Annotated in this window: 54 protein-coding genes and 2 pseudogenes (2 of these 56 cut by a window edge); 24 read left to right on the top strand and 32 right to left on the bottom strand. The window is 61.4% G+C overall.

All coding sequences use genetic code 11. The features are described from left to right. From BB934_RS45725 to BB934_RS45715, 4 genes are all read left to right on the top strand, one after another. Nucleotides 1-250, top strand: partial view of a PH domain-containing protein gene (locus BB934_RS45725; RefSeq protein ID WP_099516093.1) — the 3' portion only. It extends 122 nt beyond the left edge of the window; the window shows 250 of its 372 coding nt (coding positions 123-372); its start codon lies off the left edge, out of view; the stop codon is at nt 248-250. Between the two features lie 666 nt (nt 251-916). After that, a complete protein-coding gene (locus BB934_RS48285; protein ID WP_157934748.1) occupies nt 917-1177 on the top strand; it encodes a hypothetical protein in 261 nt (86 codons plus the stop codon). A 701-nt stretch (nt 1178-1878) separates the two neighbouring features. Beyond that, entirely contained in the window at nt 1879-2133 is a 255-nt protein-coding gene (locus tag BB934_RS45720) for a hypothetical protein (protein WP_099516092.1), read from the top strand. A 9-nt stretch (nt 2134-2142) separates the two neighbouring features. Further along, nucleotides 2143-2424, top strand: a complete 282-nt coding sequence (locus tag BB934_RS45715) for a hypothetical protein (RefSeq protein WP_157934747.1) — start codon at nt 2143-2145, stop codon at nt 2422-2424. 589 nt (nt 2425-3013) lie between these two features. Here the strand turns inward: BB934_RS45715 and BB934_RS48280 are convergent. Continuing rightward, nucleotides 3014-3169, bottom strand: a complete 156-nt coding sequence (locus BB934_RS48280) for a hypothetical protein (RefSeq protein ID WP_157934746.1) — start codon at nt 3167-3169, stop codon at nt 3014-3016. 762 nt (nt 3170-3931) lie between these two features. Here BB934_RS48280 and BB934_RS45705 point away from each other — a divergent pair. Both BB934_RS45705 and BB934_RS45700 read left to right on the top strand, forming a co-directional pair. After that, the gene (locus BB934_RS45705) at nt 3932-4198 is read left to right on the top strand and encodes a DUF6894 family protein (RefSeq protein ID WP_099516089.1); all 267 of its coding nucleotides are present in this window, start codon (nt 3932-3934) and stop codon (nt 4196-4198) included. 9 nt (nt 4199-4207) lie between these two features. After that, on the top strand, nt 4208-4402 hold the full coding sequence (locus tag BB934_RS45700) for a hypothetical protein (protein ID WP_099516088.1): 195 nt from the start codon (nt 4208-4210) through the stop codon (nt 4400-4402). Between the two features lie 751 nt (nt 4403-5153). Here BB934_RS45700 and BB934_RS45690 read toward each other — a convergent pair. Both BB934_RS45690 and BB934_RS45685 read right to left on the bottom strand, forming a co-directional pair. Next, nucleotides 5154-5783 (bottom strand): S24 family peptidase, encoded by a 630-nt coding sequence (locus BB934_RS45690; protein ID WP_099513680.1) that lies wholly within the window; start codon nt 5781-5783, stop codon nt 5154-5156. 372 nt (nt 5784-6155) lie between these two features. Next, entirely contained in the window at nt 6156-6419 is a 264-nt protein-coding gene (locus BB934_RS45685) for a DUF6894 family protein (RefSeq protein WP_157934745.1), read from the bottom strand. 308 nt (nt 6420-6727) lie between these two features. On the opposite strand from BB934_RS45685, the gene BB934_RS45680 reads away from it, so the two are divergent. Both BB934_RS45680 and BB934_RS48275 read left to right on the top strand, forming a co-directional pair. After that, nucleotides 6728-7258: a Spy/CpxP family protein refolding chaperone gene (locus BB934_RS45680; protein WP_099516085.1), complete on the top strand. Its 531-nt coding sequence runs from the start codon at nt 6728-6730 to the stop codon at nt 7256-7258. A gap of 39 nt (nt 7259-7297) precedes the next feature. Continuing rightward, the gene (locus BB934_RS48275; RefSeq protein WP_157934744.1) at nt 7298-7474 is read left to right on the top strand and encodes a hypothetical protein; all 177 of its coding nucleotides are present in this window, start codon (nt 7298-7300) and stop codon (nt 7472-7474) included. A gap of 70 nt (nt 7475-7544) precedes the next feature. Here BB934_RS48275 and BB934_RS48775 read toward each other — a convergent pair whose 3' ends face one another. Continuing rightward, nucleotides 7545-8117, bottom strand: coding sequence for a hypothetical protein (locus tag BB934_RS48775; RefSeq protein WP_175608907.1), 573 nt, complete (start codon nt 8115-8117; stop codon nt 7545-7547). Nucleotides 8118-8625: 508 nt separating this feature from the next. Here BB934_RS48775 and BB934_RS45670 point away from each other — a divergent pair. Then, nucleotides 8626-10068 carry a porin gene (locus BB934_RS45670; protein ID WP_157934743.1) on the top strand — a complete coding sequence of 481 codons (1443 nt, stop codon included), beginning with the start codon at nt 8626-8628 and terminating at the stop codon, nt 10066-10068. 519 nt (nt 10069-10587) lie between these two features. On the opposite strand, the gene BB934_RS45660 is transcribed toward BB934_RS45670, so the two are convergent. Continuing rightward, nucleotides 10588-11691 carry an AraC family transcriptional regulator gene (locus BB934_RS45660; protein ID WP_237050868.1) on the bottom strand — a complete coding sequence of 368 codons (1104 nt, stop codon included), beginning with the start codon at nt 11689-11691 and terminating at the stop codon, nt 10588-10590. 286 nt (nt 11692-11977) lie between these two features. On the opposite strand from BB934_RS45660, the gene BB934_RS45655 reads away from it, so the two are divergent. Together BB934_RS45655 and BB934_RS45650 are read left to right on the top strand one after the other, a co-directional pair. Further along, complete coding sequence (locus tag BB934_RS45655) at nt 11978-12613, top strand: response regulator transcription factor (RefSeq protein ID WP_099516164.1); 636 nt, start codon at nt 11978-11980, stop codon at nt 12611-12613. A 163-nt stretch (nt 12614-12776) separates the two neighbouring features. Further along, nucleotides 12777-13172, top strand: coding sequence for a response regulator transcription factor (locus tag BB934_RS45650; protein ID WP_099516081.1), 396 nt, complete (start codon nt 12777-12779; stop codon nt 13170-13172). Nucleotides 13173-13227: 55 nt separating this feature from the next. Here BB934_RS45650 and BB934_RS45645 read toward each other — a convergent pair whose 3' ends face one another. From BB934_RS45645 to BB934_RS45585, 12 genes and pseudogenes are all read right to left on the bottom strand, one after another. Further along, the gene (locus BB934_RS45645) at nt 13228-15111 is read right to left on the bottom strand and encodes an ATP-binding protein (RefSeq protein ID WP_237050864.1); all 1884 of its coding nucleotides are present in this window, start codon (nt 15109-15111) and stop codon (nt 13228-13230) included. 368 nt (nt 15112-15479) lie between these two features. Beyond that, nucleotides 15480-15902, bottom strand: coding sequence for a helix-turn-helix domain-containing protein (locus tag BB934_RS45640; RefSeq protein WP_418294852.1), 423 nt, complete (start codon nt 15900-15902; stop codon nt 15480-15482). A gap of 378 nt (nt 15903-16280) precedes the next feature. Next, nucleotides 16281-17216, bottom strand: coding sequence for an acetamidase/formamidase family protein (locus BB934_RS45630; protein WP_099508420.1), 936 nt, complete (start codon nt 17214-17216; stop codon nt 16281-16283). Nucleotides 17217-17794: 578 nt separating this feature from the next. Then, entirely contained in the window at nt 17795-18763 is a 969-nt protein-coding gene (locus BB934_RS45625) for an ABC transporter ATP-binding protein (protein WP_099516078.1), read from the bottom strand. Further along, complete coding sequence (locus tag BB934_RS45620) at nt 18756-19775, bottom strand: ABC transporter ATP-binding protein (RefSeq protein WP_099516077.1); 1020 nt, start codon at nt 19773-19775, stop codon at nt 18756-18758. Before BB934_RS45620 ends, BB934_RS45625 begins: the two co-directional genes overlap by 8 nt. Then, nucleotides 19772-20608, bottom strand: coding sequence for an ABC transporter permease (locus tag BB934_RS45615; protein ID WP_099516076.1), 837 nt, complete (start codon nt 20606-20608; stop codon nt 19772-19774). The genes BB934_RS45620 and BB934_RS45615 overlap by 4 nt, the downstream gene beginning before the upstream one ends. Continuing rightward, nucleotides 20605-21585, bottom strand: coding sequence for an ABC transporter permease (locus BB934_RS45610; RefSeq protein WP_099516075.1), 981 nt, complete (start codon nt 21583-21585; stop codon nt 20605-20607). Before BB934_RS45610 ends, BB934_RS45615 begins: the two co-directional genes overlap by 4 nt. Nucleotides 21586-21612: 27 nt before the next feature. Next, the gene (locus BB934_RS45605) at nt 21613-23208 is read right to left on the bottom strand and encodes an ABC transporter substrate-binding protein (protein WP_099516074.1); all 1596 of its coding nucleotides are present in this window, start codon (nt 23206-23208) and stop codon (nt 21613-21615) included. A 29-nt stretch (nt 23209-23237) separates the two neighbouring features. Beyond that, nucleotides 23238-23837 carry an NAD(P)H-dependent oxidoreductase gene (locus BB934_RS45600; RefSeq protein WP_099516073.1) on the bottom strand — a complete coding sequence of 200 codons (600 nt, stop codon included), beginning with the start codon at nt 23835-23837 and terminating at the stop codon, nt 23238-23240. Between the two features lie 15 nt (nt 23838-23852). Continuing rightward, the gene (locus BB934_RS45595; protein WP_099516072.1) at nt 23853-24134 is read right to left on the bottom strand and encodes a hypothetical protein; all 282 of its coding nucleotides are present in this window, start codon (nt 24132-24134) and stop codon (nt 23853-23855) included. A gap of 595 nt (nt 24135-24729) precedes the next feature. After that, nucleotides 24730-25035 (bottom strand): annotated as a pseudogene (locus tag BB934_RS45590) (IS110 family transposase); the annotation flags it as partial. A gap of 939 nt (nt 25036-25974) precedes the next feature. Then, entirely contained in the window at nt 25975-26889 is a 915-nt protein-coding gene (locus BB934_RS45585; RefSeq protein WP_099516071.1) for a metallophosphoesterase, read from the bottom strand. Nucleotides 26890-27900: 1011 nt separating this feature from the next. On the opposite strand from BB934_RS45585, the gene BB934_RS50120 reads away from it, so the two are divergent. The 3 genes from BB934_RS50120 (at nt 27901) to BB934_RS45570 (ending at nt 30975) form a co-directional block, all read left to right on the top strand. Continuing rightward, nucleotides 27901-28563, top strand: a complete 663-nt coding sequence (locus BB934_RS50120; protein ID WP_237050862.1) for a hypothetical protein — start codon at nt 27901-27903, stop codon at nt 28561-28563. Between the two features lie 361 nt (nt 28564-28924). Then, nucleotides 28925-30124, top strand: coding sequence for a tyrosine-type recombinase/integrase (locus BB934_RS45575; protein WP_099516070.1), 1200 nt, complete (start codon nt 28925-28927; stop codon nt 30122-30124). Between the two features lie 77 nt (nt 30125-30201). Beyond that, a complete protein-coding gene (locus BB934_RS45570) occupies nt 30202-30975 on the top strand; it encodes a hypothetical protein (protein WP_099516069.1) in 774 nt (257 codons plus the stop codon). 192 nt (nt 30976-31167) lie between these two features. Here the strand turns inward: BB934_RS45570 and BB934_RS45565 are convergent, their stop codons facing one another. Continuing rightward, nucleotides 31168-32505, bottom strand: coding sequence for an ISNCY family transposase (locus tag BB934_RS45565; protein WP_099508213.1), 1338 nt, complete (start codon nt 32503-32505; stop codon nt 31168-31170). Nucleotides 32506-32972: 467 nt separating this feature from the next. Continuing rightward, nucleotides 32973-33419, bottom strand: a complete 447-nt coding sequence (locus BB934_RS45560; protein ID WP_099516068.1) for a DUF3597 domain-containing protein — start codon at nt 33417-33419, stop codon at nt 32973-32975. 98 nt (nt 33420-33517) lie between these two features. Between BB934_RS45560 and BB934_RS45555 the strand changes: the two genes are divergently transcribed. Both BB934_RS45555 and BB934_RS45550 read left to right on the top strand, forming a co-directional pair. Further along, entirely contained in the window at nt 33518-35269 is a 1752-nt protein-coding gene (locus BB934_RS45555; RefSeq protein ID WP_237050860.1) for a pyridoxal phosphate-dependent decarboxylase family protein, read from the top strand. A gap of 47 nt (nt 35270-35316) precedes the next feature. Next, complete coding sequence (locus tag BB934_RS45550; protein ID WP_099516067.1) at nt 35317-35535, top strand: DUF6894 family protein; 219 nt, start codon at nt 35317-35319, stop codon at nt 35533-35535. 299 nt (nt 35536-35834) lie between these two features. Here BB934_RS45550 and BB934_RS45545 read toward each other — a convergent pair whose 3' ends face one another. Beyond that, nucleotides 35835-37592 (bottom strand): adenylate/guanylate cyclase domain-containing protein, encoded by a 1758-nt coding sequence (locus BB934_RS45545; protein ID WP_099516066.1) that lies wholly within the window; start codon nt 37590-37592, stop codon nt 35835-35837. Between the two features lie 351 nt (nt 37593-37943). Then, nucleotides 37944-38120, bottom strand: a complete 177-nt coding sequence (locus tag BB934_RS50115; RefSeq protein ID WP_237050948.1) for a hypothetical protein — start codon at nt 38118-38120, stop codon at nt 37944-37946. Here BB934_RS50115 and BB934_RS45540 point away from each other — a divergent pair. Continuing rightward, entirely contained in the window at nt 38040-39854 is a 1815-nt protein-coding gene (locus tag BB934_RS45540) for an adenylate/guanylate cyclase domain-containing protein (RefSeq protein ID WP_237050945.1), read from the top strand. The genes BB934_RS50115 and BB934_RS45540 overlap by 81 nt on opposite strands. Nucleotides 39855-40089: 235 nt before the next feature. Here the strand turns inward: BB934_RS45540 and BB934_RS45535 are convergent, their stop codons facing one another. The 6 genes from BB934_RS45535 to BB934_RS45510 form a co-directional block, all read right to left on the bottom strand. Further along, a complete protein-coding gene (locus BB934_RS45535) occupies nt 40090-41355 on the bottom strand; it encodes an IS701 family transposase (protein ID WP_099514370.1) in 1266 nt (421 codons plus the stop codon). Nucleotides 41356-42064: 709 nt separating this feature from the next. Beyond that, nucleotides 42065-42301: a hypothetical protein gene (locus BB934_RS45530; RefSeq protein WP_099516065.1), complete on the bottom strand. Its 237-nt coding sequence runs from the start codon at nt 42299-42301 to the stop codon at nt 42065-42067. Between the two features lie 222 nt (nt 42302-42523). Beyond that, nucleotides 42524-43105 carry an adenylate kinase gene (locus tag BB934_RS45525; RefSeq protein WP_099516160.1) on the bottom strand — a complete coding sequence of 194 codons (582 nt, stop codon included), beginning with the start codon at nt 43103-43105 and terminating at the stop codon, nt 42524-42526. A 160-nt stretch (nt 43106-43265) separates the two neighbouring features. Beyond that, nucleotides 43266-44795: a malonate--CoA ligase gene (locus tag BB934_RS45520; protein ID WP_099516159.1), complete on the bottom strand. Its 1530-nt coding sequence runs from the start codon at nt 44793-44795 to the stop codon at nt 43266-43268. 62 nt (nt 44796-44857) lie between these two features. Further along, nucleotides 44858-46252: a malonyl-CoA decarboxylase gene (locus BB934_RS45515; protein WP_237050859.1), complete on the bottom strand. Its 1395-nt coding sequence runs from the start codon at nt 46250-46252 to the stop codon at nt 44858-44860. A 34-nt stretch (nt 46253-46286) separates the two neighbouring features. Continuing rightward, nucleotides 46287-47669: an SLC13 family permease gene (locus BB934_RS45510; protein WP_099516064.1), complete on the bottom strand. Its 1383-nt coding sequence runs from the start codon at nt 47667-47669 to the stop codon at nt 46287-46289. 206 nt (nt 47670-47875) lie between these two features. On the opposite strand from BB934_RS45510, the gene BB934_RS45505 reads away from it, so the two are divergent. Both BB934_RS45505 and BB934_RS45500 read left to right on the top strand, forming a co-directional pair. Further along, the gene (locus BB934_RS45505; protein WP_099516063.1) at nt 47876-48523 is read left to right on the top strand and encodes a GntR family transcriptional regulator; all 648 of its coding nucleotides are present in this window, start codon (nt 47876-47878) and stop codon (nt 48521-48523) included. Between the two features lie 81 nt (nt 48524-48604). Further along, on the top strand, nt 48605-49801 hold the full coding sequence (locus BB934_RS45500; RefSeq protein WP_099516062.1) for an MFS transporter: 1197 nt from the start codon (nt 48605-48607) through the stop codon (nt 49799-49801). Nucleotides 49802-49900: 99 nt separating this feature from the next. Here BB934_RS45500 and BB934_RS45495 read toward each other — a convergent pair whose 3' ends face one another. Then, the gene (locus tag BB934_RS45495; RefSeq protein ID WP_099516061.1) at nt 49901-50941 is read right to left on the bottom strand and encodes an AbrB family transcriptional regulator; all 1041 of its coding nucleotides are present in this window, start codon (nt 50939-50941) and stop codon (nt 49901-49903) included. Between the two features lie 131 nt (nt 50942-51072). Then, nucleotides 51073-52068 (bottom strand): isocitrate lyase/PEP mutase family protein, encoded by a 996-nt coding sequence (locus tag BB934_RS45490; protein ID WP_099516060.1) that lies wholly within the window; start codon nt 52066-52068, stop codon nt 51073-51075. A 221-nt stretch (nt 52069-52289) separates the two neighbouring features. Between BB934_RS45490 and BB934_RS45485 the strand changes: the two genes are divergently transcribed. The 5 genes and pseudogenes from BB934_RS45485 to BB934_RS45465 all read left to right on the top strand — a co-directional run. Next, entirely contained in the window at nt 52290-52769 is a 480-nt protein-coding gene (locus tag BB934_RS45485) for a tripartite tricarboxylate transporter TctB family protein (protein ID WP_157934742.1), read from the top strand. Nucleotides 52770-52782: 13 nt separating this feature from the next. Then, a complete protein-coding gene (locus tag BB934_RS45480) occupies nt 52783-54309 on the top strand; it encodes a tripartite tricarboxylate transporter permease (RefSeq protein ID WP_099516058.1) in 1527 nt (508 codons plus the stop codon). A 48-nt stretch (nt 54310-54357) separates the two neighbouring features. After that, nucleotides 54358-55326: a Bug family tripartite tricarboxylate transporter substrate binding protein gene (locus tag BB934_RS45475; RefSeq protein ID WP_099516057.1), complete on the top strand. Its 969-nt coding sequence runs from the start codon at nt 54358-54360 to the stop codon at nt 55324-55326. Between the two features lie 130 nt (nt 55327-55456). Next, complete coding sequence (locus BB934_RS45470; RefSeq protein ID WP_099516056.1) at nt 55457-56206, top strand: GntR family transcriptional regulator; 750 nt, start codon at nt 55457-55459, stop codon at nt 56204-56206. Between the two features lie 32 nt (nt 56207-56238). Beyond that, nucleotides 56239-56385, top strand: a pseudogene (locus tag BB934_RS45465) (acyl-CoA thioesterase); the annotation flags it as partial. Between the two features lie 60 nt (nt 56386-56445). Here BB934_RS45465 and BB934_RS50110 read toward each other — a convergent pair. The 3 genes from BB934_RS50110 to BB934_RS45455 form a co-directional block, all read right to left on the bottom strand. Then, nucleotides 56446-57021, bottom strand: coding sequence for an IS630 family transposase (locus BB934_RS50110; protein ID WP_237050857.1), 576 nt, complete (start codon nt 57019-57021; stop codon nt 56446-56448). Then, nucleotides 56939-57277: a hypothetical protein gene (locus BB934_RS50105; protein WP_237050854.1), complete on the bottom strand. Its 339-nt coding sequence runs from the start codon at nt 57275-57277 to the stop codon at nt 56939-56941. The genes BB934_RS50110 and BB934_RS50105 overlap by 83 nt, the downstream gene beginning before the upstream one ends. A gap of 87 nt (nt 57278-57364) precedes the next feature. After that, nucleotides 57365-57671, bottom strand: a protein-coding gene (locus BB934_RS45455; RefSeq protein WP_418294697.1) for an IS3 family transposase; it runs 835 nt beyond the window's last position. Within the gene, nt 57365-57671 belong to an annotated coding region that runs on past the window's edge; the region does not span the whole gene.

Below are 57671 nucleotides of genomic sequence, written 5' to 3'. Positions count from 1 at the left end.
AGACCTGTTCGTCTTCACCGATCGGCGCCTCATCCTTGTCGATAAACAGAGCCTCACTGGTCGCAAGGTCGAATACCTCATCATTCCCTACCGAGCCATCACCACTTACTCGATCGAGAATGCCGGGACCTTCGACATGGACTCGGACCTTAAGATTTGGATCTCAGGCCGGGCCGAGCCAATCCAAAAGGTGCTCAAAAGCGGTGCAAACATCCGTGGCATCCAAGCGGCAATCGCGTCGGCTTTATGACGGGCGCCAATTAGAGCGCGAACGGCTCGAGGCCAATCGTCATGGTATGAACATCGTTCTAATCGCGCGCTGAGTTGAGGATTGCCTCAGGGATACGCCGGGAGCCGAACAGCATCAAGTCTGGGCAATCGGATCGCCGCCTATCAGGCTTGCGAGGACCTAAAGTTTTTACGTGATCGGTCGTGAACCCCCGCATCGGCTGAAGCGCGCCGAGCACGCCTTCGCCCTCATTAGGGCCGCAGCGATAGCCGCGCATGGCTGGATCGCCCGATTCCGTTGTCTCTTACGCGCTGCATCCTCTGGTTGACCGAGTCGATCTGGTCGCGCCTGAACCACGTATCTGGTCTGGGGTATCTCATCCTGACCGTTACCGGCGGGGTGGCGCAAAGTGTCACGACTTTGTCTGCTTTGATCAAGCACAGCAGTTGGGTTGCGGTAGATTAGCCAAAGCTTGTTGACGAAGAATGCCATGAGATTGAAGGCTGGTGTGGCATGGTCTGAGCTTTCCGCACTGAAGGGGATCTCATCGGCCCTGCGAGTAGCGGCTCAGCTTGGGATGGAAGCCATTCGTCAGGCTCGGTAAACCGTCAATCAACGTTCGTGCTGCGATCGAAGATCCTTACCAACCAAGGGTTCTGCTGGACCAGCGATATTGGAGTTACGAATATGGGCGAAATCATCACTTCGGACTTGATCTCTCGTCGGCGTGCTCTTTCTCTCATGGGATGGGCGGCCATACTCGGCCTGGCGGCGCCTGCCGCGGTCCTGACGGCGTCACACGCCGGGGCCCAGACACCAGCGACACCGCCACCCACCACGGGCACCCCTGGCATGGAGCGCCGCAAGGCGCGCCGGACCGGACGCGACGAGCGACGCGATGAGCGGCGGACCGGACGCACGGAGCGACGCGAGGAGCGCCGTAACTGAGCGAGACGACCTATCTTAAAAAGTGTAGAATCCTGGACTAGATTTGACGAGCAGTGTCCGACCGAGTTCATCCCGGCCCAAGCCTTTGGGTTTTCAGGCCGGGATGAAGGACTGCACCCCATCATGTCTGATGGGATGTGATCTGCCACTGTCTGACAGGTCAAATCCCGACTTTCACACCTTTTGTCTGAACCCCAACTCACGCGCGGTTAAGGCTGCTTTCCGCGCGTGTGATAACCCGCTGCAAATTTCGCGAAAGCGCATTTATGGAGCCGCTCTGGAGCAGCAATCGCCCGCGTGTCAGGGCACTGGAAACGAAGACAGACGGACGAGAAAGCTGTCCACCCCGGCGAGAGTCGCCACCCCGACGAGGATGATGGTGAGCAGGTCGAACCGGACTATCCTGTCTTGCTGCAAGAGCGGCGAGTTGGCGGCCTTCAGCCTCTGCTCCCGTTCGGTCTAATTGCGGTTTTGAGTTTCATGCAGCCCCAGCCTGAGGGCCCGAGCATCCTCGCGTGTGCGTGAGAATGCGAACAGATGCTGCGCAATTCCGAAGCAGTGGGCTGCGAGATTGCTTCGATCCAGCGTCTCCTCGGCCCCCGTGGCGTCTGGGGCGATCCGCCGCTGCCGCCGCCCGAAAGGGTTGTTGCAGCCCCCCTGAAACCAACTAGGCTGAGCCGTAACCGCAAGGATCTGTCGCGATGGAACGGATTGTGGTGACCCACATACGAGACGACTTCTGCCTGGTCTCGCATCAGGAACAGACCCTGTCGGCCCATACCACCGAGCACGAGGCGCTCTCGGCGGCGTTCGCTTTCGCCTCGCGCTGCATCCAGAACGGCGACAAGACAGTGGTTGTTCTCACGAAAGAGCAAGGCCCCGGACGAGCGTCGCACAGGCGCGCCGTCGCCGGATGCTTGCTCGATGGTAACTGGTGGCACCACAGCCATCGTTAGAGGAACACGATGATGCAAAGCATGGGGCACAAGTCCAAGGCAAAGCATCGGTGGGATACCCCAAGCCTGATCCTCCTCGGGGGACTTGTGGGCCTGTTCGCCGCCATCATGCATAACTTCTACGCTGCCTTCCGGGACGCAATTCCCGAGGGCAATCCGTTCGTTGACGCAATTCCCGAGGGCAACCCATTCGTTCATGTCGTGTCAGGGGTGGTGATTTACGTACTCACCGGCGCCCTGGGGCTTGGTCTGATTTCCGCCATCCGTAACTGGCTCATGCAGGATAGGTAAGGTCGCATAGCTCCCAGTATGGAACCGCTCTGTCGTCCTTCTCGGGGCGCCTGTTCGCTTCTCCAAAAACGGCTGTCTCGCGGCCGCTGATTGATGCCCTGCGGTGTCCATTCCAGGGTGAGAAGCTGCCAAGCCACCACGGCAAGAACCACGACGCCAAAGAGGCTGACCAGAAGAAGGATGGCGCGCATCCTTTTCCTATGTCGGATCAACTCGGCATCGTTGGCTGTTCCCAGCCAATCCGGTTCACTCTGATTGCGCTGTTTGGTCTTCACGGTGCCCCCGGCAGAAGGAACCGTAGCAGCCTCGCGCACGCAAGACAAAGCCGGCCGCGAATTTTGCATAATCTCCAGTATGGAATGTGGCCCGGCGCGATGCCAAGTTTCCGGAAAACCTGAGCAAGCAAAAAGAAAGCGCCCACCGTCTCCAGGGGCGCTCCAAAGTCCGACCTGTAGGGGCAAAATAACAGGGTCGAGATGTTTCTATAGCCGAATGCATCTCTGCCGTCTGTCGGGTAAATGACAGTTCTCGGAGAAAATATCTCGACTAACATAGGTTAATTGGGCTTAGGTTGGGTTATCCTCACCCGTCATGGAAGTTCAAGAAGGTGAAAAAACACCACGCCAAGGAGTATGAGCATCAGGCTTAGCAGAAAGGCCATGATGATTGTGGCTCTGCTTTCTTGCTTGGACAGACGATCCTGAATGGCCTTGATCTTATGCTGCTTTTCGTCGTCAACTAACATGAACTACTTCCTCAGCACCGCGCGCCTCTAGCAGCTTCGGGCGCGTATGAGAAGATTGTCGGTGAATTTCCGATAAGGCGCAGTATGGAATGTCAGGAATTCAGTTCAGGGACGAGATCACAGCGATTATTTGCTCCATCGACTCTATGGAGCCCTCAGTTTGTCGCTCTGCCACGAGTTTCATGACCTTACGCGCTATTGAGCGGAATTCTTCTTTCAGCGTCTCGGACGCCGAGATCCAGGGCTGTGCGGCCTCTAGCGTGGCATAAAACTGTTGAGCTACATGCTCCATTAGCTGATCACACCGATCCATTTTGTGCTCCACCAACAAAAGTTCGTCTCTGGTGCGGCTCTCATGGCGCTCTCATGGCGTTTGGGTGCGGGTTGTTATCGAGCATCCGGATGAGACGGCCAAGGTTGATTATCCAGGAATGCTCAATGAAGATAAACTAAGGATTTCTCCTTAGTCGATAAGAACACCTCATCGATGGGCTTGCTCACACCGCCTCGCGTGCGCGTGTGATGTCCGCCGCGAATTTCACATAAGCTCCAGTATGGAACAGGCGCTGGCGCAGCCGGTCTGGCCCGATCCAATAAGCCGTTGGCCCAAAGCAGCAAGGCATTCGGATTATTTTCCGATAATAGTCCGGCTCCACGGACCGTGGGGGCAATCCCGGTGCCGAATCCGCTCGCCTGCAAGGCAGCCTACAAGAGCGCCAGCAGGCGGGCGGACTGTCGTTTCTCTCACCGGTCACATCGCCGATGCCGCGCTTCTACTTCGACCTTTTCTTGGGTGCTTTTCCCGACCGCGACGAGGTTGGTTACGAGATCGACAGCCTTCACATGGCCGAGATCGAGGCCTTGCGCACCGCGGGGGAACTGACGCGGGACCGATTGCTCAAGATGCAAAGTGCGACCCCTGACGACATTCGGATTGAGGTGACGGATGAGCAGCGACGGCCGGTTCTCACCGTGACGGTCTCGATCCAGGTGGAACGGGCCAGGCTGATGCCCCCATTGCGCATGTGACGATCAACCATGTCTGTCGATCATCTTAAGAAAGCTGCCGAGTATTGCCGGAAGGCGCAGGAAATCCGGACCATCGTCGAGAAGATCACGATCGACGAGGCCCGCGAGCAACTGCTTGAGACAGCCGAGCACCTTGAGCAGCTTGCGCAGGAAGAAGAGCGCAAGGCTCACGCAGACGGCCCCCCGCCGGAGGCCCTCGGGTAGGTCGGTCGGTATGACAGTGAAATGCACATCTGCGCAGTGCGGCCGTTTCAGCCCCCGCAACCGGCCGAACCGGCGCTGGTAATTCGCAGAAGCCCAATGGAAGCGACGGACCTGCAAATCAGACTAGCGCACTTAGCCCCAGGAGAGACGCTGTTGCTCCCGGTGGCCAAGATCGAGCAGGCTTTCCACTTCTACACGGCACCTGAGGAGCGTCGCAGCGCGGCGGTCAGGTTGGCCGAGTTGTATCAATGCAGTCTCACGGTCTGTGGCCCGGGCGGGAGCCAAATTCTTTTCACTCGGCACGAGCAGCTATCGCCGACGAATTTCGCATAACCTCCAGTATGGAACGCGATTTGAAGGTTTCGGAAAGTGTTCAAGCGGGAGTACGGAACGTCGCACCGACTATTCAGTAAAACTGCATCGGAAAGTCGCCTTTGAGTGAGCGGTTATACTGAGAATAACTTGCAGCCGCGCCAGCCCAAATTCGCCGCATTCGAGGCCGACATTTTGGCCTGTCGCTGAGGTTTTCGCTCGGCAATATCCATCTCCGTCCGGAGAGCAAGCTCCCTCCCAGATCCCCCCTGGCGAGGGAGCTTTTTCGTGAGGGCCGAGGGGCCGGAAACGGCACCATTTCCGGCCTCTCCTGCCTGGCCCACCGGACACCATGCGAGATGGTGGGACCTCCAGGCAGGGAAATCCTGGCGCATCGTGCGGAAAACCGGATCCCCTGATCCGCACGATGCGCTAAGAGCTATCGCCGTGCCCACATGATCCGAGCGGTCCAGGCGATCTCCTCTGCCGGGATCACCTGATCCTCGTCCTTGGCAAGGGACGTCATTGTGAGGGTCTTGGCCGAGCGGCGCTTGAGTTCCTTGGCCAGGATCTCGCCACTGGTCGTGCACACGACGATCCGGTCGCCCTTGCGGGTGCTCGCTGTCGGCGAGACGATGAGGATATCGCCGTCGCGATAGAGCGGAGACAGGGCCTCGCCCGTGACGGCGAGGGCAAAAACCTTCTCCTGTTCGACATTGGGAAACTCGATCGCGTCCCGGCCCGGACCTTCGCCGGGCATGCCGTCCTCAGTGAAGATCTTGCCAGAGGCCGCCGCCGCCATACCGATCAGCGGGATCATGGAGCGGCGCAAGGAGCCTGAGGGCTCGATGAGACGAAGGAAATCCTTCAGGGTGGTGCCGGTGACTTCCAGGATTTTCGAGATCGATTCTGTGGAGGGCCAATGCTCTCGGCCCTTCCGGCTCACACGCTTTGATTTGTTGAAGCTGGTCGCATCGAGACCGGCCTTGCGCGCTAGTCTTGATGTGTGCAGGCCGTGACGTGATGCCAGGGCATCAATAGCAGCCCAGACGCGCTCGTGAGATAACATGCGACGAACCTTCGCTGGAGCATCTGACCCAAAAATGACTCCCCTTTTTTGGATCGATCCGATGCTCCTTCCTTAACTGGCGCATTGTTCGGTGCGGAAAACCCGATCCCATTTTCCGGACGATGCGCTCGTCGACTCGAGGACGCTTTGTTCCTGGCGAGGGAGAGGCCGAGATGAGCACGTTTTCCCGGTCTCTCCCCGCCTGGATGACGAGCAGTGGGGGCCAGGCCCCAGACCCAAGCCAGATCGGGGTTCCCAGTGCCACTTGGAATCGGAAACTCTTAGGATCGATCATCGCAGAGCTTGCGGCATGGGAAAGACCAAATCGGGTGTGAAACAACCCGCCCGTCCGATGGCCGTCTTCCGACGGCCTTACGCCTGGGCGGGGGCCTTGGCCATCCGAAGGCCGAACATCTCGGTGAACGAGAGCTCGGAAACGGGCTCGTGCGCGGCGTTCGCGATCACGATGGAATAGTTCTGCGGAGACTGGCCTCGGGCCACGAACTCGGGCCTGAGATCCAAGCCTGCCTTGAACGCCTCACGGTAAGCCGTCTCCGCGTCAGGGAAGTCGAGACCAAGTTCATCCCGGCTCAGTCCCTGGCGAAAAGCCCGGATGTGAAAAAAGAATCGAGGCATAGCCCTTTCCTCCTCCTGCCCCGTGTCAACCGCGTCGCCATGCTGATCCAATTCGCGGCGCCTGCTTGTCCGCTCGGGACAACCACTATGCATTTCGGGACTGGGCTCTCGTGCGCGCGTCCCGTTGCTGCGGACGGATCGGCACCGAGGCCCATGGGTGGAGGAGCAGTGAACCGGACACGGAGCCCAAGCGATCCATTCCTGCACTCGTGCCGCGGCCCAAACTGACAAGTAAGAGTCCCAAGTCATCAAGCCGGCTGCGGTCCAGACCGTAGGCTGACGGTCGTTGGAATTGCCAGGAGACTGAGATGCGGAAGGGAATGATCGGCACTGTGGCGGCCTTGTTTATTGTTGGCGCGCCCATGGCCCATGCACAGCAAGCCGCCCCCGCCCCGGGTGGCACACCCGACAGCGGACGGCTGAACCAGGCCGAGTTCAAGATGCTGACCGACATTCGGGTCGGGGTGATCCGGGCCGCGCTGCAGCTCACCCCGGAGCAGGAGAAACTCTGGCCCGCCGTGGAAGAGGCGATCCGCGCCCGGGCCGAGACGCGCTACCGCCGATTGGCCGCACTGGGAGAGCGCATGGGCCAGTGGCGCGACGTCGATCCGGTGCAACTCTACCGCCAACGCGCCGATGTCCTGGCGGACCGTGCGGCAGGCCTGAGGAAGCTCGCCGATGCCTGGCAGCCGCTCTACCAGAGCCTCACCGCCGACCAGAAGACGCGGCTGCGCCTCGTGACGGTGCGCGCGATCGAGGGACTCCGGAACGCCATCGAGAACCGCGGCATGGAGTTCGATGACGAGGAGGACATCGAACTCTGGGTCGCCCCTCATTAGGCAGAGCCCGTATCCGCGTCGGAGGATCAAGGAGATTCCATGCGAACGATCATCGCCGCGCTTGCGGCAAGCGCTCTACTGGCAGGGTGCGTCTCAAGCTCCGGTCCGGACTCGCGGCCGCCGAATTACGTCACGTCTCAGGCGACCCAGGCCCCGGCGCTGCGCAACGACACCTTCGGGGGAGCCGCCATGCCGATGAGGGGCCTGCCTCGCTGACACCCTGTCGGCCACTCCGCGCTCGCCGCGGCCGTGATCGCGCGATGGTGGGCACAGGCGGCACGCCATCTCACTGCGGACAGGCGTCCCAGAAGCCTTGGGTGCGTTGCGCATTGGTGTAGTACCAGCAAGAGCCGGCGGCCGGCGGTGGCGAGGTGACATAGGCCGTGGCAGCCGCGGCCGTCACGAAGCCGAGCGCCGCGCCTGCGGCGACCGCAGCGCCGGGCCGCCACCAGTAGGACGATGGCCGATACCAGCCGCCCGCCGCCCCAGGCGGCCGGTAACCCGGGCGAACCGCGACATTGCCTGCGGGGCCGCGTGCGGCGGCCCCGCCATAAGCCCCGCGGGCGGCCACTCCGCCCTGAGGTCCGCGGGCGGCCACTCCGCCCTGAGGTCCGCGGGCCACTGCGCCACGCGGTCCGCGCGCCACGGCACCACCCCGCGGGCCGCGTGCGGCAGCCCGTGCGTAGTCCAGGTCTCGTTCCTGAACGAGTTCAAGCAGCCGTGATGGCAACTCCGTCCGCGCGTCGGGCGATGACAGGGGAGCTGCCCGTGCCGGTGTCCAGGCGACAGTCAGCAGGCCAAAGATGCAAGCCGATCCGATCGTCGCAAGGGTGAACAGGCTCGGGCTCTGATTGTGCATGCGTCTCTCCCCTGAACGTAAATGATCCGGAGCAACGCGCCTGCCCCATCGGACCAGTGGTCCGTGAAGAGTGGCCTCCTTGCTCGGCCTTCGCGCAAGATGAATCCTGGGTCCGCATCGACTTGCTTGATACTTCGGGACAAGCGCTTGGCCGTTCGGGACACCGGAGGCGGAAAGCGCGTGTCAATTCCGATGTCCCGGTCCGCACGATCACAAGTGCAGTCTTGGCCGCAAACGGTGTGGTAATGCTGGCATGTTGCCGAGCGGGTAGTTGTTGGCCGTGGCGGCCTTCAGGACTGGAAACCCGGACTTCCAGGTATTCCTTCATCAAATGCAGAACGACCGTGATGCTCATCGACGTTTCACGGGACTTTCTGAAGCAAAAGAACCACACCGACGGTGTTTTTCACGGGATCTGATCGATTTAGCCACCGTAAACTTGACGGCTCTTTTGGAATGGTTCCAATTTCCGTCACTGCGTCCATGGGCCTGTACTGGAGTTTCCACGATGACATCAATCCGAACTCTGTTGCTTGGGTCCGTGGCGATAGCCAGCACCGGGGTGCAGGCTGCCGACCTGCCCGCCAAAGTCGCGGCACCCGTCGAGTACGTTCGGATCTGCTCCACCCACGGCAACGGCTTCTTCTACATCCCCGGCACCGAAACCTGCCTGCGCGTCGGCGGCCGGGTGCGCGCCGAGTACCTCTATGTCGAGCCGATCGACCGTTCGCAGGACACGATAGGTTTCCGTGCCCGCGGCCGCATCAACATCGACGCACGGACCGCCACCGCCTACGGCATGCTGCGCACCTATATCCGCATGGAGATGACCCGTAACACGGGCGCCTACGGATTTAACCCCACGAGTCCTGAGATTAACCAGGCCTTCGTCCAGTTCGGCGGCCTGACCGCCGGTCGCGCGGTTTCGTTCTTCACGGACCCGGACCTGCCGGCCCCCAACTTCGGCGATCTGAAATTCGATGATCCTTCCAATGCCGAAGTGAACCTGTTCGCCTATACCTACTCGTTCGGCAACGGCTTCTCCGCCACCCTGTCGCTGGAAGATGGGACCCAGCGCAGCGTCAACAACGATCTCGCTTTTCCCTTGTTCGGCGTTGCATCGACGTCTCCGGTCTTTGCGCCGATCGCCTCCACCTATGCTGGGGAGCTCATGCCGGACGTGGTTGCGAACCTGCGCTACACCGGCACCTGGGGCGGAGCGCAGCTGTCCGCTGCCCTGCATCAAATTCGCGATGTATCGGCCGGCGTGACGACGGTGGGCGGTGTGACCGCCCCGGTGCTCAACCCGATCACCGGCCTGCCCAATCCGACCTTCGCGGACACGGATTACGGTTTTGCCGTTGCCGCTCTCGGCTATGCCAATGTGCCGGCTCTCGGAGTGGGCGATACCGTATGGATGATGGCAACCTATACGGATGGAGCAATCGGCTACCTCAATGGCGGACAGTCGGACGCGATCAGCGATGGCTTCATCGGTGCCGGGGCACTGTCGATGCCCATCACGGATGCCTTCGTCGACCCGTTCACGGGCGAGTTCAAGGCCAACAAGGCCTATGCCATCGCCGGCGGCCTCAATCACAATTGGACGCCGACGATCCAGACGAACGTCTTCGGCTCCTGGATGCGTTTCGATGCTCCTGGAGTGGCGCAATACGTGGTGCCCACGACCGTGGCGACGATCGCCGCCGGAACGGCGGGAACGACCACGGGCCTCGTCGACTTCGACGAGACTCGCGTTGGCGCCAACGTGATCTGGACACCGGTGAAGGAGTTCCTCATCGGCGTCGAAGCGCTCTACATCAGGGTCGATCCCCGCGAGCGGGTTGCGGTCCCGATCACCACCGCCGCCGGCGATCCGACCGGCGCCTTCCGCTCGGGCGGATCGGAAGACACCTGGGAAGGCCGCCTGCGCGTCCAGCGCGACTTCTGAGGCGTGGCGTCTTCATCTCCACGCACTGGTCATTGCGACGGTCAACGCAGCGAGTCGTGCTCAGTGTTTCTCGGCCCTCCACTGTCCTGAACAGTTCACCGACCCGGCGATAACCTACCTGCCGGACCCCGAGCGTCCTGACAAACTGCCTGTTATGTCGACCTTTGTCTTGTTGCGCACGACGCTCCCTTGCACACGTCCACCTGGATCGAGTCCGCCGCTCATGTGGGCCGCCCTTGAAGCGGCGCTGCGAATGCTGCCGTTCTGAACGACCACGGCATAGCGATTGGCTCTATTGCAGGCTCCCTTCTCCGGGGTGGCCTGGATACTCCAGTGTCCATCAGATTGCTGTTGCGCCAGGGCCGTGTTGCCGCTCAGTGCCAAGATGCCTGTGAGGACAGCGCTGGTCAGAAGATGACGCATAGAAGCGTTTCCTGATTTCTCGGACTCCACCAGCTTGGGCAACTTGGGAGCCCCAGATCAAAAGTCGGCGGCGACGCCAATTGGGCCGCCGGGGCGTCACCCTTGATGGCCTTCAGCCCGCCAAGTTGTCGGCGTCTGGCCCGACCAGCGCCGGAAGGCCCGGGTGAAGGCGCTCGCTTCGGAATACCCGAGAGCGGCCGCAATCTGGGCGAGCGGCACTTGCGTGTCCTGCAGCAACTGCCGCGCGATCTCGAACCGGATCTCGTTCGTGATCGCCCTGTAACCCAGGCCACTCTCCTTCAGGCGGCGGCTCAGGGTGCGGCGGTGTATCGTCAGCAAATGGGCGATGTCGTCGGCCGAGCAGTGATTGCTCGTCAGTCGCGTGCGCAGCAACTGCCGAATGTCGTCCGAGAATTCGGTGCCCTGCGCACCCTTCAGTTGCTGGATCCGTTCTTCCAGAAGGGCGCGCATCATCGGATCGGCCCCCGCAATCCGCAGATCCAAATCACGGGCAGAAAAGATGATGCTGGCGCTCTCCTGGTTAAACCGGAGCGGGGCTCTGAAATGGTGCCGGTACAGCGTCTGGTCTGCTGGGGCGGCCCGGGGCAACAGAACCTCATCCGGTCTCCAGCCAGAGCCGCACAACGTCCGCAGGATGTTGACTGTCACGCCCAGTGCGGCGTCGAGGATTTGCGGCCCGCTCCGGCTCTCCGCCTGGTAGGCCGCAAACGTGAGCAGGGCAATGCCGTCGCGGCCCGTCAGCGCAGGGACCACCACCCGGTCCTGAGTGCTCAGGTTCGAGACGAGCGCGCGCACTGCCTCGCCGACGGTGTGCGAGTGCCGCATCAGGCGCCCGACCAGGCCCAGCGACAGGATGCTCGCCCGCCGGCCGACCAGGAGCCCGAAATGCGTGCAGCCCGTGCGGGCCACGCACAGGGTGTACAGCCGGCCCAGGGCGGCGAACGGGATCATACTCATCGCATCGTCGAACAGGCGCGGGTCCAGTCCGGCCTCCCGGATGACCGGCTCGGGATCGACGCCGAGTGCGCGCAGGGTCGGGGCGATTTCCTTGGAGATGCCGAGGTGAATGAAGCCGGGCGGCAGCGTTCGCCTGATGGTTGCCGGGACAGTCTGGGACACCTGGCTGGGTGGCCGGCTGTCACCCACTGAAAGACATTCGGTACCATCAACTTGCTTCACTAAAACCTCATGCCAGTCGATCGTATACCCTTACGCAAGCAACCTGATGATGTCCCGACATCCTCAGTCACATCTTCGTGCCTGGGATGCTCGCGGCTCCATCAACAGCCCAACCCTGGCCTTCAACGGTGCAGATCGGGAGCAGAAGAGGGATGCTTTATGGTGCGAGGCTACAATGCCCAGGATTGATTGCGCTATTGTCCTGAGGCACAGTGACCTTGAGGACACTGTCCTCAGGGACAATAGGTTTCCTTCCGCGTAGCGGGTCGGAACGGGAGTGACGCACGTGTCAGCCGTCGTGCACATCGTTGATGACGATGAGTCGTTCCGCACCGCAACCCAGCGTCTTTTGCGGGCCTCCGGCTATGCCGTTGAGACCTATGACTCGGCGGAACGGTTGTTGCAGCGGCTGCCGGAGGATGCCGGCCCGAGCTGCATTCTTCTCGACGTCAGGATCCCCGGCCTAAGCGGGCCGGACTTGCAGGACCGGCTGGCGGCCTTGGGCTCGCACCTGCCCATCGTCTTCCTGACAGGACATGCGGACATCCCCACCACCGTCAAGGTCATGAAGGCGGGCGCCGACGATCTGCTGACCAAGCCGGTCCCGAAAGACGTGTTGATCGCTGCCCTCGAGCGGGCGATTGCCCGCAGCCGCGCATGGCGGGAGAAAAACGAACACCTCCATTCGCCGCAAAAGCTGGTCGACAGCCTGACGCCTCGCGAACGACAGGTTTTCGAACGCGTCGCTCGGGGAAAGATGAACAAGGAGATCGGGCGCGAGCTTGGGGCGACCGAGCGGACGATCAAGGCCCATCGCAGCAACATCATGGACAAGTTGCACATTGCGACCGTCGCCGAGCTTGTGCTGATTGCGGAGCGCCTTGGCATTCTGGCCGAGCAGCCAGCCGGGATCGGACGATAACACCACGCCACCGAGGCCAACCCTGTCCTGGCCAAGCGACACTGTCCTCAGGGACAATAGGATTAGCCAACGGAACCTGCACAATGGGCGCAAGAAACACTGGCGGCTGAAAATCTTGAATGCGCTCTCCTCTGAGGTCACCCATGCTGTAACGGGCCCGGCCATGCGATCTTCAACCTTGGGCACGTCCCATCGGGTCATCGTTGTCGACGATGACCCAGGTATGCTGCGCGCGGTGCAGCGGGTGTTGCAGGTCCATGGATTCGAGACCGAGGTCTTCAGCAGCGCCGAAGGCTTTCTCGAGGGCGCGCACTTGGGCGAGGCCACCTGCCTCGTCCTGGATGTTCATTTGCAGCACATGTCCGGAATTGAGCTGCGGCGTCAGTTGACGCGTTCGGGCCATTCGCTGCCCGTCATCTTCATCACGGCCGTCGATAGCGAGGCCACGCGCAAGGCGGCTTTGGAATCGGGTTGTGTCGCGTATCTGCACAAGCCATTCCCTTCTGACCGCCTGATCGAAGCCGTCGAAACAATCATCGGGAAAGGCAGCGGGCGCTGAACCGCCCGGTGCGAGGGTGCGAGAGTGCCGGCTGCTGCATGTTCGACCGTGCGGTCTAAGCGAGGGGCAGGCTCACGCGAAACACGGCGCCGATGGCATGGCTTTCCGCCGAGATCCTGCCGCCGTGCGACTCGATGATGGTCTGGGCAATGCACAGCCCCATGCCCATCCCCTCCTGCTTCGTGGTGAAGAACGGCTCGAAGATCTCCTTCAGTTTGTCTTCGGGAATGCCCGGACCGCGATCCGACACGGATAGCTCGGCAAACCCTTCGACGCGCGAGGTCTGAATCCTGATGATGCGATTTTCGGCAGGGGTACCCTTCATCGCGTCGATCCCGTTGACGACAAGGTTGAGGATGACCTGCTGGAGTTGAATGCGGTCGGCGCGGATCGGCAGCGCATTCTGTGTGAGCAGACTGGTCAGTTCGAGCTTCTGTCCAACGACAAGAGAGGAAAGGAATGCAAGCGTCTCGCGGACAACGTCATTGAAGTCGACGTTTCTCAGTTCAAAGGGTGCTTTTTTCAGAAGGCTGCGCATCCTCCGGACGACCTCGCTGGCGCGCCGGTCATCCCGCAAGATATCGTTCACGATATTCTTGAGTTCAACGATGTCGGGGCTCTGAGACGTCAGGATCGCGGCTGCGGTTTCGGCGTTCGCCAGAATAGCGCCGAGCGGCTGGTTGATTTCATGGGAAATGGTGGCCGTCAGTTCGCCAGCCGTCGAGAAACGGTTGACATGGGCAAGCTCGACCATACGCTGCCGCGACTGCACTTCGGCCAACCGACGCCGACGATGCTCGAGCACCAAGACCGAGATCAACCCGGCTTGCACGAGGAGAACTGCGAGCGTGAGCGCGATTTGCCAGGAATAGCGCTCCCACGCCGTTGGCTCCCGAAACAGGATTTCGCTCCCCGGTGGCAGGCGGCTCTCGCTGATGTTCCAGCGCTGAAGTTGGCGCCAATCGTATTTCGGTGCTGAGAATTCGATCGGAGGAACCTCGATGCCACCGGCTTTCTCTCCACCCAATATTCGGACGGCAACGGCGGCAGTCGGTCTGGCACCCTCGGCCGGTGAGAACATCGGGCCGCCAACGACCTCGCCGTTGAAGTAAGACTCGTCGAACGTAAAAATCGGAGCGTCGGCGACCTCATGGATGCGCTTCAAGGGCTCCTTGTCTCCATAGACGGCACCTGCGCCGTCCACATTGAGCTGCTGAAAAAAGATTGCGCTGTGAGGCGGCAAACTCGCAACCGCCTTCAGGGTCTCCTCGAACGACCGCTCGCCGTAAAAGAGCAATTCAACCTTTTTCTCCAGCAGCGGACCCAGCACCCGTTGCATCTCGCCAGCCCAAAATCGCTCGGGCGGTGAGTTTCCGTTGATCAGCGCAATGGTCTTCGTCTCCGGCAACAGCCGCAGAATGTTTTCGAACAAGGCGACTGGATCGAACCGCACCCCTACCATGGCGTCTTGCTCGGACAACAGGGATGAATCAACCCTGCGCGGGTCGACCGCCGCGAGCAGCATCGGCGTTGTCGGAAACAGGTCTGCCCTGTATCGCTGGACGAAGCGAGCCGCGGGGGCAGCAAGGGCGATGATCAAATCTGGCGGTTGTTGAGCGTAGAGTGCCTTGAGATATTCAACAAATTTCTCCTCAGCGGCCTCGTCACCATTCCGAGCCGTGGCGAGGGAATATTCTTGAACGTCCAGCGGCCAGGACGACTGTCGGTTCAGTTCATTGCGGATCTCTCTGCTCCATGTAGCCCAGGACTGGAAGTGCTGGCCATACGAATACAGGACCACGATTCTTTTTGGCTGAGCGGCAGGCGCGCCAGACTGAGGCTGAGCGGCAGACCCACCAATTGAGACCAAAAGACTGACGGCGACGGCGATCCAAATATTGACCAGCCGCTTCATCCTCAATGTGCACGATGCGGTCATGCGGCCTCCATGGGCGCGTTCAGTCCGCCTGGGATTTCCCGCCACCCGGTGAGGGCATCCAAGGTAGCGACCTCGTGGCTCCCGTGGGGGCATCCCTCCCACGTCGGGCGCCAGACCGTTGTCCGTCGCCGTTCTACTCGCTCGGTGGTCATCGAAATGCCCCCCATACGACCCGTGATCACCCAACGGGCTGACTTGGGCTAGGGTTCAACTTCCGCAATGGGTCAGGTGGCGAAATTTGCGGACTTTCCGGAATGTCCGGTTCTCCGAGGAAAGCTGCACTTGAACTCAGGTCGCACGAGGTGACAGCATTTGCTGCAGTCGGATCAGGTAAGTCAGGATTGGATAATTTGGCTGACATGCAGGAGCTAGACGATTCCCCAAGCCCGATAGCGGCGTCGGCCGGTCAACTCTCTTGGCAACGCACCGCCCAACTGCAGGAGCATCAGGTCCACAGCCTTGGGTGTCACTTTGAGCAGTTTCGCGCCCAGCGGCACCGTCACCAGAGGGCGCGACAGGAATAGGTTCACGAGCCCAGGCAGACTGGAATTGCTGCGGCATTTATCGGCCACACGGTTCATGAGCTGTTGAGCGAGGATCAGCCTCTCCAGATCCTTGTTCGCGATCTCAACGGCCTCTTCGAGCACCTGGCAGAAACCCTGCAGCTTTTCGAGGGTCCCTTCCCTGCCCTGCGGCCGGAATTTCGATTGCTTGAACCCAGCGGCCAACGGCAGGAGATGACTTGTCAGTCCTCGAGCCCGGAGGATCGATGCGGCCATGATCAACTGCAGCGAAGCTGTCGGGTAACAGACGTTGATGCTCTACCGAGTCTCTTGCCGGCCTCTTACTATAGGCTGTTTATGGCGTAGCTTTTGGACACATGACTGAGCTGACCGCCTCAACTTGTGGGTGGTACAAAGCGCGATTTTCTGAGACCAGTGCGACTTCCATCAACTTATACTGGCGGCGGATCATGGGCTTGAATGTGGAAAGTACTTTTGTGCCGAGCTGGTTTGCACACGCACCCCACTCGCGGCCAAAGCCGGGTTTACACCCCCTAGCCACCTTCCACAGCTGGTCGGCGACCTCCATCAGCGGACTGGCCCATCCTGCTTGGAATTATCTGTGTTTGGTACTCAAGAGCCGATTGTGCCTGAACCGTGCACCTGTCAGCCAAGCCAGTCCAGAGTTGAATCCGGCTTCCGGAGCCAGGTTTTAGCGACGCGGCAAACGACGGTGTAAGCCGGGTTGAACACGTTGCCGATCTCATAGCGCACCACTTGTCCCAGAAGATGGCTGGCAGAAGTGGGATCCAGGCCGAAACTCTTCCCAAGCCAGTTCAACATCTCTGTCGTTGCGTGCTGGAGCGCCTGGTCCAGCGGACGGGCATTGCCGACCGTGAAGATATCCGAAGCTGTCTCGCCACGGGGCCAGCCGTGATTGGCATTCTTCTTCAGCCGCACGGTGAATTCGATCTCGAACGAGGTCTCGATCCCGGTGCCGACAATTTCGCCATCCCCCTGGCATGCATGCCCATCGCCCAAGAAGAACAGGGCACCGGACTCGAACACCGGGAAGCAGGCAATTGCTCCTGGCGCAAAGCCTCTGAAGTCCATGTTACCGCCATGCCGACCGCTCGTGGCCGTGGAGATCGCCTGCCCCATGCCAGGGGCCACTCCGAAGCACCCGATCATGGGGGCCAAAGGCAAAACAAGATCCGCCACCGCGGTGGGCGGCTCCATCAAGCGCACAGTGTGAGCGTCCCGATCAATGGCCCACTCAACCCGGTGCCGTTCAGGCAGTCGGGGCAGGATCTCCGGATCAACCACGTTTGGGGCGAGTAGGGAATAGGTCCAGCCCGTGTCCCGCGTTGGCGTCATGCGTTGGATCTGCACGATCAGCGCGTCGCCGGGCTCTGCCCCTTCCACGAAAAAGGGCCCTGTCATGGGATTAGGCCTGGGAGCGCGTTCCACATGTTCGTGGTCACGTCCAGCGGCATCAATCGTAGTGGTGATGACCGTGTCGCCATCAGTGATCCGCAGGACCGGATCTCGAGCACCCAAAACGTTGTGATAGCCTGCCGGAACGAACCGATGGTGGGCCACGTGTCAACTCCTCAAACTCATGCGCGTTGTACATCATGTGAGTTGCAAGAGCCATAAGGCTGCTCTGATCATCACTCGGTCGATCGGCTGTTAGCCGCCCTTACCATTCGATGCGACCGCGCTGGCCGCCCTACGCCCCCTGATCAACCCGAACTCTCCTGTCGGCGGGAACCAGCTACTCTTAGGACTTGTGAAACCGTTCTGGAATTTGGGGATTACTGGCAGGGTTTGTGTCGTGACGCGACAACCGCGTGATCCGGGCGCCATCCACCAACGGCTCTAAATCAGCCTCGAGGGTACCAGCTTCCTCCTGCGGATACACTTCTCTGCCTTTGACGTGGAGAGCAAACGTCTTGAGATGCGTCGCCTTTACGGGATCCTTGATAGTCAAACTGAGCCTTTAGGCGTGGTCTCGTGAAGGTCAGCTTACCCGGTAACTGCGGAAGTTCGGCTTTCGTCTGCCTCGTGCCAGAACCTGACTTTAACAACCCGTAGCTGAAGGCATCTTTCTCCACCCGCAAAATGCAGTGAACGAGATATCGCGGACTACTAAACCTGAAGCCTTTTGCTCATCCTCATTAGTCTGGATTGAAGCAAGCGATCTGGTGCCCCTGTTCCAAAGGAGCCAATGCGGGAGTTTCAATGCGGCAGCGCTCCTTGGCCCGTCGGCAACGCGACTGAAACGGACAGCCCTGCAACGGCGCATACGCACTCGGAACCTCTCCCGGAACCGGAGGCTCGATCTGGCCCTTGCGCTTCCGGATGTTCGGCACTGCTGATAGGAGAGCACGCGTATAGGGATGACGCGGACGTGCAAACAGCTGAGCCCGGGTTGCGACCTCGACGATCCGCCCGAAATACATCACTGCGACCCGGTCGGCGAGGAATTCGACGGCCGCGAGGTCGTGACTGATGAAAAGATAGGATACGTGTAGATCATCCCGCAAATCCGCGAGAAGGTTCAGCACCTGCGCTTGAATTGAGACATCGAGAGCAGAAACCGGCTCGTCGCAAATGACCAGCTTCGGATCGGAGGCCAATGCCCGTGCGATCCCGATGCGCTGACGCTGCCCCCCTGAGAACTCATGCGGGTAGCGCAGGGCGGCGTTCGAAGGCAGACCGACGCGATCAAGCAGTTCTCCGACCCGGTCCGAAGTCTCCCTCCGGGTGCCGAGTCGATGCACTTTGATCGGGTCCGCGATGATGTCGCCAACCCGTTGGCGCGGATTGAGTGAGCCAAAGGGATCCTGAAAGATCATCTGAATCGCGCGGCGGTAAGGAAGCCGCATCGCTCGACTGAGCGGCAAAAGGTCGACGCCATTGAAGCGGACCGCGCCGGAGACCGGCGGCACGAGCCCCATGATCGCCCGTCCCAATGTCGATTTCCCGCAGCCCGATTCACCCACGAGTGCGAGCGTCTCGCCAGGCGCTATATCAAGTGCGACGTTTCTGACGGCGGTGAGGCGGCCGCGTGTGGTGGAATAGGCGACCGAGACGTTTTCGACCGACAGGAGGTTCCCTGCAGGGGGAGAGCACACTTCAAGCATTCGCAACTTCCTGAAGGATGATCTCGTGCTGAGGATATTGCGCGAGGTGACACGCGACTTTCAGGCCTCCTGCGACGGTCTCCACCGGGCGCTCCGCCCGGCAGCGATCCATGGCAAAGGCGCAGCGCGGCGCGAAGGTACATCCTTGCGGCCACTCTCCCAGCGGCGGTACTGCTCCGGGGATGACGTTCAGGCGCTGATGGCGTCCTGCCCCTCCGCTCAGATGCGGACGCGCGGCGAGGAGCGCCTTCGTGTAGGGATGCACCGGAGCCTCGATGAGGTCTCCGACCGGCTGCTCCTCGATCTTGCGCCCCGCATACATGACCAGCACGCGATCGGCCATGTTGGCCACAACGCCGAGATCGTGCGTGATGAGGACGAGAGCCATCTCCCGCTCCTTCTGCAGGCTGAGAAGAAGATGAAGAATTTGAGCCTGGACGGTTACGTCGAGCGCCGTGGTCGGCTCATCTGCGATCAACAGGACCGGATCGCATGCGAGTGCCATTGCGATCATTGCCCGTTGCCGCTGCCCCCCTGACAGCTGGTGAGGATAGTCGCGGGCCCGCCTGTCCGGCTCGGGGACGTGCACTCGATCCAGAAGTTCGACGGCACGCTTCTCAGCCGCAGCGACGGATAACGAGGAGTGACTCGTCAGAACTTCGGCGATCTGATAACCGACAGGCAGAACCGGATTGAAGGCCGCCGTCGCATCCTGGAAGATGAAGCCGATCCGACTGCCGCGGATCCGCTGCAGATCCTTATCCGGAAGCCCGATCAGGTTTCGGTTCTCGAAGCGGGCGCTGCCCCGGACATCCCAGTCGCGCTGAGGCAGCAGGCCGAGCAGCGACAGCATGCTGATGCTTTTGCCGCAGCCCGATTCTCCAACGACGGCCAGGGTTTCTCCCCGCCTGATCTCGAAGGACAGATCTTCAACCGCAGGGAGGATCGAGCCCTTGCGCTTCAGCCCGATCTTCAAGGAATCGACGGTCAGGAGTGCCGATTCACGTATCATCGTCTGAGCCTCGGGTTGAGTGCCTGATTCAGAGCGTCCCCGAGCAGGTTGAGGGACAGAACGGTGATCATGATCGCAAAGCCCGGGATCGCCGTCTGGTACCAGGCCGTCCGCAGAGCATCGCGACCGTTCCCGATCATCGTCCCCCAGCTCACATGGTTGGGATCCCCGAGACCCAGGAACGAGAGCCCGGCCTCGGACAGGATCGCCGAAGCGACGAGGATCGACGATGCGACGACCACCGGCGTCAGCGCATTCGGAATGACGTGACGGACAATGATCTGCCAGTCGGGCATCCCCATTCCGACAAGCGCCTGGACGAAGTCGCGCTTTCGAAGGGTAAGAACCTCCGCCCGTGTAAGCCGGGCGACCGAAGGCCAGGCGGTGACCCCAAGGGCGAGGATGATCGTGTAGATCGATGGGCTCAATATCGCGACAAGCACGAGCGCGAGCAGGAACGATGGGATGGTTTGAAAGAGTTCCGTGACCCTCATAATGATATCGTCGATCCAGCCGCCGAAATAACCCGCAACCGCACCGAGACTGATGCCGATGATCAGCGAAATGGCGGCGGCGACCGCGCCGACGGTCAGAGAGACGGATGCGCCGTGGAGCAGGCCCGCCGTAATGTCCCTCCCCATGAGGTCCGTGCCGAGCGGATATTCGGCCTGCTCCCAAGGCCACAGGAACGGGACTGCGACCATATCGAATGGGTCGTCGGGATACAGGAAAGGAGCAATGACGACGGCCAACAGGACGCCGGCGAGGACAGTCGAAGCAAAGATGCCGGCGGGCGTCGCCAGGACGGATCGGAATGCGGCACCGCCTTTCATGATGTCACCTCGATTCTGGGATCAAGCCATACATAGAGAATGTCGACGAGCAGGTTCATCACGACGACGACGAGCGAGCTCAGCAGCATGATCGACAGGAGCAGGTTGAGATCCCGGTTGCTCACCGCTTCGAACGCGAGACGTCCCATGCCGGGCCAGGCGAATACAGTCTCGACGACGACTGAACCGCCGAGCAGGGACCCGGCCTGGAGGCCGACCATCGTGACGAGCGGGAGAAGCGCATTGCGAAAGCCGTGCCGGAAGACGATACGCCCTTCCCTCAAACCCTTGGCCTTCGCAGTCCGAATATAGTCCTGACTCATGGCTTCGATCATCGATGCCCGTGTCAGGCGCGCGTAGATCGCGACGAAGAAGAGCGCGAGCGTGGCGGCCGGCAGGACGAGGTGGCGCGCGCGGTCCGCCAAGAGCGCGAGGCCGTTCAGAGGCACTTGCGTGATCTCCTGAAAGCCGCCGGCGGGCAGCCATTGCAGCTGAACGGCGAACAGCACCACCAGCATGAGGCCGACCCAGAACAGGGGGGCCGAATAGGCAAGGGTCGCAAGGATCGACACGAGCCCGTCCGTCAACCCGCCGGGCCGGCGGGAGGCCACCAACCCGAGAACGGCGCCGACTAGGACGGCGAGGACGAGACTGGTCAGCGCGAGCAGAAGTGTCGCGCCAAGGCGGGACACGATGAGATCCGATACGGGCGCCCCGTAACGATGGGAGAAACCGAAATCGAGCATCGCCACCTTCTGCAGATGAACCCACAACTGGGTGAGAACGGGCAGGTCGAGTCCATAGGCCCGACGCAGTTCCTGAACGAATCCCGCATCGGCCGCACCACCGCCCTGATCGCTTGCCACGACATCGGCCAGATCGCCGGGAGCAAGTTGGATCAGGAAGAAGTTGAAGACGATGATCCCGACGATCAGCGGGATCGCCATCAGGACTCGGCGAGCAATGTATCGCCACATGAGCGCACTCCCCCTGCCCAGCCGATCTTATTCAGCCGCGAAGTACACATTCGCGAAGTTGTCGGCGCGCTGGTTGGGTGTATCGGTCACGCCACGCAGGCGCTTGTCGTACACGGAAAACCAGTCGACCTCGAAGAGCGGGATGAGAGGCAACTCGCTCTGGGCGATCCGCTGGACGACCCGATAGTCTTCGACCCGCTTTTCCGGATCGATCTGCGTCTGAGCATCCTCGAGGGCAGCATCGAGTTCTTCGTTCTTATATTCGGAGACGACGGTCCACGCGGTTCCCGGCTGGCGCGCCTTGGACCAGAAGCGTGTCTCGATCCCCATCTGCGGATCGGCGCCGGCGCCACCCCATGAGCTGATCAGATCGAAGTTGTAATCGGTGAACACGCTCTTCAACCAGGTTGTCAGATCCTGGCTGCCGAGTGTGACGTCGATGCCCACCCGGCGCAGGGCTTGGCGAACGAACTCCCCAGTGCGTCGGTAATCATCGCCATAGGGGATGAAATCGTGGGTCAGCTTGAAGCGCCACCCGTCCGCTTTGCGGGGGAAGCCCGCCTCGTCGAGGAGTTGTTCGGCCTTCTTCGGATCGAAGGCATATTGCTGCAGCCCCTCGCTCGTATGGAACGGCTTCAGCGAGGACGGGATCGGACTCACGGAGGGCTTGCCGTAGCCGCCCCAGACCGTCTTCAGAAGGAGGTTGCGATCGATCGCATGCGCGATTGCCTGGCGAACCTTCAGGTGCTTGAGGTACTCGTTCTTGTGGTTCGGCTCGAGCCAAAACCAAGTGGGAGAGAACTCGTATCCCCGCGTATCAACTTCGAACCTTCCTGTCGCCTTGAGGCGTGCGGCATCGGCAAAGGTCACCGGGTGCTGCTGTCCAAACTGGACCGCGCCGGTCTCGAACGCGGCAGCCCGGCCGGCTGCATCGGGAATGATCTTGAAGACGATCCGATCGAGATAGGGCTTGCCCTGGTCCCAGTAATTCGGGTTGCGATCGAGAGCGATATGGCTGCCCCGGGCATATTCCTTGAACACGAACGGTCCGGTTCCGACCGGCTTTGCATTCCACGGGTTCGTCCGGATTTCGGTTCCCTCATACAGGTGCTTCGGAAGAAGCCAGATGGCCGAAGCATTGAGGTTTCGGTAGATGACCGGTGTCGGCTTCGACAGTCGCAGGATAACCGTGTGCTCGTCGGGAGCCTCGACCTTCGAGAGAGTCTGGAAAATCCGCTTGCCGGTCGAGGAATACTTCAGGAGCCCTTCCTCGATTGAGAACTTGACGTCCGCCGAAGTGAATGGCTTGCCGTCATGCCAGGTGACGCCTTTGCGAAGATTGAATTTCAGCGTGAGGCCGTCCTCGGAGAAATCCCAGCTTTCCGCGAGCTGGGGCTTGAGAGTGCCGTCGGACCTGTAATCGACAAGTCCGTCGTTGATTTTCGTTGCGACTAGAACGATTGGCGTCGCCGTGTTCAGCAGTGGCGAGAGGATCGGTGGCTCCGGGTGAACGATCGAGCTCAGCGTTCCTCCGCGAACGGGCCCATTACCCTCGGCAGCGGCTCCTCCAGCGACACTGATCCCCAGCATCACTCCGAACAGAAAACGGGTCGAAAACGACATCGATAACTCCTTTTGATTGCGTTTGATGATTAGTTCACGGCATATGCGGCGCGCTTCGCAGCCTCGGCGCCGCTGGCCTGCCTGGAAAGGAGGCCGGCAAGCTCGTCCGCCGCGTTTGCCAGCCGGTTGCGGATGCCTGCGTCCGTCAGGGCATGCCCTGCCCCACCATGGCTTGCCGTGAAATCCGCATCCGAAGCATAGATCGCTGTCGGAAGGGTCAGAGCGGCGAAGAAGCCGAAGAGCGGCCGCAGTGTGTGCTCGACCACGAGCGCGTGGCGTGCCCCTCCGCCCGTCGCGGTCAAGGCCACAGGTTTGCCTGCCAGCTGATCCGGCGTGATGAAGTCGATCAGGTGTTTGAACAAGCCCGTATAGGCACCCTTATAGACCGGCGTGCCAACAATCAGCGCGTTCGCGCTTTCGATTTCGTCGACGATGCGAGCCGCCGGTAGCGGCAGATCGTTGCGGACCAGTGCCGAGCCTAAGCCCGGCCCTGCATCGAGAACGTCGTAACTTCTCAGTTCGATGGAAAGGCGGCGTTCGACTTCGGCACCGAGCGCCTCCGCAAGGGCGCGGCTGCGTGAAGGGCGGCGAATATTGCCGGTAAAAATGACGACGCGCGGCCGGCTCATGCAAAAATCTCCTTGTCAGACGGGCAGCAGGAACGGACCGGGCACCTGGAGCAGCAGATCGGCGGGCACATCGTTGGGTCGAGGGCGCGATGAACGAGGCTCCGGCGGGCTGCTCTGCTGCCATCTCTCGTGGGCCGCTGCGGTCGCCTGCTTGAGGCTGCGGAACCGGCGTCCATCGAGGGCGTCAAAGGGGTGTCCTGAGGAAAAGAACCGGAAGCCCCCTTCATCCGGAACGGCGATGCCGGCAGTCACGCTGCCGATCTCGATTACTCGGGCTGTGTTGATGGTGGTGCTCATGGCAAAGATCTCCTGTCGCCGGCAGCTATCGCCAGCGTGGTCGCGTCGGTCGAACGAAGAAACGTCAGCCGGCCTTCAGCAGGCTCGACAAGTGGTCATGCGCCGACGACAGGAGAGAAGGTGGTTTCGGGAGGAAGAAGCATGCACGACCGGACATCCTTTGCGTTGGGCTTAGGACCACGGGGCGGCACAGGCTCCGTGGCGCTTTAGCGTTTGATCACGCGGCGCAAGCTGCACACCGTCAAATCACCGCGGCTGTGCGAGCAATGCGTTTGCCCGAACAGCGCATGCAGGGTGCTGTCTCCCAGCAGAAGTGTCAACGGGATTGTTCTTTTTAGCGAACGTTATGTAAAGGTGATTTTTCCTCCAAACCTCAAACTAACGAGAATGAGCTTCTACGAGGAGTATTTTATTGATCAGTCGGCCCAGGCTAAGGAAAATCGTTCTTTTAGGAGAACGCCACAGCTATAAAGAAAGACCCGCGTTGACGGCGCCTTAGTCTGCCTACGAACGTGAATTAGTTGGAAGATGATACCACATAGTGAGCTGAGGAAAGTCTGGATCGGGTCAGGTGGCGAAATTTGCGGACTTTCCGGTGGGCCAGGGCATCGGTATCATTGGCGTCGGTTTTGTTCGGCGCCATGTCGAGGGCGGCCTTGGCATGGCGGGCGTCAATGCAGATCGCCGGCAGCCCTTCAGCGCAAAGCGCATGATAGAACCACACCGACAAAGGCCCGGTCTCGAACACCACCCGCTTGGGCTCGGGCGCTCGCTTGCGAAGGACCTCGGCAATCAGGGTTGGATCAGACGGGCATTTGCCGCGTCAGATTTTCTTGCCATCCCGCCGCACGGAGATCGCCGTCTCATTCAAGGACACATCAAGACCGATAGACTCACCCATGGCTGTTCTCCGTTCGATGCTTGGGCCCGGCGTCCAGCCGAGAGCCCGTTTTTCCATCTTATCGGAGAACAACCACCCGCTCTTCCATGCACTGACCATCTGGCCTGAGGGCGACTCGCTCCGCGATTACCCAATGTGTAAAAACGCTTTGGCAGAGGACGGATTGCGGCTTTCCACGCTTCAAAGCCCTTCAACATCATCGATAAGCGCGAGCTGGTTGATTATCGGCGGTATGAGGCTCCAATCGCTCTGAAGCAAGCGTTCGGCGCCTCAAGGGCGTGATGGCACGAGCAAAGCCCGGCTCCTATGCCCTGAGGGCAGCCATCAGCGGCTGGATGCCCAGGATGTTCAGCACCCGGGTGAGGTTGTAGGCCAGCATGTCATTCGGCCTGGAACTCAGACCCTCCCGCTTGTTCCAACTAAACTTCTGAGGAGCTTTCGGTTTTTGCTCAGGTCGGGAGGGTCACGACCTGCGCCGACTAAAGCCGCACAATGTGCAGTGGAGTTGGTCTGCAAAGAGTTCCGATGGAGAAACGGTCGTCGTGACGCTTTGGCAGGATATGTTCCAGAACCGCAATGGGCGGTTAGTCTATATACGACCTGGGTTTGATCCTGATGCTCCCGATACTCGACCCGGCTTTCGCGAGTTGATGGTCAATCTTGTGTGGACAAGAGACTACTGTGACGGACGCTTCCGGGTAGCGTCGCGATTGCAAAAGACCGAGATACTCATCCGCGCTCGATCAAGGAATGCTTCCCGCATGAGAGGTTGGTGATGCGGTTGACCCATCTTGACGCCGCGACCGGCGCTTTTACTGCCGAAGCTGTCTCGGGATAATGCAGGGATCTTAAGTCTTCGGTGAGGCGAAAGCCTCATGCCCCTCTCAGGGGAGATTGGCCAAAGAAGTAGCACACATAGCGCCTCTGGCGTATCTTGGCTCAAGCCGCAGTAACGAAGCGATCAGCAGACAGTTCGGGCTCACCGTCAAAGCGATAGGCAGCCAATATACCGCCAGCAGCGATGCTCCAGTCGACGCATACGGCTCGTGGTGACATGAGGATAGGCTCCCCTTTCATCCAGTAGTGCCCGAAGAAACGGGGCGGGCCGGATGCAACTCCAAGAAGCGCGGCTCCGGGGACAGGCGTCTCCGGCAGGTGCTTTAACGTCGCCTCGTCTATCAGTGCTGCGGCCCGGAATGTTGCGCCAGGCCCCAACCACCAGCGGAGACGAACCTCGCGCCGCTCATGGCCATCCTTATCCATAAAGCTCATGGGATCCGGCAGCTTCTCCTCCACACCTTTCAGCAGGATCTCTAGCGCCTCCTCTGTGTCGGACCCCTTACGCGCCAACACGGCAAGGCGCTCGCGAGGAGCGGTCTCGTCCACGAGGTTAGGCCGCAACCGCTCCTGCATGACAGGATGCCAGCAGGCATGCACGACACTCAAGCCGGGGAGATCGAGCCAGAGAGGAAACGTCTCGAAGAAGCGCAGGCACTCCTCGTGGAGCTTGGAGCCGTCACCGACGGCTTCAAGAAAAGCCCTGTGTTGGTGCCGATGCTTCTCGATATGCCGGCGCATGAACTCGCCTGGATGCTCTGGATCAGGTGTTGCCCATAGGAGCGCATTGTATTCGTGATTGCCAAGGGTGATGCGGGCTGCCCCCGCTTCCACCATATCGCGCACGAGACGAACGGTCTCGATCTGGTGTGGCCCCCGGTCGATGAGGTCGCCGACGAAGATGGCCGTTCGCTCAGGGTGCCGCCAGGCACCATTGCGTTCACGGTAGCCAAGCTTCAGGAGCAGCGCTTGGAGTGCTTCCACATGGCCGTGGATATCGCCAATGATATCGTACATTGACTGGCTTTCTATATCCGGGTGTCATTCAGATCTGAAATGTCTCAGATCCATCCTGATTGTAAACTCGGCGTTAAATAAAATCTTCGAAGGCAGGGCCCGGTTTGGTGCCGAGAAGGTCAGCCTATTCGGTTGCGCAATAGCGAAACTCGGCTGGTGATAACTGGTCGAACCATCACATGCACTACAGGAGCATGTTCTGGAAGGTTGCATTCGGGTCAAAGGCAGCCCTTAAGCGCGTCCATGTAAAGGTCTGGGACCGGCCTCGGAACAGGCCTGCCCAAGGGCGGAAAAGGCATTCCAGATGTCGGAGTAGGCCTGTGCGACCCTGCTGGCACCAGAGGGCAGGTTCTCGGGTGCTTCCGCCATGAGCTCCTCCCGTGCAGTTGGCAGCGTGTGCCCTTACCAGCTAGAGTCCGGCACTGTTTCGTCGATCTCTATGTTTCCGGCCCATCGACACCGAGACCCGTGAGTTTGCTACGACACCCGATGAACCCATTGCAGTCGTCAACGGCCGCTGCGGTACTGCCCCTGACTGCGTTCGCCTGTCGCGACAGACGGGAGAGCCTCGTCTTCGGGGAGCGAGCGGACGGGACGATCGCTCACATCTCGGAGGTCGCCTCCGGTCTCGAGTGCAACTGCGTCTGCCCGGGATGCGGCACCCGTCTCATCGCCCGCAAAGGCAACAAACAGGACCATCACTTCGGGCACTATGGGACTGAGGATGGTCGGCCCTGCCAGACCGGGCCAGAAACAGCCCTGCACAGATTCGCCAAGGAGGTACTCGCCCACCGTCTTGAGCTCGAGCTTCCGCCCCTAGCGATGGGCGAAGGTCACGGCAAATGGATCAGATACCCAGGAGGGAGGTATGGGTTCGATGCTGCCCTCTTGGAAAACAGGCTTGGCGAGATCGTTCCCGATGTGATTGTCTGCAAGGGCGAGCGACACCTCCTGGTTGAGTTTCTGGTCACACATGCCTGCGATGAGGCCAAGATTGCCCGGATCGTGGCCATGGATGTGGCCGCAATTGAGGTTGACTTGTCTGGGCTTCCTCGGGACACCTCCCGTCCAGACCTTGAGGAGGCCATCCTCGCCATGGCGCCGCGGAAATGGCTGCACAACCCCAAGCTCTGCGCAGCGCAAGTTGAATTGGAAAGACGAGGCCGGCAGCGGAATCAGGTTTTGGCCCGGGCAGCCGCCCCCTTACGGAGAGCCTACCTGGCAGCCTGTGCGGAGGTCTGCGCGATGCAAACCTCCTGTCTGGCGTACGACCGGATTGTCGGCCGCCACTTGGCCCATGCCGTTGGCATTGAGGTGCCCGGGATCGGCTGCTTCACGGTTTCACCACGCGACTGGCAGGCCCTTATTCTGGCCGATGCGGTGGATATCGCTGCCTCGGGAGGCAAAGGTCTTATCACAATCGCCGGAGCCCTGCGGAAGATCCGGCAGCGGGGCTGGTTACGCTGCCGGTTCAGCGGGCTCACGGAGGCGGAAGCTGCCGCCATTCGGGCAAACGGCACATCCTTTGACTATCCGGCCAATGCAGTCGCCGCTTGGGCAACCACTCTATCACGGCTCGGCATTCTTCTTCCGGCCGGAGCTGGAGATCGGTGGATCGTTTGGCAGCTGACGGCGTGCCAGATGCGAGGACATCAAACATCAAAGCGACTCTGAGTGTCCCTGCGAACCGCTCTGGATCCGCGCCCCCTTCTCACAATCGAGAGTGCACCAGCGGCCTCACGAAGATTCGCAGCCATCCGGTGTGCACGGGGTGCGCACGGCGAATTCTGCAAGTTTGGCGATCCGATCTCAATGTACCGGTAAGTCATTGAGAAGAATGGTGAGCGCGCTGGGACTCGAACCCAGGACCCTCTGATTAAAAGGAAGCGGTTCGATCTGTGCATAAGTGATCAGGTCGGATCAGAATCCTTGCCTTCCTTCATAATAACCTTAGTACCCTCTGCATCATCTGCTCACAAGTAAGCTTTGGGGGGCCTGGAGTTGCTTCCCATACGCTTCCCAGCGGAGGAACACCGTGCGCCTAACCCGCCCTGCCCTTGCCAATCTCTCCATTCCGCCCGGCCGGAGTGAACTCATCGTCTTTGACGACACTCTTCCAGGCTTCGGCGTTCGCCTGCGTGCCGGTGGTAAACGGGTGTGGATCGCGCAGTACCGAATGGGGCAAAAGCAGCGGCGGGTCACGATCGGATCCGTCGAGACCCTCGACCCCGACCAGGCCCGCAGAGCCGCTAAAGCCGTTCTGGCAAAGGCGCATCTCGGGAGCGATCCTCAAGCCGCCAAAGCCGAGGCCAAAGCTCGCGCGCATCTGACCCTTGGGGCAATGGTTGAGCCCTACCTTGAGTTTGCCTCCCGGCGCCTCAAGCCGCGAACTCTCGTCGAGACCAGCCGGTACCTGCAGACATCCTGGAAGCCGCTGCATGGGCTTGCCATTGAGAAGGTCACCCGCCGAACGGTTGCCCTTCAACTCGCGGAGCTTGCCCTCGCCAACGGGCCCATTGCGGCCAACCGGGCGCGTATCGCCTTGTCCTCATTCTTTACCTGGGCCATGCGCGAGGGGCTGGCCGATACAAACCCAGTGGTGGGCACTAACCGACCGGTCGAGGAACGCTCACGCGATCGGGTTCTCTCTGACAACGAACTCGCCCGGATTTGGGCTGCATGCCGGGATGATGACTACGGCCGGATCGTTCGCCTCCTGATCCTAACGGGACAGAGACGAGAGGAGGTCGGTGGTATGGCTTGGAGCGAATTGGATCTGCATCGTGCTTGCTGGAGTATCCCGCGCGAGCGCACCAAAAACGGCCTTCCCCATGGTGTCCCTCTGACCGAGGCTGCGCTCGAAGTTCTCCGAGGCTGCCCCCGCCGTGAAGGAAGACAGTTAGTTTTCGGAGAAGCAGAAGGGCCCTTTCAGGGCTGGAGCAAAGCCAAAGCAGCACTCGACAAACGTATCCTGAAGAATGGTGAGCAGCTTGCCGCATGGCGGCTGCACGACATTCGGCGAACGGCTGCAACTCGAATGGCAGAAATGGGCATCCTGCCCCACGTGGTCGAAGCGGTTCTAAACCATGCCTCTGGCCATAAAGCAGGTGTCGCCGGGATCTATAACCGCGCCACCTACGCCCAGGAGAAGCGAGCCGCTCTTAATACTTGGACGATGCACGTCCTGAGCCTGGCAACGATGCAGCCGACTGGAAACGCGGCAGCAGCGGCATGAGTGCTACGCAAAACTAGTAACTTGCAGGTTTGCGCGCGAGACCATCCGCCTTAACGCCCACACGAGTGATGCAGCCAATGGCGTCCCCTAACGCACTTAACAACCTCATTTCCTATGTCGAGGCGCTAGAAAAGGAAATCATAGAATCTCTTGAGAGGGAGACGGGGCTCCCGATCAGGACTGGCTGGCGGGAACTTGGATGCCATCTCGCCAACCTCAAGCTGATGGTTTCCTACCGTTATGAGGATCCAGCGAGAAAAAAACAATCCATAGAGCGGCAAGATGCACTCTCCAACTTTCAGAAGCTCGTCAGATCGCTGTCAGATAAGCTCGAAACCCTATTAGATCCAGAGTCACCGCTATCATGTGCTCTTGACGAGGCAGCCTTCCTTGCGATCGCCCCAATGTCTGCCACGCTTGCGGAGATCGTCGAGTTTGTCGATTCGGAAACCTCTAAGAGCGCTGATCGCCAGCTCCGAGAAGATATCGCGTTTCTCAAAGTAGCCCTTGACCGGATCAGTAAGTACAACCACAGGGCCGCTTCCGAAAGGTCTCCAAAGAGGCGGAAGTCGGTGGCCCAATGGAACATTTTCTATGTTGGCGAGGTCCTACCTGCCTTGTATGAGCATCACTTCGGCCGGAACTTCGGCATCCAAAGAGACCCGAATGACGACAATAAACTGGGCGGACACGGAGTAGGATTTCTGAGCGCGGCCGCCAAAGCGCTTGGCATTCTAGGGCCGGATGGTGCGCCATACTCGAGCGAAACACTTGTCGGATACTACAAGCAAGCCAAGCGCGATCCGCAGGAGCACCAAGAATGGGTACGCAATGCCAAGCATGATTGGTAGCTAGTTTCCGTCCATAAACGTGCGCATTTCGGAGCATTTACAATAGGTTGTGCCGAGTTTGAGCGGCTTTGACGAGGATAGGCAGGGTGAAGAGCGCTGAGTGTCGACAAAAATGGTGTCGTGGGCGCGGTTAGGCGCACGTCCCGAGGGCCGACTGTGGCCGGCGTGACGCAATCGCGATGCCTGCTCGGTTCAGGTCGCTTTGAGGCGGGTGAAGAGAACGAGGTTATAGGCCACGACCGAGGACCAGACATAAGCCTTGAAATGATCGAGGCCGCGCCAGGTACAACGCGCCAAGCCGTAGGCGCGTTTGAGGCATGAGATGCCGGCTTCGATGCCGGCGCGGAAGTTGCGCAGCTTGCGATAAACCCACTTGCTTCTGACCATGTCCTCGATCCTGAGGCCGGCTTTCTTGTGGAAGGCCATGTCGCAGACGCCCCACGCCTTCGCTGTGGCCAGGTTGTTGCGCGTGGCGAAGCCGCCATCGGCTGCCGCCTGCCGCGGCGCTTGGCCATAGAAGGCGACGTGGCGCGCCAGCATCGGCAGCAAGCGGTCGCTGTCGGCCGGGTTGCCGGCTTCGATCACCAGATCGAGGATCATGCCACTCCTGCCGGTGGTCAGGTTGAGTTTGTGACCATACTCAGTGTCGCGACTGCCTTTGACGATGATATCAGCATGCTCTTCGAACAGGCTCACCACCTTCTCGTCGGCGGGGACCGGCTCGCCGGCCAACACCCGCCGCTCGCTCTGCCTGATGATGCGTTCGACCAACGCCCGATAGTGACGAACCTGGACCTGCCACAGGGCGATGAGCGGCGTGCTTGCCACGGCCAAACGCTCGCTCGCCTGCTCCAGATCGGCCAAGGTCGCGCGCGTGATGGCGATCAGCTCGCGGTAGAGCCGGACCCGATTGGGTCGACCGCGCGTGAACTGGATCTTGTGAGCGCGCTTCTTGGCTGCGCGGCAATGATTGCGCCATGAGCCGGCGCCGCCGACCAAGGAATCGGCCCGCTTCAGAAGGCGCACCATGATCCGCACAGCATCCCACAGCAGGCTGCTGTCGCTCGGCTCGTGCATGAGCGCCGAGGTCACCGTGCTGTCCAGCCGAACCGCCGCACCGTCTTCGAGCTTCGCCTGCCGAGCGACCGACAGCAGGGCCCGATTGATCTGCTCCCAGGTCTCGGGCCGGATCGCGCTGATCGTCTTCTGCAGCACCGACTTCTGCGGGCTCCACGACCACGGCAGTCGGGCAAAGGCGCGAAATGAAGCGGAGTCCTCGAGGTGGAAGGCCAGCTCCTGGTAGCTCAGTTGCCGGTACTGCTTGAGGATCGCGCAGCGCAATACGGCTTCGGCTGGCAGACCTTGCCGTCCGGTCGCCTTGATGCCGCCCCGACACAGGTCTCGCGCCACCACGGCAAACAGATCGCAATGCTCATCCAGCCATTGCGACATCGCCTTCAACTCGCAGCCGATCTCGTGCGTGGCGAAAAGATCGAATATGCTGGCTTGGACGGTGCGTTCTTGGCGCATTGTCGGCTCCGGCGGTGGCAGGGCTTTGGACTCAGTGGCATGATCCAAGATACCTGAAACCGCCGGGCCTTGCTCGCGCAAAGATATGATTCACGTAATGAAATCAAACGTTTGCCGTTTGTGGACGGAAACTAGACTAGGCTTTCCTCTGCTCTCGATAGTCTGAACCAAAAAGAAAGGGCTACGCGAGGTCGGTTCAGGGGCAGTCTCTCACGTTCCGGCCGCTCAACGAACGTCGGCGTTCAAGGGCAGAAGCGGACCAGGCTCTTTGCTCCGGGGAGTGCTGCCAGCGATGTTCGACAATGGAGAAATGCACCAGGGGATCAAGAACGGTCTTGGCCTCGATCCATGGCTGGCGTTCGGCTCAATCCCGTCGGCATGGTGCCGCATACTCCCGCTCCGGAATAGGCGCCCGCCGGAGAGCGATGGTCCGAAGCCTCGTCACCGAGGCGAATTCGGCCGTGCCCTTATGTCCTCAGATCTTCGGGCACCTTGCCGCCACTCGCCGCGAGCTTGGCCATGACCTGCTTGTGCAGCCAGACGTTCATGGCAGCGGAGTCGGAGGTGTCGCCGGTATAGTTCAGCTCCTTCGCGAGTTCCTTGCGCGCCTCGAGGCTGCTGTCGAGGTCGAGCAGCTTCATCAGGTCGACGATCGACTTGCGCCAGTCGAGCTTCTGCCCCTTCTTCGCGGCGAGCCCCGTCAGCACCGCCTCGACGTCGACCTGGGACATCGGTGCGTTCGGGGCTGGCGAGGACGCAGTCGCCTGGCTCGCGGGTGCGGTCGCCGCCCCCGCGGGGGCAGGAGCTGCGGCAGACCCCTGCGCGGGTGGTGCCGCGGCAGATGCTGCCTGAGGGGCCTCTTGCGCCGCCGCGGATCCGAAGATGGCGTCCTTGATCCTGCTGAAGATGCTCATGGTGTCATTTCCGTTGAACCTGCGTCCCGACAGCTTCCCGTGCCATCGGCAAATAGAGTCGGCATCGAATAGGGCAATGAGGCTCGTACGATCAGCGCGTGCCGTCGCCCCCCTGGCCGCGCGAAGGCGGCCCCCTGGCCCCGACATCGGCCCGATGGAACTGCGACGACCAGTCGCCGCTTTTGCCCGCCGCGCTGTTTTCGACTATCCTGCGGGCGTTCTTCCTCTTGCCCGCCGTCCGGCGCTTCCCGCCGCGCGGCCATGATGGAGGCGCGGCGATGCCCCAGGACGACCGCCAGGACCAGCCGCTGGACGTCATGCCGAGCGCGACGACCCAAGGAGCCCCAGGCGGGACGGGCGCGGACGGGTTCGCGCCGCCGTTCGGCGACATGAGCCCCGACGAATTCCGACGCTATGGCCGTTCGCTCGTCGACTGGATCGCCGAGTACTTCGAGCGCGTCGACGAACTCCCCGTCCTCGCCCAGGTCGAGCCGGGCGAACTCATCGCGAAGCTCCCCGCCGCGCCACCCGAAGCCGGTGAGCTGATGGACAGGATCCTCGCGGACGTCGACCGCCTGGTCGTCCCGGCCCTGACGCAGTGGAGGCATCCGGGCTTCTTCGCCTACTTCGCCTGCTCCACCTCGGCACCCGGCATTTTCGGCGAGATGCTCGCGGCCGCCTTCAACGGCAACGCGCTGCTCTGGCGCGCCGCCCCCGCCGCGCAGGAACTCGAAGATGTGGCCCTGTCATGGCTGCGCCAGATGATTGGCCTGCCCGAGGCGTTCTCGGGGATGATCTACGACACGGCCTCGATGTCGACCCTCCACGCCATCGCGGCCGCGCGCGAGGGGCTCGATTTGCGCGTGCGCGAGGACGGCATGAGCGGACGCACGGGCCTGCCGCTGCTGCGCCTCTACGCCTCCGAGCAGGCCCACTCGTCGGTCGAAAAATGCGCCATCACGCTCGGCCTGGGCCAGCGGTCCTTGCGCAAGATTCCCACCGACGCCGAATTCCGCATGGATGCCGCCGCGCTGGGGCGCGCCATCGAGGAAGACAGGGCCGCCGGCCATCTCCCCTTCTGCGTCGTCGCCACCGTCGGCACGACCTCGACCTCGAGCATCGATCCCGTTCCGGCCATCGCCGACCTGTGCGAGCGCGAAGGGCTCTGGTTGCACGTCGATGCGGCCTACGCCGGCTCGGCTGCGGTTGTCCCGGAACTACGACACATCCTCGCAGGCTGCGAACGCGCTGACTCACTTGTCCTCAACCCGGTCAAATGGCTTTTCGTCCCCTTTGATCTCTCCGCCCTCTACACGCGGCGGATGGACATGCTCCACCGTGCCTTCTCGCTCGTGCCCGAATACCTGCGCACGCTCGACCACGGGCGTGCTGCCGTCCGCAACCACTCCGAGTACGGCATCCAGCTCGGGCGCCGCTTTCGGGGCCTCAAGTTCTGGATGGTCCTGCGCTATTTCGGCCACGACGGTCTCGCCGCGCGCATCCGCGAGCACTGCCGCCTCGCACGTCTGTTCGCCAAGTGGGTCGCGGCCGCGCCTGGCTGGGAGTTGCTCGCTCCCGTTCCCCTGAGCCTGGTTTGCTTCCGCGCCTGCTCGACGCGCGATGGCGAGACAGCCGACGAGCGCGCCGCGCGTCTCGACCACCTGAACGAGCAGATCATGCATGCCGTCAATGCGTCCGGCGAGGCGTTCCTCTCGCACACGAAGCTCAACGGCCGCTTCACCATGCGTCTTGCCGTCGGCAATATCCGCACCACCGAGGCGCATGTCGCACGCGTGTGGCAGATCCTGGAAGACGCATGCGAGCGGCTCGACGCTGCCGACAGGGTTTGAGGGGGGCTTCACATTATCGGTCATGTCGGCGGGATGAGGAGTGACAGATGCCCCGCTACTACTTCCATCTCATGCTTGGCCCCCGAATGGTCGCCCGTGACGATGCCGGCCATGAATGTCCCAATGATGCCGCAGCACATGAGTTCGCGCGCCTCAGCGCCGGCCTCTTTGTCTCGGACCTGCTCCTGCTCGGCGCGTTCGAACAGTACTGTTTCGAGGTCGTCACCGAAGATGGGGAGCCAGTCTCACCATCCAGTGCAGGATGAAACCATCCTGAGCTCGGTCTTCAAGCGACATTCCATGTTCACAGGCGGATTTCTCGGAAGTCTGTTTGTGGGACCAGGAGCAGACGTAACCCTGATCCGCTACTCAATACTTCCTCCTTAAGGGCATCGGGCAGGCGCGTGGCCCCTGCCTCGACGTCGCCGATCTCCTATCCTTAGGAAGATTGCAGCTCGGATCGGGCGTAGCGAGTTTCCGATATAGGATGATCCCAACTGATCGCCTCGTCGGCCTTGGTCGTGAAGACCTTGTCCCAGTGCTCCTGTCGCGTGTCCGATGCGTTCTAATGCTCTGGAACACCCGCCTTGCTCAAGCCTTCCGTGACTACAGAGCAGAACGCGAACTTGCGCATGTAGGAACGCGCCAGATCTACTGTTAGCGGTGGCCCAAGATTATTCCGGCGGGCCAATGCCGCCTTCGCCTCGTCAAGAAGACCGAGATGACCGCAGCAGGCAATCAGCATGGAATGGTGGGTCGGGAAATCCGGAAAAGCTACCAGGGCCTTGCGGAGGTATGGAAGAGCCTCATAGTGGCGCTGAGCAGCCATAAGAGAGACACCGTGAACAAACTCATACAAACTGGTGAAACTGTCAGAAGGGCTCATCCGCAGGGCTTTCGCTGTTTCGGCTACCGCGACTTCGAACTTGCCAGCTCGCGTCAACGTCCAGCCATATACGCTGTGTGCCAGTGCAAAGCTTGGGTTCACTCCAAGCGCAATTTCAAGCTCCTGCTGCGCACGGTCATGTTGCCCGGCCGTACTGAGGCAAAGTCCAAACACCATATGTGCCCAAGGCTCGCTCGGATCGAGAGCAAGAGCTTCCTCGGCGTGATGTTGTGCCTGTTCTCGGCCTTGCTGTTCATCAGGAAGCCAGTAATTGTACGATGCCCACCATACGGCCCAACTTAAGACAGCATGTGCCTTGGCATAGGTAGGCTCCATCATAATCGCGCGTTCGAGCAAAGTACGTGCCTGCTCGTTCTCGTGACGCCCAACTCTGTTGATGAGCCCAATGGCTTGAACAACCAATCCCCAAACGCCAATGCTTTCGGGGACTTGATTTGCCGCACGCAGGCCCTCTTCCATGTACAGGTGGGGTTCGATGGCGGCCACGACATTTTCTGTAATCTCGTCCTGAACCGCAAAGATGTCCATTAGCTCCCGATCATACCGCTCGGCCCAGATGTGCTTTCCGGTTGCCGCGCCGATCAGTTGACCGTTGATACGGATACGATCCCCTGATCTTCGTACACTTCCCTCTAAGATGTATCGTGCACCTGGGGGAAACGAGAACTGACGTACTTCCGTGTGATTGAAGGAGGAGGTACAGGCGATGACATTGAGCCATCGGAGGCGGGATAGCCCCGTGATGAGGTCCTCTGTCATGCCGTCGGCAAAGTAATCCTGTTCGGGATCGCCGCTCCTGTTGGTGAATGGCAGGACGGCAATGGAGGGTTTATCTGAGCGCGAAGGTGTGAACGTGGCCGTTCTTGCAGTCAGGGATGCCGAAGTCCTGATGCCGTATACTCTCACGGGTCTCCCGATGTTCTTGACCCACTGTTCGCCTTTGTCGTCAAAGTGGTATGGCAGCTTGCCGCGCACCTCCTCGTAGACCTTTCCCGAAATCCAAATGCCTCCAGGTTCTGCGATCTGTTCCAGACGAGCCGCGACATTCACCCCATCCCCATAGATATCACCGTCCGGCTCAATGATGATATCGCCAAGATTGATGCCAATGCGGAGGTGGACAGCCTGGGAGGTTTCCTGAGAAGTCTTGGCCACAAGAGCCTCCTGAACCTCAACGGCACAGCTTACAGCTTCTACAGGGCTGGAGAATTCAACCAAGAAGCCATCACCGGTCGTTTTGACCACGCGGCCATAATGGGCATGGACCATCGGCTCGATAAGCTCCCGGCGCAGGCTCTTGATCCTCGCGAGGGTGCCTTCCTCGTCCTGGCTCATTAGGGCCGAAAAGCCCACAACGTCAGCCGCAAGGATCGCCGCGAGACGCCTCTGTACCTTTGCATCGGCTGGATTGGTCATCCCACCACCATGATGAAGGCCGTCGAGGGATAATGGTGCTTTGATTGGGACGCTTCGTCCAGAGCTCGCATGGTGGCAGTCTGGAGGCTCGCAGACGCCACACACCCGGTGACCGCTCCGGGTCAGGGACGGTCTCTAAGCGTTGCCTTGTTAAGGTCCGCCTCACTCTGCTCTTGCGGAAATACGGCTAAGGTCGGCCCCGTGCCAGAAGTAGCCATTCGGAACTTTTTCAAAGCGGACGATCCACTGAACAATCAAAGGTAGTAACCGCCCATCTCGAGGCTTGGCTGGATCACCTTGGCTGGAATAGCTCATCTCCGAGGGCGACGGGCCTGCAGGAAACGAGTATGTTCAGTGATTGACCCGCAGACCGATCGTCCGGGGGACAATGTGGAACGTCGCCTGATCGCCATTCTTGCCGCCGACGTTGTGGGCTACAGCCGCCTCATTGGGGCAGACGAGACCGGCACGCTCACCGAGCTCAGGGCGCACCAGACCGCGTTGATCGAGCCCAGGATCACCGAGCACCAGGGGCGCATTGTCAAGCTCACAGGGGACGGCATGCTGGTGGAGTTCCCGAGTGTGGTGAATGCCGTCGCCTGCGCGGCTGAAATCCAGCGCGGCATGCGTCAAAGGAATGAAGACGTTCCGCGGGATCGCTGGATCGAACTCCGGATCGGTGTCCATCTCGGAGACGTCATCGTCCAAGATGGCGATATCTTTGGCGATGGGGTGAACGTGGCGGCGCGGCTCGAAGGGATCGCCGCGCCTGGCGGGATCGCGGTGTCCGGCTCCGTTCGTGATCACGTCGGTAGCCGGCTCGACGTCACCTTTGAAGATTTGGGCGAGCAACCACTCAAGAACATCGAGCAAGCCGTTCGCGTCTACAACGTGCTAACCGGCACTTCCTCCGCCCGCCCGAAAGGCACCACGGCTGTTGCCCCACAAACGATGCAGAGGCTGTCGATTGCGGTGCTTCCCTTCGCCAACATGAGTGGAGATGCAGAGCAGGAGTATTTTTCGGATGGCATTACCGAGGATATCATCATCGACCTGTCGAAGATCTCCGGTCTGCTCGTCATCGACCGCAATACCGTGTTCACCTACAAGGGCAAGTCGATCACGGCGCAACAGGTAGCGCGGGAACGTGACGTCCGGTACATCATGGAGGGAAGCGTCCGCAAGGCGGGATCGCGTGTTCGCATTGCCGGTCAGCTTATAGAGGGCTCCACCGGGGCGCTTCTGTGGGCCGAGCGCTACGACCGCGACCTCACGGACATTTTCGCGATACAGGACGAGATCACGCAGGCAATCGTCGAGCAGCTCAAAGTGAAGCTTCTACCCGAAGAGCAAGCAGCAATCTCTTCGGTCCCAACCGAAAACATCGAGGCATATTCCTATTATCTCAGGGGCCGGCAATTCTTTCATGAGTGGACGAAGTCGTACCTGCTGCTGGCGCGACGGATGTTTTCCAAGGCTGTGGAGCTCGATCCACGCTATGCCCGCGCCTATGCAGGGATCGCCAATTGCGATTCGGCCCTACACGCGTGGCATGCTGCTGAGGTCTCCCTAGATGACATTCTTGAGATGAGCGCCAAGGCCCTGGCGCTCGATCCCGATCTGGCTGAGGCCCACGCTGCCCAAGGACTGGTCCTGTATCAACACGGACGCCACGAGGAGGCCGTTGCCGAGTTCGAGCGGGCTCTTGCGCTTGATCCCAGTCTGTACGACGCGAATTTCTTTTATGCCCTACTTCTGAATACGCAAGGCGATCTTGCGGCGGCCGCCAATCTGTTCGAGCGCGCTGCCGAGATACGGCCCGACGATTACCGGTCGCCAAATCATCTGTTCGGCATCTATCGTGCGCTGGACCGGCCGGTAGACCAGATGAGATGGGCAAAGATCGGCCTTGAACGAGCCGAACGTGTGCTCGAGCTGCATCCGGAAAGCTCCGGTCCCGCTCATCGGGGTGCCGTCGCACTGGCGCATCTCGGCGAACGCGACCGTGCCAAGGAATGGGCCGCCCGCGCCCTCGCGATCGATCCGGGTGAGAACATAGCCCATTACAACGTCGCTTGTGTTTATTCACTCCTGGGCGAGCTCGACGAGGCGATGGATCATCTGGAGAAGGTCATTCCACAACTCTCCCCCGAGTTGATGAAGTGGCTTGAGAAAGACTCGGACCTGGACGCTGTCCGCATCCATCCGCGCTATCAGAAAATGTTTGGGACTCGGGGCGAGCAGCAAGGGCCCGGCAAGTAAGGAGACACACATTCGGGCGGGCTCGAGGGCCGCCTGACGCCCAATGAATGAGGAAACGTGTCCACCGAAATCTCAGTCAGAATCAAGCCTGACCACAGCGCCACATCTATCAGAAATGTCAGCTCGCCAGGTTATCTCGGATGCCTAGCACTACTTTGGCATTTTCATCAGTGATCCAAGGGTGAAGTGGGCCCGGCAGATCGGACATCGCAAGCGCATGGCATACGCCATATGATCAAGCAGCATGCGCCGAACAGCCGGCAGCGTCGGTTGTGGCGGTGGCCCGCTGGATCTTCTTTTTTTCCCGCTTAGCGGCGCGCAAGCGCAGATGCTGCAAGAACAAATACGCAATCAGCGTCAGCAGGGCATGCCGATGCAAGCCCCGCCACGAGCGGCCCTCGAAGTGATCGAGCCCAAGTTCTTCCTTGAGTTGCTGATGCGCCTGCTCGCACACCCAGCGCGCCTTGATGAGCGAGGCCAGCTGCTTCAACTTTGTGTCGGGCGGTAGGTTGGACAGATAGTACTTGCGCTCGCCCGACGAGCGGTGCTCGCCCACCAGCCAGACCTCGTCGCCGGGCAGATGCTGGCCGGTACGCCCCTGCAGACGCACCTCGGGCCCATCGGCCACCCGCACGCGCACGGCCGCGAACTTCGCCCGCAGCGGCCCCTTGGTGCCGCGTCGCCAGGTGATCCGCTGCCATGAGCTCTTCGCCAGCTGGGCTTCGGCCGCAATAGAATCCTCGTCCGGTACAAGCGTCTTGCGCGGCCCTCCACGGGTGACGGGTGGCAGGACTAACCGCACGTCTGCAGGATACACCTTCTGAATGCGGGGAATGCCCACCGCCCATGCCAAGCCGAGCGCTGACAAGCCCTGCCGGAACGGAGCACTGATGCCGTAGCCGGCATCGGCCAGAACCGCCCCAAAGCTCACACCCGCCTGCATCACCTGCTGGAGTTCCTCCAGCGCCATCTCCGGCTTCGAGCGCTCCACCCAGAAGGCTTCGGGAACACCCGCGTGCTGCAAGCGCTCCGGATCCGCGATCCAGGTGTCGGGCAGAAACAGCCGTAAGACGATTGGGATCGGCACTTCACCCTTGGCAAGGGTGAGCGAGACCAAGCTCTGGCAGTTCGTCTTCTTGCCCAGAGCTCCGGCATATTGCGAGGACACGCCGACAGACTGCGTGCCCTTCTTGGGCAGGGCCGTGTCGTCGATCACCAGGATAGCGTCAGGCCCGCCGACAAGCCGGTTGGCCTGGGCCAGGAGTTCAGCTTTCAGCGGCGCCTCGTCCCAAGGGCCCACCGCCACGAAGTGATGCAGTTGGTCATAGTCGGCCGGAGCCACCCGGGCGGCCATTGGCTGCAGGCTCTTGCGCTCACCGGGGCCGATCAACCCGGCCACATAGAGTGGGCACATGCGCCAGCGTGCCGGGTGACGAAGAGGTTTGAGGAAGGGTTCAAGCCAGGACTGAAGTTCGTGTTCCCAAGCAATCGAGGTGCTCATGACTCACCTCCAACCAGGATCTCTCAGCGGGAGAAATCTTCTGAGCTCGCCCGGTTCCTCATACCTGCCAAAGTAGTGCTGGGCCGTGTGGACGGATTGGGTCAACCTAAGCCCTCAAGCGAGGTCACATGAAGGTCGCCTCGCAGCCCAATTGCGGAATTAACTCTAAGGTCGGCCCCGTGCCATAACCAGACCTTACTTCTCCTGGAAGCAAGCGAATCGTGCCCTTGCTCACAGCTAGCCGGATTCGTGGATGCCGGATGTGGATAGCTTAATTGAGGCAATCGGATCAGAGCGGGTTTACATGGTTCAGGACAGGCATCTGTCTGAGCACGACCTTTAGGATTTCACCGTTCGCCTTGACGCAGTCAGTGGATGCCCGGTTCGCTGCCCAGGCCTCCTGAAAGTTCCTATTACATTCAGGATACCTGCGCGGTCGTGTAGAGGCTGACCAGGTAGCTTCACTCAGGCATACTGGCCGACATTTTGATCGGCCGCCTGGAATATGGTCAGATCGTCCGGGTCATGCAGTGGATCGACGAACCAGCCGAGGTCCTGACTGAAGACGCAAAGTTTCACTGACGGAACGCATGCGTAGCCCAAGGATCAGACCTGAGCATTACACGGGGCAGCCAATCGGACCACAAGACCATCAACGGCGTTCCAAGATCGAATCGCCGCCTTTCAAGCGGTTCCAACGAAACGTGGGTCAGCGGTGGAATGCCCAGTTTCCGAATTGGCGCACAGGCTCGCCGGCGGCTGTACTATTCGGGCGCGGAACATACCCGCTGATCAGCACGTCTGCCTCCGCCAAGCGAGCCTTGATCAAAGGCGTCCAGAAGCCGTAGCGCCCGGTACGACGGGAGAGATCCTTCTGTCGGCTGAGCTGGGCCGACTTGCGTCGTAGATTGGTCAACGAATGACCGATTAGGGCGATGATCGTCAAGGAACGAACTCCTTACTGGAAAGATGTGATCCCTGAGCGTTTCCTAACCTCCATATGGTCCTATACCCGTTGGTTAAAAACAGTGAAGGCTGCATGTTTGTCATGCAGCCGGCACATGGTCGCGCGACCCTCGCTCGGATTCATTTTGCCCCGGTCGAGACCAAGATACCGGAGCTGCCGCGTGCGGCATCGTCCCATTCGCAGATTTGCCGACGTGGGACTCTAGCAGTTGAGGAACGGGAGAAGCTGCCGAGTTACATCATCCCTTGGCAGCAAGCCGTCGACGACCCTCAAGTAACCTTTGTCCGCATAGTAAGCCGACAGGGGTACGCACTGCCTCCGATAGGCGTCGAACCGGGTCCGGAAGATCTCGGCATTGTCGTCGTTCCGAGTGGGCATGCCCTCAGCCTCTGCTTCCCGCGCACGTCCCATTATCCGGGCCAGGAGAGCAGCCTCGTCCACCTTGAATTCGATGACCGCATCGAGGGCGAGGCCGCTTCCTGCCAGCAAGGCATCGAGCGCCCCGGCCTGTACAACCGTGCGGGGAAACCCGTCGAGGATGAAGCCCCGCCTGGCATCAGGTTTCCCGATCCGGTCCGAGATGATCTCAACGACCATCTCATCCGACACCAGATCGCCGCGGTCCATCGCTTCCTTGGCCTTCAGACCCACCGGAGTGCCAGCGAGGACGGCAGCGCGAAGCATGTCGCCCGTCGACAACGGCGGAATCCCTAACAGTTCGGCCAGCCTCGCTGCCTGCGTTCCCTTCCCAGCCCCCGCTGGCCCCAACAGGACAATTCTCATCGACATCTCCCTTGCGTGCTTGAACCTATTCGTCTGAGCGGCCCAACTCCCACAGCCACTGAAACAGTCCAGGCTCACCATTCTTCCGCTCAGACACGCGGTATTCTTTCCGAGCGATGAGACCATTCAAACCCTACGCGAAGTTTCTCGACACGTCCGCCTATGAGGAGCGTGCCGGTCCCACATAGAGGTCGGAGAACGTCTCACGCAGCACGTTCTTCTGCACCTTGCCCATGGTGTTGCGCGGCAGATCATCGACAAAGACCACACGCTTGGGCTGCTTGAACTTTGCCAGGCGGCCCTCAAGCACCGCCAGGATGGACTTCTCGTCGACCTCTGCCTCCTTGGAGCGGACGATGACTGCCGTCACCCCCTCGCCGAAGTCCCTGTGCGGCACGCCGATCACCGCACTCTCGAACACCCCGGGGATGGCATCGATCTCGTCCTCGATCTCCTTCGGGTAGACATTGAAGCCGCCGGTGATCACAAGATCCTTGCCGCGTCCGAGGATGTGCACGTAGCCATGCTCGTCGATCTTGCCGAGGTCGCCCGTGATGAAGAAGCCATCTGGGCGGAACTCGGCAGCCGTCTTCTCCGGCATGCGCCAGTAGCCTTTGAAGACGTTCGGGCCCTTCACCTCGATCATGCCGATCTCGTTCGTCGCCAGTTCCTCGCCGGTATCCGGGTTGGTGATGCGGGCCGACACGCCGGGCAGCGGCAGGCCGACGGCGCCGGGCACCCGGTCGCCGTCATAGGGATTGGAGGTGTTCATGTTCGTCTCGGTCATGCCGTAGCGCTCAAGGATGGCGTGGCCGGTGCGGGCGCTCCACTCGCGGTGGGTTTCGGCCAGCAGGGGAGCGGAGCCCGACACGAACAGCCGCATGCCGGATGTCGCCTCCTTGGTGAGACCAGGATGCTGCAACAGGCGCACGTAGAAGGTCGGCACCCCCATCAGGGCCGTGGCCCGGGCCATCAGTCCGAGGATCTCGTCGGCGTCGAACTTCGCCAGGAAGATCATCGAAGCACCCGAGAACAGAGTGACGTTGCTCGCCACGAACAGCCCGTGGGTGTGGTAGATCGGCAAGGCATGGATCAGCACGTCATCGGCCGTGAAGCGCCACACGTCCTTCAGGGTCAGGGCATTGGAGACGAGGTTGTCGTGGGTCAGCATGGCGCCCTTGGAGCGGCCGGTCGTGCCCGAGGTATAAAGGATCGCGGCCAGGTCATCGCCCGCCCTCTCCACCGTCTCGAAATCGTCTGCGGCATTGGCTGCGGCTTCCGTGAGGGATCCCTGCCCTTTGGCGTCGAGCGTTTCGACGGATGCTTCCACCTTTGCGGCGAGCTGAATGACCCCGTCCCGCTTGCCCGGATCGCAGACCACCAGTGAAGGCTCCGCGTCGCCAATGAAGTACTCCAGCTCCGCGAGGGTATAGGCGGTGTTGAGCGGGAGATAGACAGCGCCCGCCCGGACGGTGGCCAGATACAGGACCAGGGCCGGTACCGACTTCTCAACTTGGACCGCGACCCGGTCACCGGGTTTGACCCCGCGGGCGGCGAGCACGTTGGCCAGCCGGCCCGACAGGGCGATCAGGTCGGCGTAGCTGACGGTTTCCCCGGCTGGTGTGGTGATGGCAGTGCTGGTGAGGTCGGCAATCGAGCGTTCGAGCCGATCGAACAGGTTGGCGTTCATGGCAATGGCTCCGAAGCGAGGGTCGATGATCGACCCGGACATACTGAGTGGAAACGTTGCGGTCATGGGTTGGGCACCAAATCGCGGGAAGGCAGATCAGTCCGCAACGCCTTGCGGACAGCAGGCGACGCAGCGACTACGCCCTTCTCGGCGAAGGCTTCATGGTTCTTCTCGATCTCATCGAGGGCATAGAGGTAGTTCACCATCAGGCCATGGGACTGGTTCAGGCCCTTCGCTGACACGTTGCCGAGGAAGTTCAGGCGCTCGAGCCGTGCCCCGTTGCCGAGATGGAAGCGGGCGACCGGGTCGATGGGGCGACCCTTGGAATCCTTGGCCTTCAGGAAGTAGTAAGCCGCAGCAGCGAGAAGGACGTCGCGAACATTCTCCACCTTCTCCGGATCGTCGCTCCAGGCTGGCTGATCGAGGACGCCGAGGGTCTCTTTCGATGCAGCATCGAGACACGCGGACTGCTCGGTCTTGCGTTCGCGTTCCAGCCAGCGTGCGAAGCCCGGGACGGGCGAGAGTGTCACGAACATTTTCAGGTTTGGCAGTTCACGCTTGAGGTTCTCGACCACCTGCTTGATCAGGAAGTTGCCGAAGGAAACTCCGCCCAGGCCCTTCTGGGTGTTTGAGATCGAGTAGAACACGGCGGTCGTCGCCTCAGACGCGGCAATCGGGATGCGGCCCAGGTCGAGCAGTGGACCGATCGCGCCGGGGATCTCCTTGGTCAGGGCGACCTCGACGAAGATCAGCGGCTCGTCGACGAGTTGCGGATGGAAGAAGCCGTAGCAGCGGCGGTCCTCCGGCTGGAGGCGATTGCGCAGGTCGTCCCAGTTCTGGATCGCATGCACCGCCTCATAGCGGATGATCTTCTCCAGGATGTTGGCAGGCGTGGTCCAGTCGATCGGCCGCAGCACCAGAAACCCCCGATTGAACCAGGACGAGAGCAGATGGGAGAAGTCCGCATCGACGCATTTCAATTCCGGGTGCTTGGGCAGGAACTCAAGCAACTCCTCGCGCATGCGCACCAAGGCCGAGGTGCCACCGGGAGCCAGGTTGAGGCGCCGGATCAGCTCCTGCCGCCTGGGTTCCGCCGCGGCATGCAGGCTCTCAAGGGCATCCGTCCCCTGATCCTGACGCACGGCCTCGATGGCGAGCTCGATGCGGCGGCGATCGGGTCCGAAGCGGTCGGCGAGGGCCTGGAGGAAGGCCAGACGATCGGCCGGATCCGCTGCCATGTAGGTGGCCAACAAGGTCTGTGCGAGTGCTACACCCGAAGCCTCGCCCCTGCGGGAGATCAGCATCTCACCCACGGCCGGCAGAGCGTCCTTGGCGACGATCTCCTGCCCCGCTTTCTGGCCGAGCAGGGAGCGCCCCCGTTCGGTCAGCGTGTCTATCAGGTCGCTCAGGAATGCAGGCGCCGCCTCCAGTCCAACCAACGATCGGGTCAGCTTCACGTTCATCTCCTTCATCCACATCAGACGATTAGCCTCACAGCACGACGAACAGGAGCCAGACGACGACCGGTGCGATCACGGTCACGGCGGCGCCATAGGCCAGGAGTTTGCGGAAGAACGCCTCCCGGTCAACGCCCTGGGCATTGGCCAAAACAAGGGCACCATTGGTCGAGAAGGGGCTCACATCGACGATGGTCGACGCGACAGCCATAGCGGCAATGAAGCCGATCGGGCTGACGCCGGTTCCCGATTGCAGGAATGGAACGGCGAGCGGGATGAGGGATCCAAGGACCGCCGTCGAGGAGGCGAAGGCAGAGACGACCGCGCCGATGAAGCACAGGAGCAGGGCAGCCAGCACCGGGGATGCCAGGCCCGCGACGCTGTCGCCGACGAAGGAGATGGTGCCCATCTTCTCGAGCACGACCACGTAGGTGCTCACGCCGGTGATCAGCATGATCTCCGGCCATGCGACCTGGCCCATCGCGCGCTTTTGCAGAGTTGGCGCCATCAGAGACAGGGCTAAGCCAATGGTGATCGCGACAAAGCCGATGTCGAGATTGAAGGCCAGGACCAGAACTGCAAGAGCGACAAGGCCAAGCAGCGTAACGATCTGGTACAGACCGCCCTCGGGCGTTGCCGACTCCTCGACTGAACTCTCCATGATCGAGCGGCTTGGCTTCTGTCCGGTTTCGAGCCGGATCTCCTCGCTGAGGGCCTCGGCTTCGGAATCGCCGAAGATCTGCGGGCCTGATTGCGGCATCGCAATCTGAACGGGAGGGACGTTGACAGCAGCCGGCGCCGCATCCCTCGCCTGGAGGAGCTTGCGCCCCCCGAGTGCGAGGAAGAGCAGGACGGCGACAGCGAGATTGACGCCGAAGCTCGCCAGGAAGGTCGTGATCTCGCTCAGCGGAAGCCCGGCCTTCGCGACGATCCGGTTGGTGATGCCGCCGTAGATGCTGATCGGCGAGAAGCCGCCGGCCTGCGCACCATGGATGACCATCAAACCCATCAGCAAAGGAGAGATGCTGTATTTTAACGCGAACCCGAGCGCGACCGGGGCAATGATGGCCACGGCGCCTGGACTGACCGCGCCGACAGACGTCAAGACCGCGGAAATCCCGAACATGATCCACGGGATCGCAGCAATCCGACCCCGCACAGCCTTAACGGCCAACCGGACGAGCCAGTCGATCGTGCCGTTGTTCTGGGCGATGGCGAAGAGGAAAGTGATGCCGACCAGGGTCAGGAACAGGCCACCGGGAAAGCCGGCGATGATGGCGCTGGTGGTCTGGCCCGCCACCAGGGTTCCGACCAGGAAGGCGCCGACGAAGGCCAGCACGCCCATGTTGATCGGCAGGATCGTGGCGACCACGAACATCGCAACGAGAGCGTAGATCGAGATTAGCTGTGGTGACATGGCACCCGCTCCTGGGTTTCCTCCTCTGCGTCGGGCGGACGAGCGTCCTCAGATCACTCGCGGGGATTGCGCAGGTGGATCCCTCGTTTTCTTTGCAACAAGTTCTTGCGCCTCTTTGCATTTGATGTCAATTATCTTGTATACAAGAAATGACTTGAAAGATTATATATATCCGTTCTAGGATGTTTCCGAGCAGGACGAGTACGATGAGACGCGCTCAAGCCTTACGCGACGCCCTCGAGCAGGACATTGTTACGGGCAAGTTCCGCCCCGGAGACCGGCTCGACGAGCAGAGCCTGGCCGCTCGGTTCGAGGTTTCCCGCACCCCGATCAGGGAAGCCCTGATGCAGCTTGCCTCGACCGGACTGGTGGAGTTACAGGCACGGCGGGGTGCGTTCGTCGCCTCCCTGAGCTTCAAGGACGTCGTCGAGCGGTTCGAGGTGATGGCGGGCCTCGAGGGCATGTGCGGGGCCTTGGCGGCCCGTCGGATCACCGAGCCCATGCAACGGGAGCTCGAGAAGGCGCATGAGGATTGTGCCCGGGAGGCATCGCAGGAGAACGCGGATGCCTACTACTATGCCAACGAGCGCTTCCACCACGTCATCTACGAGGCCTGCCAGAACGCGTTCCTAGCGGAGCAGGCGCAACAGCTCCATGCCCGCCTCAAGCCCTATCGCAGGCTCCAGCTCCGGGCCCGCAGCCGCGTGGCGAACTCACTGGCGGAGCACCAAGGCATCGTCGATGCGATCCGTGCCGGGGACAGCGCCCTCGCCGAGCGGCTCCTCCGGGAACACATCCTGATCCAGGGAGAACGCCTCGCCGACTTCATCGCGAGCTTTGATCGCGCGGCCTAGTCGTCGGTCCGCCTGTAGCGAGTTCCGGCAGGGTCAAGCCGCCGCGGAGTGTTGCACACGAAACTGACAAGGACTCCAAGGATGTCGCCTGACCTGCTTTCGCGCCGCACCATTGCCTTCGTCAACATCGCGCATGCGCTCGATCACTTCGTCCTTCTGATCTACCCGACGGCCGTGATCGCCATCGCGGCGGAGCGGCAACTGTCTTATGCCAGCCTCATCGGCCTCGCGACGGGCGCCTTCGTGGCCTTCGGCCTGTTTTCGCTCCCGATGGGTTGGCTTGCGGATCGCATGGGACGCCGGAACCTGCTGGCGATCTTCTTCGGCGGCTGCGGGATCGCATGCTTGGGGCTGTCGACGGCGAGCTCGCCGGTCATGTTCGGCATCTGGCTCTTCGTACTCGGAGTGTTCTCCGCGATCTATCATCCGATCGGCTCGACGATGCTGGTAAGCCACACAAGTCAACTCGGACGGGATCTCGGGATCAATGGGGTGTGGGGCAATCTCGGTGCGGCCCTAGCCTCGGGAATTACGGCCCTACTGGCCGCAAGCCTCGGCTGGCGCGCTGCCTTCATTCTTCCCGGACTTGTTTGCCTCCTTGCCGGCATCGCCTTTGTCCGCCTGGTCCCCGGTGATGGAGACAGTCATGGCAAATCCGGCAACACTCATGCCGTGATCCCTGTCGTACGCCCGATGACGCTCTTCCTGCTCTTCGCAGCGGCGATCGTGGCAGGCGGCATGACCTTCAACATCACGACGATCGCACTTCCCAAGATCATCGACGAGCGTGCCGGGGCCTCCCTGCCGCTTATCCTGATCGGATCCCTGGCTACGCTCGTGTTTGCCTTCGGGGCTCTGACGCAGCTCCTGATGGGACGCCTGGTCGACAGGTTTACGCTGCCCAGGATCTTCGTCGGGCTGTCGATCCTGCAACCGCTCGGACTTGGGCTCGCGGCTGTGACCAGCGGAATCCCGATGCTCGCTGGTCTGGTCCTGGCCATGGCGGCGATTTACGGGCAGGTTGTCGTCAACGATGCGATGGTCGCGCGTTACGTCCCATCCCAATACAGGGCCAAGGCATTCAGTGTTCGTTACTTCCTCGGGTTCACGACGAGTGGCCTGGCCGTCCCACTTATCGCGCTCCTTCACGGGATGAGCGGGTTCACCCTTGTCCTGAGCGCGGCAGCCACCTTTGGAACGATCATCTTCCTCTGCTCTCTCGGGTTCCTTCTTGCCGCGCAGCCGTCCTCAAAGCCAACCAGCCTGCCAGTTGGCTGATACCGTGTGATGGCCTTGGACGGTGCTGAGGATCAGCGCGCCGAACCAGGATCCTGCGCGATGTGCGAACTTCCGATCACCAAGGTCCTCTTGAGTCCATCAACCCTTGTGCGTTCCGCGGTACAACGCCGGCGCCATCGCAACGAGGAAGATGGACCGGAAGACGTGGCAGCAGACGACGAAAGCGACCTCGATGCCCATGGCAAAGGCGACGATGGTCATTTCGGCGATGCCGCCGGGGGCAAAGGCGAGAAGAAGGGCCGGCACGGACGCATCGACGAATGTCGAGCACAGGGCGGCCGCAGCGAGGGCCGCCAGCAGCATGATCGCCGTCCACGCAAGGCCCTGGACAACCGAGGTGCGAACCTCGTGCCATTGGACGCCCGCGAAGCGGGAACCTGCGACGCAGCCGATGACCACCTGCACGAGTGCGACGAGCCAAGGCGGCGGGGGAAGTTGCGTCAGGCCCGTACCATGCATGATCGCGCTCAAGATCAGCGGCATGACCATGACACCGCCGACCAACTTGAGTGGACGCCCGATGACGTAGCCAAGCGCGGCGCAACCCAACAGGACAAGCCAGTCGAGCGCGGAAAGCACCTCCGACGCATGACCGGGGCCGATCCTTCCGCCACCCTCGAGATCGAAGAGGAGGCGAACAGCGAACGGCACCAGGAAGACGACCGTGATGATCCTGGTGGAATGAATGAGAACGAGTTGGCGGATATTCCCGCCATACTGCGCCCCGAGCAGCGTCAGCTCGCTCAATCCTCCCGGTGTCGAGGCAAAGAAGGCTGTCGTCCTGTCGAAGCCGCAGAAGCGGGTGAAGAACACCCGGCCCGCCAGCGTGATGAGCACGAGAAACGCGACCAGCGGGAGGATCGCCTCCCACCAATGCACCATGGAACGCGCGACCTCCGCGGTGAAGGCGCTTCCGGCCATGACCCCGATGATGGGTCGGGCGGCATTCGGCAACTTCCACTCAAGTCCGGCCACGGCGATGACGGCAGCGGCCGTCAGCGACCCGAGCGTCCACGGCAGCGGGAAGCCCAGCCACTTGAAAACGGCTCCGCCCGCACAGCCCGAGACGAAGCCGAGAAGGGCCCGGACCGCAAGGATGCCGCCAAGTTTACCTGTCATCCCTGGACGCCTGCTCCCCGAACCGGCCCGCTTCACGCAGTAGAGTGACGTCCACAGCCCTGCCCCGCCTCCATCGGCAAGCGGGACCGGAACTGGCGGTCGTTTCGGTCATTCCGACCAAGCGTGCCGGGTCAGGATCGCTCGGCTTCAACGGCCCGGCCCTTCCGAGGATCGTAATCCGCGAGCGACGTATCGTACTTTGCCATTGCCTCGGCGGGCAGGAAGGCACGTTCGATTTCAACCACGGCAGGAAAGCCGGTCAGGCTCAGATAGCCGAGGGTCGAGCGGCCAGTTGCCGTGTTCGATGCCATGAAGTCGTTGAACGCATCCGCACCTCGCTGCCGGCAGTCGTCCAGGAAACGCTCCATCATGATCTGCGCGACCTTGGCCACCGAGATGTTGTAGGTCGCGACCCCCATCGCGGCATACTCCGCATGCGTGAGCAACGGTCGCACGGCGCCCGCGTTGATGTAGATGGGGGTTCCGGGGAATGCCTCCATGACACTGCGCATTTCCTCACGGGTCTGGAGCGCCACGACCATCAACATGTCCACGCCGGCCTCCAGATAGGCCTCGCAGCGTCGAAGCACCTCATCGACACTCCCTCCGACCGCAGCCCTGGAGTCTGTGCGGGCGATGACGACAACGTCGGGATCGAGGCGGTCGCGCTCGGCCACGGCCGCGCGGTACTTGCCGACGGCCTCGGGGATCGGGATCACCTCGACGCCCGCCGTGAAGCCGCATCGCTTCGGGAAGACCTGATCCTCCAGGAAGAAGCCAGCCACGCCGGCCGTGATGAACTCGTGCACGGCCCGCGTCGTGTTGATGACGTTCCCGAACCCCGTCTCACAGTCCGCGACCACCGGGATCGTAACGGATTGGCAAATGCGCCGGAGATTGTCGACAGCCTCCGTCAGCGTCATCAGGCCGGCATCCGGCAGGCCGAGGATCGTCGCTGCGGATTGCGAGCCCGAGTGGAAGAACAGCCGGAAGCCAGCCGCCTCCGCCAACTGGGCATGATGGGGCGTTGCGCCGGAGATCGCGCAGATCGGGTGGGCCTCTTCTCGAAGCTGCCGCCGCAGTTCCGCGCTCATACGGCCTTCGACGACCTTGGGCCTGAGATGCATGGACAAACTCCCTCACGTTTAACGACCGCCGCGGTCTGGCAACAAGAAACTTAAGACGGCACTATGTGTCAACACATTCTTCTTTTAAAGCGGTCAGAACGTATAAATTACCCCCGAATTACATAATATGTTGACAATCTCGCCCGCCTCGATAGGTTCCGGGCAAGGCCAGCATGACGCCTGAAGACTGGCAGCAACCAAAAGTGACGGGAGGGAGGACAATGTCGGCACATCGACTACCTGGGACTCTATTCGGCTCTGCCGTCGTCGCGCTCGGCGTGGCAGTCGTCGTCGCCTCGCAACAGATCAAGACCGGCTTCACCTACGACGTCGTCGGACCGGCCATGTTCTCCAACCTGATCGGCATCGGCCTCACCCTGTCCGGCGTCGCAAGCGTGATCAGCACGAGGCGTGCCTCGCTCGAGGACCTGCCCGATCAGCCGAAGCTCAACCTTTGGCCGGTGGGACTGATCTCGGCAGCGCTCCTGCTGGAGGCCGCCCTGATCTCGCGTCTCGGCTGGATCCCGGCCGTCGCAACCGTGTTCGTGGCCGGCACCTACGCGTTCGGCGATCGCCGCATCCTAGCGAATGCGGTCATCGGCCTCGTCCTCGCCACCGTGATCCTGCTGGTCTTCACTCTCGGCCTCGGGATCGATCTGCCGCTCGGGCCGCTGGAACCGCTGTTCCAGCGCGACCAATGATGGGAGCCAGGTGATGGAAACACTTGCATTGCTTGCCCAGGGTTTTACCGTCGCGCTCACGCCGGATAATCTCATCTGGTCGATCATCGGCGTGACCCTCGGGACCGCGATCGGCGTCCTGCCCGGGATCGGTCCGGCGACCACGGTCGCGATCCTGATGCCCCTGACGGTGGGCCTGCCGCCGGTCTCCGCCTTCATCATGTTCGCCGGCATCTACTACGGCGCACAATACGGCGGCTCGACGACCTCCATCCTGTTGAACACGCCCGGCGAGGCTGGATCGATGATGACCGCCATCGACGGCAACGCCATGGCGCGCAGGGGCCGTGGCGCCCAGGCGCTGGCGACTGCCGCAATCGGCTCCTTCGTCGCCGGCACGATCGGAACGATCGGACTGACCTTCGCCGCCCCGCTCTTGGTGGAAATCGCGCTCAAGCTGACGGCACCCGACTACTTCGCCCTCATGGTGCTGTCGCTTGCCACCGTGACAACCATGCTGAGCAACCCGACCGGGGGTGGATCGATCGCATTCGGGATCGCCTCGCTGTTCTTCGGGCTGCTCCTTGGCACGGTCGGACTCGACCCGCAGACCGGACAAGCCCGCTTTGCCTTCGGCGTTCCGGAACTGCTCGATGGCATCGATACGGTCGTCGTGGCTGTCGGACTGTTCGCCATCGGCGAGACCCTCTACATGGCAGCGACCGACGGCGGCAAGGCCGACAGCCTGCACAAGCTGCGGGGCTCTCTCTGGATGAGCCGCGAGGACTGGAGCCGGTCGTGGAAGCCATGGCTGCGTGGTTCGCTGATCGGCTTCCCCATCGGGTCGATCCCGGCGGGCGGCAGTGAGATCCCGACCGTTCTGTCCTATACGCTCGAGAAGAAGCTCAGCAAGAAGCCAGAGGAGTTCGGTCTCGGCGCGATCGAGGGCGTCGCCGGTCCCGAGGCGGCCAACAATGCATCGGCGGCCGGTGCGTTGGCGCCACTGCTGGCGCTGGGCCTTCCCACGTCAAGCACGGCGGCGGTGATGCTCGCAGCCTTCCAGCAATACGGGCTGCGTCCCGGTCCGCTGCTGTTCGATACGAATCCGAGCCTGATCTGGGGACTGATCGCAAGCCTCTACATCGGCAACGTCTTCCTGCTCGTCCTCAACCTGCCCATGGTTGGCGTCTGGGTGCGGCTCCTGTCGCTGCCGAAGCCCTGGCTCTATGGCGGCATCCTCGTGCTGTCGTCCCTCGGCGTCTACAGCCTCAACGGCAACGCGGTCGATCTCGTGATCCTGTGGATCATCGGCATGGTCGGCTTCGTCATGCGGGTCGTCGGGGTGCCGATCGTCCCGTGCGTGCTCGGGCTGATCCTCGGACCGCTCATCGAGCAGCAGTTACGCCGCTCGCTGGCCATCAGCCAGGGTGACTGGACCGTTTTCGTCACGCACCCGGTCTCGGCTGTCCTCCTGCTGGTGGCGCTTGCGTTCGTGGCATCTCCGATCATTTCCAGCCTGAGAAGGCGGAAGTCCCAATCCGCGGTGGGTGCCACCCACTAACACCCCTCCGCGCGATCACCGAACAATCACTTTCACTGGGAGGACTAGATGATCATCACTCGACGGACGACGATCGCATCGCTTGCGGTTGGTTTCCTTCTCGCGGCTGCGCCAAGCCAGGCGCAGACGATCCGCTCACTTGATATCACCGTGCCGGGCGGCCCGGGCAGCGGGCTCGACCAGGCGGCGCGCGGGATCGAGGAGGCCCTGCGGGCCGAGGGGATCAATAACATCAAGGTCAACAACGTGCCGGGTGGCGGCGGCATGATCGCGATCTCGCAATTCGTGACCACGAAGGAAGGCAACAAGAATGCCGTCGTCGTGCAGGGCGCGGGCACGGTCTTCTTCCCGCTCACGAACAAGACGCCTGTCACCCTGGCCGATGTTCGGCCCCTGGCCCGGCTTGCGGGCGAGTACGAGGTGATCGCCGTCCGTCAGGACTCAGACGTCAAGGACTTCAAGGACCTGATGGCACGCTTCAAGGCCAACCCCGGCTCGATCGCCTGGGGCGGCGGTTCTCCCGGGTCGACCGAGAACATCTTCTTCGCCCGTCTCGCGAAGATCGCCGGCATGACGCCGAAGCAGGTCAACTTCATCCCGCATCCGAACACGGGCGAGGTTGTCATCTCGGCGCTGAACGGCCAGGCGACCGTGGTCGGCGGCGGATTGCAGGATTTCAAGACGCAGATCGAGGCAAAGAAGCTGCGGCTGCTCGCCGTCGCTGCGCCCGAGCGGCTTCCTGGCGTCGATGTCCCGACGCTGCGCGAGCTTGGGTATGACGTCGTATTCGCGAACTGGCGCGGTGTTTCCGTCCACAAGAGCCTCGATGACAAGTCGGCGACCGCCCTGGCCGACGTGTTCGCCAAGCTCGTAAAGTCGGCGCACTGGAAGAAGATCCTCGACGATCGTGGCTGGCTTGACCTGTACCTGCCCGAGGCGCCGTATCAGACCTTCATCGCGGACGAGACACGCCAGGCGAAGGAGATCCTGACCGAACTCGGCCTCGCCACGCAGTGACGCTTCGCGGCGGACGGTCCAGGCCGTCCGCCTCCCCGAACTGTCGGCTCGATGTTCGGGAATGGGCTTGTTCGTCCCCGCCTTCGAGCCGAAGATGCCCAACGCGATGCAACGGCAAGGTTCGTAAGTCATGGATGGTCCTGAACACCGTTTGACCCCTGTCAGTGATGCCGCGGAGGCGAGCCAGACGCTGGCCGAGCAGCTTTTCCATCGCCTGACGGATGCCATCCTCCAGGGTGAGCTGCCCCTCGGGTCGAAGATCAGCGAGCCGGTTCTCGCCCAGCGCTACGGTGTCAGCCGCGGCCCCCTGCGCGAGGCCTTGCACCGCCTGCAAGAGCGCCATCTGATTACCCGCGTCCCGAACCAGGGCCCGCGGGTCGTCGAGGCGACGCGCGAGATGCTGCAATCGATCTATAGCGTGCGCGAGGTCCTTGAGGGCCTTGCCGCCCGCGAAGCGGCGCGGAACATGAGTGCCGAGGATATTGAGGCGCTCGCCGAGGGCGTCCGCCGCCACGAGGCAGAGATCGCCGGACTTCAGCCGGGCGTTCACAACGCACTGGGCGCCGCCGATCGGGATTTCCACTTCCGGATTGCGCGGGCGAGCGGAAATCCGCTCCTGATCGAGTATCTCTGCAATCAGTTCTATCCGCTGCTGCGGCTCTACCGCAGCCGCAGCGACAGCATCGTCCTCCGGAGCCGCGCGCTCGTCGAGCACAAACGCATCCTTGACGCGATCCAGGACAGGGATCCCGAACTGGCGGAGATCATGATGCGGCGGCACATCCGAAGTGGGGGGGAACGCAGGGCGGAGGCCATGGCCTTCGATGCGTCCGTCGACCAGCAGCCCCGCGCCGGGACACGGCGCAGGACAAGGGCCTGAACCAGACCTAGGCCGATATTCAAGGGAATCCAATGGAAGCGAACGGCACCGACAAAGAGCCTGTCATTCGAACCATTGCGATGCCCTCGGACACCAATCCGGCCGGCGACATCTTCGGCGGTTGGCTGATGTCGCAGATGGACCTGGCTGCCGGAAATGCGGCAGCCAGGCGAGCTCGCAATGAGGTGAACGATGCGCAGCGATAGGGCGTCAGAGTACGAACCTAGAGCATCGGCTGTTCAGACGAATCCATAACCTGCGGCAGTGAAGTAGTTGCGGCATTCCTCAGCTTCGACCCCATCACAGATGTCCCCGATGGCCCGCCAGAGCGCGTCAAAGGTGCGGGCTTCGGCTTTGCGCAGATGTGCTTTGATCTTGGCGAAGAGTTGCTCAATTGGGTTCAAATCGGGCGAATAAGCAGGCAGGAACAGGAACCAGGCGCCGCGTTGCTTCAGACACTGCGCCGCCGTCTCGCTCTTGTGCGCCGGCAGGTTGTCGAGGATCACCACGTCGCCCTTGGACAAGGTCGGAGCAAGCTGGGTCTCCACATAAGTCTCAAAGATCTGACGGGTCATCGGCCCATCGATCACCCAAGGCGCCGTCAGACCACAGTAGCGCAGCCCGGCGACAAAGGTCTGGGTCAGCCAGTGGCCGAATGGTGCCCTTGCATACAGACGCTGCCCTTTGAGGCAGCGGCCGCGCAGGCGCGTCATCTTGGTGGATGTGCCGGTCTCATCGAGAAACACGAGCCGGTGCGGCTCCTGGCGCATGCGCGGCTGGCGTTTTGTGTGCCAATGCTCGCGGGCCTGGCGCACGTCGGAGCGTTCTTGTTCGCTGGCCCGCAAAGTTTTTTTTGACGCTATAGCCGTGGCGGATGTACCAGCGCGCGATGGACGCCGGCGTGATCTTGGTGCCCAAGGCCACCAGTTCGGCCGCGAGCTGGGGCATGGTGATGTCGTTCCTCTCGGCGACGCGACGGATCAGAAACTCGCGATGCGGGTCGAGCTTGGAGTAGCGCCAGCCGCCCTCTGGTTTGGGCGCCAGGCTGCCGGTGGCCCGATACGCCGCCATGAGCCGCACCACAAACGCGACCGACACCTCAAAATGGCGCGCGGCCTCATTGGATTTGCTTCGGTTTAGTGGAGAGCGGTTTGGTAGCTATCCGGCCAGCCTTTCGAACTGAGCCGGACTGACATAGTCCAGTGTCGAATGACGCCGGACGGGATTGTAGAAGCCATCGATGTAACGACCGATCGCCTTCCTGGCCTCGGCTCTCGTCTGGAAGACGGTGCGCCAGACCAGCTCGGACTTCAAGGTCTTGAAGAAAGTCTCGACCACGGCATTGTCGAAACAATTGCCTGTCCCGGACATTGAGATCCGGATGCCGTGCTTCCGCAACTCGGCCTGATACTCGATCGAACAATATTGACTGCCGCGGTCCGCGTGATGGGTCAGCCCCTCACCG

Origin of the sequence: Microvirga ossetica, from assembly GCF_002741015.1 — a bacterium.
GTDB classification, from domain to species: Bacteria; Pseudomonadota; Alphaproteobacteria; order Rhizobiales; family Beijerinckiaceae; genus Microvirga; species Microvirga ossetica.
This window is presented reverse-complemented; position numbering and strand designations above follow the sequence as displayed.

Excerpts from the sequence above, each read along its gene's own strand:
- BB934_RS48285 (WP_157934748.1), top strand. The coding sequence starts at position 917 with ATGGGCGAAATCATCACTTCGGACTTGATCTCTCGTCGGCGTGCTCTT.
- BB934_RS45720 (WP_099516092.1), top strand. The coding sequence starts at position 1,879 with ATGGAACGGATTGTGGTGACCCACATACGAGACGACTTCTGCCTGGTC.
- BB934_RS45715 (WP_157934747.1), top strand. The coding sequence starts at position 2,143 with ATGATGCAAAGCATGGGGCACAAGTCCAAGGCAAAGCATCGGTGGGAT.
- BB934_RS48280 (WP_157934746.1), bottom strand. The coding sequence starts at position 3,169 with ATGTTAGTTGACGACGAAAAGCAGCATAAGATCAAGGCCATTCAGGAT.
- BB934_RS45705 (WP_099516089.1), top strand. The coding sequence starts at position 3,932 with ATGCCGCGCTTCTACTTCGACCTTTTCTTGGGTGCTTTTCCCGACCGC.
- BB934_RS45700 (WP_099516088.1), top strand. The coding sequence starts at position 4,208 with ATGTCTGTCGATCATCTTAAGAAAGCTGCCGAGTATTGCCGGAAGGCG.
- BB934_RS45690 (WP_099513680.1), bottom strand. The coding sequence starts at position 5,783 with ATGTTATCTCACGAGCGCGTCTGGGCTGCTATTGATGCCCTGGCATCA.
- BB934_RS45685 (WP_157934745.1), bottom strand. The coding sequence starts at position 6,419 with ATGCCTCGATTCTTTTTTCACATCCGGGCTTTTCGCCAGGGACTGAGC.
- BB934_RS45680 (WP_099516085.1), top strand. The coding sequence starts at position 6,728 with ATGCGGAAGGGAATGATCGGCACTGTGGCGGCCTTGTTTATTGTTGGC.
- BB934_RS48275 (WP_157934744.1), top strand. The coding sequence starts at position 7,298 with ATGCGAACGATCATCGCCGCGCTTGCGGCAAGCGCTCTACTGGCAGGG.
- BB934_RS48775 (WP_175608907.1), bottom strand. The coding sequence starts at position 8,117 with ATGCACAATCAGAGCCCGAGCCTGTTCACCCTTGCGACGATCGGATCG.
- BB934_RS45670 (WP_157934743.1), top strand. The coding sequence starts at position 8,626 with ATGACATCAATCCGAACTCTGTTGCTTGGGTCCGTGGCGATAGCCAGC.
- BB934_RS45650 (WP_099516081.1), top strand. The coding sequence starts at position 12,777 with ATGCGATCTTCAACCTTGGGCACGTCCCATCGGGTCATCGTTGTCGAC.
- BB934_RS45645 (WP_237050864.1), bottom strand. The coding sequence starts at position 15,111 with ATGACCGCATCGTGCACATTGAGGATGAAGCGGCTGGTCAATATTTGG.
- BB934_RS45625 (WP_099516078.1), bottom strand. The coding sequence starts at position 18,763 with ATGCTTGAAGTGTGCTCTCCCCCTGCAGGGAACCTCCTGTCGGTCGAA.
- BB934_RS45620 (WP_099516077.1), bottom strand. The coding sequence starts at position 19,775 with ATGATACGTGAATCGGCACTCCTGACCGTCGATTCCTTGAAGATCGGG.
- BB934_RS45615 (WP_099516076.1), bottom strand. The coding sequence starts at position 20,608 with ATGAAAGGCGGTGCCGCATTCCGATCCGTCCTGGCGACGCCCGCCGGC.
- BB934_RS45610 (WP_099516075.1), bottom strand. The coding sequence starts at position 21,585 with ATGTGGCGATACATTGCTCGCCGAGTCCTGATGGCGATCCCGCTGATC.
- BB934_RS45605 (WP_099516074.1), bottom strand. The coding sequence starts at position 23,208 with ATGTCGTTTTCGACCCGTTTTCTGTTCGGAGTGATGCTGGGGATCAGT.
- BB934_RS45600 (WP_099516073.1), bottom strand. The coding sequence starts at position 23,837 with ATGAGCCGGCCGCGCGTCGTCATTTTTACCGGCAATATTCGCCGCCCT.
- BB934_RS45595 (WP_099516072.1), bottom strand. The coding sequence starts at position 24,134 with ATGAGCACCACCATCAACACAGCCCGAGTAATCGAGATCGGCAGCGTG.
- BB934_RS45585 (WP_099516071.1), bottom strand. The coding sequence starts at position 26,889 with ATGTACGATATCATTGGCGATATCCACGGCCATGTGGAAGCACTCCAA.
- BB934_RS50120 (WP_237050862.1), top strand. The coding sequence starts at position 27,901 with ATGGATGTGGCCGCAATTGAGGTTGACTTGTCTGGGCTTCCTCGGGAC.
- BB934_RS45570 (WP_099516069.1), top strand. The coding sequence starts at position 30,202 with ATGGCGTCCCCTAACGCACTTAACAACCTCATTTCCTATGTCGAGGCG.
- BB934_RS45565 (WP_099508213.1), bottom strand. The coding sequence starts at position 32,505 with ATGCGCCAAGAACGCACCGTCCAAGCCAGCATATTCGATCTTTTCGCC.
- BB934_RS45560 (WP_099516068.1), bottom strand. The coding sequence starts at position 33,419 with ATGAGCATCTTCAGCAGGATCAAGGACGCCATCTTCGGATCCGCGGCG.
- BB934_RS45550 (WP_099516067.1), top strand. The coding sequence starts at position 35,317 with ATGCCCCGCTACTACTTCCATCTCATGCTTGGCCCCCGAATGGTCGCC.
- BB934_RS45545 (WP_099516066.1), bottom strand. The coding sequence starts at position 37,592 with ATGACCAATCCAGCCGATGCAAAGGTACAGAGGCGTCTCGCGGCGATC.
- BB934_RS45535 (WP_099514370.1), bottom strand. The coding sequence starts at position 41,355 with ATGAGCACCTCGATTGCTTGGGAACACGAACTTCAGTCCTGGCTTGAA.
- BB934_RS45525 (WP_099516160.1), bottom strand. The coding sequence starts at position 43,105 with ATGAGAATTGTCCTGTTGGGGCCAGCGGGGGCTGGGAAGGGAACGCAG.
- BB934_RS45520 (WP_099516159.1), bottom strand. The coding sequence starts at position 44,795 with ATGAACGCCAACCTGTTCGATCGGCTCGAACGCTCGATTGCCGACCTC.
- BB934_RS45510 (WP_099516064.1), bottom strand. The coding sequence starts at position 47,669 with ATGTCACCACAGCTAATCTCGATCTACGCTCTCGTTGCGATGTTCGTG.
- BB934_RS45505 (WP_099516063.1), top strand. The coding sequence starts at position 47,876 with ATGAGACGCGCTCAAGCCTTACGCGACGCCCTCGAGCAGGACATTGTT.
- BB934_RS45500 (WP_099516062.1), top strand. The coding sequence starts at position 48,605 with ATGTCGCCTGACCTGCTTTCGCGCCGCACCATTGCCTTCGTCAACATC.
- BB934_RS45495 (WP_099516061.1), bottom strand. The coding sequence starts at position 50,941 with ATGACAGGTAAACTTGGCGGCATCCTTGCGGTCCGGGCCCTTCTCGGC.
- BB934_RS45490 (WP_099516060.1), bottom strand. The coding sequence starts at position 52,068 with ATGCATCTCAGGCCCAAGGTCGTCGAAGGCCGTATGAGCGCGGAACTG.
- BB934_RS45485 (WP_157934742.1), top strand. The coding sequence starts at position 52,290 with ATGTCGGCACATCGACTACCTGGGACTCTATTCGGCTCTGCCGTCGTC.
- BB934_RS45480 (WP_099516058.1), top strand. The coding sequence starts at position 52,783 with ATGGAAACACTTGCATTGCTTGCCCAGGGTTTTACCGTCGCGCTCACG.
- BB934_RS45475 (WP_099516057.1), top strand. The coding sequence starts at position 54,358 with ATGATCATCACTCGACGGACGACGATCGCATCGCTTGCGGTTGGTTTC.
- BB934_RS45470 (WP_099516056.1), top strand. The coding sequence starts at position 55,457 with ATGGATGGTCCTGAACACCGTTTGACCCCTGTCAGTGATGCCGCGGAG.
- BB934_RS50105 (WP_237050854.1), bottom strand. The coding sequence starts at position 57,277 with ATGGCGGCGTATCGGGCCACCGGCAGCCTGGCGCCCAAACCAGAGGGC.